Origin of the sequence: Streptomyces sp. NPDC060002, assembly GCF_042737245.1 — a bacterium.
Taxonomy (GTDB): Bacteria; Actinomycetota; Actinomycetes; order Streptomycetales; family Streptomycetaceae; genus Streptomyces.
This window is the reverse complement of record NZ_JBHWUW010000019.1, coordinates 55,309-112,979: the sequence shown is the minus strand read 5'-3', so window position 1 is coordinate 112,979 and position 57,671 is coordinate 55,309. Positions and strand designations below refer to the sequence as shown.

Below are 57,671 nucleotides of genomic sequence, written 5' to 3'. Positions count from 1 at the left end.
AGTAGTTCCCGGCGCCGTACGACCCGCCGACGACGACCGTCAGCTTCGGCACGCGGGTGCACGCGACGGCCGTCACCATCTTGGCACCGTGCTTGGCGATGCCGCCGGCCTCGTAGTCCCGGCCGACCATGAACCCGGAGATGTTCTGGAGGAACACCAGCGGGATCCCGCGCTGGTCGCACAGCTCGATGAAGTGGGCGCCCTTCTGGGCGGACTCGGAGAACAGGATGCCGTTGTTGGCGACGATGCCGACCGGGTGGCCGTGGATCCGGGCGAAGCCGGTGACCAGGGTCTGCCCGAACTCGGCCTTGAACTCCGCGAAGCGGGAGCCGTCGACCACGCGCGCGATGACCTCGCGCGCGTCGTAGGGGGTGCGGGAGTCGACGGGCACCGCGCCGTACAGCCCGTAGGGGTCGACCTTGGGCTCGACGGGCGCCCGCACCTCCCAGGGCAGGGGTCCGCGCGCGGGGAGCGTGCCGACGATGTTCCGGACGATGCGCAGCGCGTGCGCGTCGTCCTCCGCGAGGTGGTCGGTCACGCCGGACACCCGCGCGTGCACCTCGCCGCCGCCCAGCTCCTCCGCGGTGACGACCTCGCCGGTGGCGGCCTTCACCAGTGGGGGCCCGCCCAGGAAGATCGTGCCCTGGCCGCGGACGATGACGGCCTCGTCGCTCATGGCAGGGACGTAGGCCCCGCCGGCCGTGCACGAGCCCAGCACCGCCGCGATCTGCGGGATCCCGGCCCCGGACATCCGGGCCTGGTTGTAGAAGATCCGCCCGAAGTGCTCCCGGTCCGGGAACACCTCGTCCTGCATGGGCAGGAAGGCCCCGCCCGAGTCCACGAGATACAGGCAGGGCAGCCGGTTCTCGAGGGCGACCTCCTGGGCCCGCAGATGCTTCTTCACCGTCATCGGGTAGTACGTGCCGCCCTTGACGGTGGCGTCGTTGGCGACGATCACGCAGGCGCGCCCGCCGACCCGCCCGATCCCGGCGATGACCCCGGCCGCCGGGGCCTGCCCCTCGTACATGCCGTCGGCGGCCAGCGGGGCGAGCTCCAGGAAGGGCGACCCCGGATCCAGGAGGCTGTCGACCCGGTCCCGGGGCAGCAGCTTCCCGCGCGCGGTATGGCGCGCCCTCGCCTTCTCCCCACCCCCCAGCCGGGCCGCGGCCAGCTTGCCGCGCAGCTCGTCGACGAGTGCGCGGTGCGCCGCCTCGTTGGCCCGCCAGGCCTCCGACGCGGGGTCTGCCGCGCTCGTCAGCTCCGGTGCCTGCTCCATCCTTGCGGTCCCCTCACCCAGTGATCGACTGTTAATGAGCGTTAACCATTTCCTTCAGGTTAACGACCGCTAACCTTCCTGTCTAGAATTGCCCTCATGGCCACGAGAACCGACGCCCCCACCCGTCGCGAGCAGATCCTCAGGGAGGCCGCGCGGCTGTTCGCCGAGCGCGGGTTCCACGGCGTCGGGGTGGACGAGATAGGCGCCGCCGTCGGCATCAGCGGGCCGGGGCTCTACCGGCACTTCCCGGGCAAGGACGCGATGCTCGCCGAGCTGCTGGTCGGTATCAGCGGCCGGCTGCTGACCGGCGCGAAGCGGCGCCTGGAGGAGGCCGACGGCGTACCGCCCGAGGCGTTCCTCGACTCGCTCGTCGAGGGCCACATCGACTTCGCCCTCGACGACCGTCCCCTGATCACCCTGCACGACCGTGAGCTGGACCGCCTCCGCGACAGCGACCGCAAGCTGGTCCGCCAGCTCCAGCGGCAGTACGTCGAACTGTGGGTGGAGGCCCTGCGCGCCGTGTATCCGGACCTCGCCGAGCCGACCGCCCGCTCGGCGGTGCACTCCGTCTTCGGTCTGCTGAACTCCACCCCGCACCTCGGCCGACCGGGTTCCCTGCCGGGCCGCGCGGCCACGGCGGCGCTGCTGCACCGGATGGCCAGGGGGGCCTTCGCGGCGGCCGTGGAGTGACGAGCGTTACCCCCGCCCCACCCTGGACGCTGTTCGTACTCGCCGGTACGGTTGTTCTCTGAGCAAGCGCTTAGCCACCGGGACGGCCGCAATCACCCATTGAGCACCCCGACGGCGAGCAACCACATCCGCGAGAGCGGCGCCGGCTTAGGCGCAGAGAGGGGCCGGCGGTGCGCCGTACGGTGTTCAACGAGGACCACGAGGCGTTCCGGGAGACCCTGCGGGCCTTCATCGAGGCCGAGGTCGTTCCCGTCTACGACGAGTGGTTCGCGGCCGGCCAGGCGCCGCGCGACTTCTACTACAAGCTCGCCGAGCTCGGCGTCTTCGGCATCCGCGTCGACGAGGAGTACGGCGGCGCCGGCATCGACTCGTACAAGTTCGAGGCCGTGCTGTACGAGGAGACCGCCCGCGCGGGCGTCTCCTTCGGCGGCTCCGGTGTGCACGTGCTGCTCGGTCTGCCGTACCTCAAGCTGCTCGCCACCGACGAGCAGAAGAAGCGCTTCCTGCCGAAGTTCGTCTCCGGCGAGGAGATGTGGGCGATCGCGATGACGGAGCCGGGCACCGGCTCCGACCTCGCGGGCATGAAGAGCACCGCCAAGCTCTCCGAGGACGGCACGCACTACGTCCTCAACGGCTCCAAGACCTTCATCACCGGTGGCGTGCACGCCGACCGCATGATCGTCTGCGCCCGTACCGACGCGCCCAGCGCCGAGGACCGCCGCCACGGCATCTCCCTCTTCGTCGTGGACACCAAGGCCGAGGGCTACTCGGTCGGCCGCAAGCTGGACAAGCTCGGCCTGAAGACCTCCGACACCGCCGAGCTGGCGTTCGTCGACGTCAAGGTGCCCGTCGAGGACCTGCTCGGCGAGGAGAACAAGGGCTTCTACTACCTCGGCCACAACCTCGCCTCGGAGCGCTGGGGCATCGCCTACGGCGCGTACGCGCAGGCCAAGGCCGCCGTCCGGTTCGCCAAGCAGTACGTGCAGGAGCGCGTGGTCTTCGGCAAGCCGGTCGCGCACTTCCAGAACACCAAGTTCGAGCTGGCCGCCTGCCAGGCCGAGGTGGACGCGGCCGAGGCCGTCGCCGACCGCGCCACGGAGGCCCTGGACGCGGGCGAGCTGACCCCGGCCGAGGCCGCCAGCGCCAAGCTGTTCTGCACCGAGGTCGCCCACCGGGTGATCGACCGCTGCCTCCAGCTGCACGGCGGCTACGGCTTCATGAACGAGTACCCGATCGCCCGCCTGTACGCGGACAACCGCGTCAACCGCATCTACGGCGGCACCAGCGAGATCATGAAGTCGATCATCGCCAAGGACATGGGCCTGTAAGGCCCGGGAAACCTCAGGAAATCACTGGCGGGTACAACTGTCTCCCATGAGCCAGGCACTACAGGATCTCCTCGATCTGCTCGACCTCGAGCAGATCGAGGAGAACATCTTCCGCGGCCGGTCCCGCTCCGCCGTCGTCCCGCGCGTCTTCGGCGGGCAGGTCGCGGCGCAGGCACTGGTCGCCGCCGGACGGACGGTCCCCGAGGACCGCCTCGCCCACTCCCTGCACGCGTACTTCCTGCGCATGGGCGACCCGGGCGCGCCCATCGTCTACACGGTCGACCGGATGAACGACGGCCGGTCCTTCACCGCGCGCCGTGTCGTCGCCGTCCAGCACGGACAGCCGATCTTCGCGCTGTCCGCCTCCTTCCAGCGGTACGAGGAGGGCTTCGAGCACCAGGCCCCGATGCCGCCGGCCCCGGACCCGGCCACGCTGCCCACCTCCGAGGAACGGCTGCGCGGCTACGCCCACCTCGACCCCGAGGTCGTCGAGAGGTTCCTGGAGGCCCGCGAGGCGGTCGACCTGCGCTATGCCGACGAGCCGCCGTACGGCCGGTACGGCGCACCGCGCGAGCCGCACTCCCAGGTCTGGTTCCGCGCCAACGGCAAGCTGGCCGACGACCCTCTCCTGCACGTCGTCCTCGCCACCTACGTCTCCGACATGACGCTCCTCGACTCGGTCCTGCTCGCGCACGGGCGCGGCGGCTGGGCGGTCGGTGACGTGGTGGGGGCGTCCCTGGACCACGCGATGTGGTTCCACCGCCCGTTCCGCGCCGACGAATGGCTTCTGTACGACCAGGAGTCGCCGTCCGCGCACGGCGGCCGGGGCCTCGGCCAGGCCCGTATCTACACCCAGGACGGGCGGCTCGCCGTCTCGGTGATCCAGGAGGGCGTGGTCCGCGCCCCCCGCGGCGGCTGAGCCCCCGGCGCCGCACGCGCGCGTGCGGCGCCCCTGCCGGGGGGGACCTCGCCCAGGACGGGACCTAGTCGGTCAGTCCCGCCTCCGCCAGCAGATACGCCGTCATCACGTCGTAGTGACGCGGGCTGACGACGTGGTCGTCGAGGGGGACCGCCACCTGGACGGTGCCCTCCGACTCGGCGATGAACAGCGCCGGGTCGTTGCAGTCGGCGTAACCCACGGAGTCGACGCCGTGCTGCCCGGCGTAGCCCGCCCAGCCGTGGTCGGCGACGACCAGGTCGGGCAGCGGCCGGCCCTCGCGTTCGAGCGCGGTGAGGATGGCCTTCATCGGCTCACCCGAGTGGGTGTGCCAGAGGGTGGCGCCGTGTTCCAGAACCGCCACGTCGGCCAGCTGCCAGACGTACCCCTCGTCCGTCTGCAGCCCCTCCGGGATCACGACGATCTCGCAGCCGGCCGCGCGCAGGGCGGCGGCGGTGGCGCGGTGCACGTCGAGGAGACCGCCCGGGTGGCCGGTGGCGAAGAGGACCCGCTGCTGCCCCTCGGCCGCCTTGCGCAGCCGGGCCGCGAGCCGGTCCAGACCGTCGACCGTCAGCTCGGGGTCGATGGTGTCCTGGCCGTAGCGGTACTCGGCGTCGTCGTTCACACCGACCCGCTCCGCCATCACCGCGAGCACGTCCTGCTCGTCGGTCCAGCGGTCGCCGAGCTCCAGGCCGAGCCAGAAGTTGCGGACGCCGTTCGCGAGCTGGCGGTAGTGGGAGAGATTGTTCTCGCGGGGCGTGGCGACGTCCCCGGCGATACGGGTTCTGACGAGGTGGTCGACGAGTTCGGCGCGGCTGGGCGTCCCGGGTATCGGCATGGTTTCCATTGTGGGGCAGCGGACTGTGCGCGTCTGCGCTGTTCCGGACGCTGGGACACGCGTCACTCACCCCCGTCCGAGGGAGAACCACAGCTCCATCCGGACGTCCGGATCGTCCAGGTCCGTCCCCAACAGGGCCGCGCAGCGGGCGATCCGCTGCCGCACGGTGTTGCGGTGCACGGCCAGGGCCACCGCCGTACGGTCCCAACTCCCGTGCAGGGAGAGCCAGGTGCGCAGCGTCTCGATGAGCGCGGTGCTCGCGCCGCTCGCCTCGATGGGGGCGAGCAGCGCCCGGGCGTGGGCCCGGGCCTCGTCGTCGGGCACCAGGTCCAGCAGCCCGGATCCGGAGCCGTGGCGGACGAGTGCCGTACGGGTGGCGCGGGCCCGGGCCAGCGCGCGGGCCGCCTGCGCGTCGGCGGCGGGCCAGTCGGCGGGCGCCGCGTCCGCGCTGACGCCGAGGGTCCAGCCCGGCTGCGGCCCCGGCGCGGCGTCGGCCGGGACGAGGACCCGTACGACGTCGTGCGCGAGGTCGACCAGCGGTGATCCGAGACCGGCGCCGAGCGCGGCGGCGGCCACCGGGAGGTAGGGGTCCGCCCGATCGGGAGAAGCCGGGAGCGGGGGAGCCGGGAGCGGGGGAGCCGGGGACGAGGGGGCCCGGGCGTCCGGCCGGGCGTGCACGACGAGCCACCGCTCGCCCCCCAGCAGCGGGGCCACCTCGGCGGGCGCGGCCCCCAGCAGCAGCCGTACGAGCGCCGACGAGCGGGCCGCTCCCGAGCCGCTCTGGTGTTCGCCGGTGAGGAGGGAGAGCAGGACGGCGGCGACGGAGGCGATGGTGTGGTCCCCGGGGTCACGCCGGGGCGCCGCCACCCCGAGCACGAACCCCCGGCCGGCCCCGAGCGCGTAGGCGGCTAGGTGGGCCCCGTCGGAGGTGGTGTCGCTGGCGGTGGCGGAGGCGCGGGAGAGGAGGAGTCGGGCGAGCGCGGCGAGGGGGACGTCCGTCGCGGACGTCTGTCCCGCCCCCGCGATCTGCGTCCCCTCCGGCCCGTACAGCACCGCGCGCCCCCCGACCCGCTGGGCGAGCTGCCGCAGGACGGAGGGGACCGGGTCCGGGCGGGAGGCGGCGGCCGCGAGGCTCTGCTGGGCCTCCGTGACCCGGCGCAGCTCGGCGGTGCGGGCCCGCTCCATCAGCTGCCAGACCGCGCGGGCCACGGCCGAGAACGTCGTCTGCGGGGGCACCTCCAGGAGCGGCAGCCCGTACGTCTCGCAGGCGGCGACCAGCGCTCTCGGCACGGTGTCGTGCACCGGCGCGACCCCGAACCCGAGGGCCGCGCCGCCCGCCTCGACGATCCGCGAGACGTAGTCCTCGAAGTAGGTGCCCGACCCGGCCGCCTCCGGGATGTGCACGCCCGCCGTCAGCAGCAGCTCGCCGCCCAGGAGATACGGATACGGGTCGGCCATCTCCGAGGTGTGGGCCCCGTGCAGCACGACGCCGGGCTCGGCGGGACCGGCGATCTGCCGCAGGGCGAGGTCCTCGCGGGCCAGCAGGGCGGCGAGGGGGACCGGTGGGGTGGGGGGCACGGCGGGCTCCGGCACTATGGACGTTCCCTCCACTGGGCGCGGATCGAGTGGATGAAACGTACACTTCCGGGGCGCTTTTCGGCCACCTAGGGTCAACTCCCGAACCACCTCAGCCATCAAGAAGGGTGGGCCCCGTGGCCGTCGACTACACCGTGATCGCCGTCTATCTGGCCGGCATGCTGGCCATGGGCTGGTGGGGCATGCGCCGCGCCCGCTCGAAGAGCGAGTTCCTGGTCGCGGGGCGTCGCCTCGGGCCCGTCATGTACTCCGGCACCATGGCGGCGATCGTCCTGGGCGGCGCGTCCACCATCGGCGGCGTGGGTCTGGGATACCAGTACGGGCTGTCCGGCGCGTGGATGGTGTTCACCATCGGCCTGGGCCTGCTCGCCCTCTCCGTCTTCTTCTCGGCCCGCATCGCCCGCCTCAAGGTCTACACCGTCTCCGAGATGCTGGACCTGCGCTACGGCGGCCGGGCCGGCGTGATCTCGGGCGTGGTGATGTGGGCGTACACCCTGATGCTCGCCGTGACGTCGACCATCGCGTACGCCACCATCTTCGACGTCCTCTTCGACATGAACAGGACCGTCGCGATCATCCTCGGCGGCTCGATCGTCGTCGCGTACTCGACGCTCGGCGGCATGTGGTCGATCACCCTCACCGACATGGTGCAGTTCGTGGTGAAGACGATCGGCGTGCTCCTGCTGCTGCTGCCGATCGCGGTCGTCAAGGCGGGCGGCTTCAGCGAGATGAGGGCGAAGCTGCCGACCGGGTACTTCGACCCGCTGGGCATCGGCGGCGAGACGATCTTCACCTATGTGCTGATCTACACCTTCGGCATGCTCATCGGCCAGGACATCTGGCAGCGCGTGTTCACCGCCCGCGGCGACCGGACGGCGAAGTGGGGCGGCACGGTGGCGGGCACCTACTGTCTCGTGTACGCCCTCGCCGGCGCCGTCATCGGCACCGCGGCCAAGGTGCTCTACCCGAACCTCGCCTCCGCGGACGCCGCCTTCGCGACGATCGTCAAGGACGAACTCCCGGTCGGCGTGCGGGGGCTGGTGCTGGCCGCCGCGCTCGCCGCCGTGATGTCGACCTCGTCGGGTGCGCTGATCGCCTGCGCGACCGTCGCCAACAACGACATCTGGTCGCGGCTGCGGGGCGCCGTGAGCGCCGACGGCGAGGAACGCGACGAGGTCAGGGGCAACCGCCTGTTCATCCTCCTGATGGGCGTCGCGGTGATCGTCACGGCGATCGCCCTGAACAACGTCGTCGAGGCGCTGACGGTGGCCTACAACCTGCTCGTCGGCGGACTGCTGGTCCCCATCCTCGGCGGACTGCTCTGGAAGCGCGGCACGGTCCAGGGCGCCCTCGCCTCCGTCGTGGTCGGCGGCGTCGCGGTGATCGGCCTGATGGCCGGCTACGGCATCCTCGCCAACGAGCCGGTCTACTACGGCCTCCTCGGCTCCCTGGCCGCCTACCTCGCCGTCTCCCTGGCGACCCCGGCCACCGACCCCGCCGTACTGGCCGCCTGGCGCGAGCGACTGGCCGGCCGGACCCCCGAGACGGCCGGAACCTCCCCCGTTCCGGTGTCCCAGTAGAGTCGTACGAGAAGTAGTACATACGCGATGAAGCGTAAGAAAGAGAGCATTTGACCATGAGTGGCAACGAGACGCCCCGCGGCCCCGTCGACTCCTCCCGCGTCCCGCGGTACGCCGGCCCCGCGACCTTCGCCCGACTGCCCCGCCTCGACGAGGTCGGCCGCGCCGACGTCGCCGTGGTGGGCGTGCCGTTCGACTCGGGTGTCTCGTACCGGCCGGGCGCCCGCTTCGGCGGCAACGCGATCCGCGAGGCGTCCCGGCTGCTGCGGCCCTACAACCCGGCGCAGGACGCCTCCCCCTTCGCCCTCGCCCAGGTGGCGGACGGCGGCGACATCGCGGTGAACCCGTTCAACATCCACGAGGCCGTGGAGACGATCGAGGCGGCGGCCGACGACCTGCTGGGCACGGGCGCCCGCCTGATGACCCTGGGCGGCGACCACACCATCGCGCTGCCGCTGCTGCGCTCGGTCGCGAAGAAGCACGGACCCGTCGCCCTGCTCCACTTCGACGCGCACCTCGACACCTGGGACACGTACTTCGGCGCGGAGTACACCCACGGCACACCGTTCCGCCGGGCCGTGGAGGAGGGCATCCTCGACACCGAGGCCCTCTCCCACGTCGGCACCCGCGGCCCGCTGTACGGCAGGCAGGACCTGACCGACGACGAGAAGCTGGGCTTCGGCATCGTCACCTCGGCGGACGTCTACCGGCGCGGTGCCGACGAGATCGCCGACCAGCTGCGTCAGCGCATCGGCGACCGCCCCCTCTACATCTCCATCGACATCGACTGCCTCGACCCGGCGCACGCCCCCGGCACCGGAACCCCGGAGGCGGGCGGCATGACCTCGCGCGAGCTCCTGGAGATCCTGCGCGGCCTGGCCTCGTGCAACCTGGTCTCGGCGGACGTCGTCGAGGTGGCCCCCGCGTACGATCACGCGGAGATCACGTCGGTGGCCGCGTCCCACACGGCGTACGAACTGACCACCATCATGTCCCGACAGATTGCCGAGGCTCGCGCGAAGTGACTCACGACCACGACCTGGTGCTCCGGCCGACTCAGGCGCAGACCGCCGCTGCGCTGAACCCTCCCGCCGGCCGCAACGGCGGAGACCTGGTCGTGGAGACGCTGGCCGGGCTCGGCGCGACCACCGTCTTCGGGCTGCCCGGCCAGCACGCGCTCGGCATGTTCGACGCGCTGCGCCGCTCCTCGCTGCGGTACATCGGACTGCGGGTCGAGAACAACGCGGGGTTCGCGGCGGACGCGTACGGCCGGATCACCGGCGAGGCGGCCCCGCTGCTGCTGTCGACGGGCCCGGGCGCGCTGACCTCGCTCGCGGCGCTCCAGGAGGCCGCGGCCGCCTCGGCGCCGGTGCTGGCGATCAGCAGCCAGATCCCGACCGCCGGACTGGGCGGCGGCCGCCACGGCTACCTGCACGAACTGCCCGACCAGGCGGCCTCGTTCCGCGGCGTGGTGAAGTCGGTCCACACCGTCCGCACCCAGTCACAGATCCCGTCCGCGATCGAGGCGGCCTGGAAGTCCGCGCTGACCGTGCCGCACGGCCCGGTGTGGGTGGAGATCCCGCAGGACGTGCTGCTGGCGCAGACGCTGGTCCCGGTGGTGACCGGCGGCGACGCCTTCCCCGAAGAGCTGCCGCCGCGCCCCGAACTGACCGCCGTGGCAGCCGACCTGCTGTCGAAGGCGGCCCGTCCGGCGATCATCGCGGGCGGCGGAGTCGTACGGTCGGACGCCTCGGGCAAGCTGAAACAGCTGGCGGAGGTGTTGCAGGCCCCGGTGGTCACCACGCCCGGCGGCAAGGGGGCGTTCCCCTGGACGCACCCCCTCTCGCTCCAGTCCTGGATCGAGGACCGCCACACCACGGACTTCCTCGAGGACGCGGACGTCCTCCTGGTCATCGGCTCGGGGCTCGGCGAACTCTCCTCCAACTACCACACGTTCAAGCCGCGGGGCAGGGTCGTCCAGATCGAGGCGGACCTGGGGAAGCTGGAGTCGAACCATCCGGCGCTCGGCATCCACGCGGACGCGCGACTGGCGTTGCAGGCGCTGCTGGAGACGGTGGAGCCGGTGGTGGAGCGGGCCCGGCCGGAGGCCGCCGAGCGCGTCCGTGAGGTCCTCGCGAAGGTCGCCGACCGCATCGCCGCCCAGGAACTCACCCTGGAGCAGGAGGTGTTGGCGTCGGTCCGCCGGGCGCTGCCGGCCGACTCCCCGTCCTTCTGGGACATGACGATCCTCGCGTACTGGGCCTGGTCGGCCTTCGACGCGAAGGGCCCCAACCACATGCACTCGGCCCAGGGCGCGGGCGGCCTGGGGTACGGCTTCCCGGCGGCGCTGGGCGCGGCGGCGGCCGACCCGACCCGCCCGGTGCTGGCGGTATCGGGCGACGGCGGCGCGCTGTACTCGATCGCGGAGCTGGCGACGGCCAGGCAGTACGACCTGAACGTCACCTGGCTGATCGTCGACGACGGCGGCTACGGCATCCTGCGCGAGTACATGACCGACGCCTTCGGCGAGCCCACGGCCACCGAACTGACCCGCCCGGACTACGTGGCCCTGGCGGAGTCCTTCGGGGTGCCGGGGGTGCGGACCTCTGCGCAGACCCTGGAGGCGGACCTGGCGAAGGCCTTGTCCACGCCCGGTCCCGCAGTGGTCCTCCTCCCGGCGGTGCTGCGGATGTTCGCGCCGACGCATCTCTCCTAACCGAAGCCGATCGCCGGGTTGATACGGTCCCGCCATGTCTGGAGCACACGGATCACCCGGCCCCGTCACCGCCGACGACGTACAGGAAGCGGTCCGGTCGGCGGTGGCCGCCCTGCGGGGGGCCGAGGTCGCCGACTGGGACGCCAAGGCCGGTTCGCTGGACTGGAGTTGCTGGGAGACCGTCGAGCATCTGGCCGACGACCTGTTCGCCTACGCCGCCCAGCTGGGCCCGCGGGACGCGCCGTCGGACACCGAGGTGCCCTTCGTGTGGCGCGCGGAGCGGCCCGGTGCGCCGGCGAACGTGATCTTCGCGGACCGGACGGCCGGGCCGGCCGGACTCGCGCGGGTGCTGGAGGCCTGCGGGGCGCTGCTGACCGCCATGGTGCGTACGGCACCGGCGGGCGTCAGGTCCCATCACGTCTTCGGGGCCTCCGACCCCGAAGGGTTCGCCGCCATGGGCGTCGTCGAGACGCTGGTGCATCTGCACGACGTCGCCGAGGGGCTCGGGGTCCCGTGGGAGCCGGACCCCGCACTGTGCGACCGGGTGCTGGCGAGGCTCTTCCCGGACGCCCCGGACGCCCCGGACGCCCCGGACGCCCCGGACGCCCCCGCCGGCCCCGACCGGTGGGCCACCCTGCTGTGGGCCACCGGCCGGGGCGAGATCCCGGGGCACGCCCGCCTCACGCGGTGGCGCTGGTACGGCGCTCCCCGCGGCGAGCGGTAGGGCTCGGCAGGCGTCCGGGCACGCCGTCCGGGCACTCCGGGCGGGCTGCCCGTGAACGCCGAAAGGGACCGAACGCCCCTGGAATCGAGGGAAGTTCGGCCCCTTCACGGTCGTGCTCCAGCTGCTACCAGATCGCCTCGACCCACTCCGGGTGGTCGATGAACGGGTTGCGGTTGTGCTGGTAGGTGTCGTAGATGACCTGGTTGCGCTTCTCCTCGAAGGCGCTCGGCGGGTCCGCCTCGTTCCACGCCTTGAGGATGGAGAGCTTGCCCATGTACGGGTTGCTGCCGTTGCCGACCTTCTCGTTGGGCTCCAGGTTGGCGAAGCCGTCGTCACCCTCGTAGCGCACGGCCATGTAGAGGATCATGCGGGCCACGTCGCCCCGGTCCGCGGCGCGCGGCGCGAAGGAGTCGGAGTCGACGGTGCTGCCGCCGCCGTTGGTGACCGCGCTGCCGCCGTTGTCGAAGTCCAGGTTGCCGCGGATGCTGTTGACCTGGACGTCCGCGGGACGCAGGTGGTGCAGGTCCGTGCCCGGACCGGTCACCTCGCCGAAGTCGCCGTGGGACTTGGCCCAGGTGTGCTCGCGGTTCCAGTCGCCGACGTCACCGCCGTTGAGGGACTTGGCTCGCGAGACACCGCTGTACAGCAGGATCACGTTGCTGCTGTTGTTCGGGTCCTGGTCGGTGGCCTTCAGGGCGTCCCAGACCGCGGAGTACGAGATCTTCGTCTGGCTGCTGATGATCGTGTGCAGCGAGGACTTCAGGCTCGTGCCCGTCTTGCCGACCGCGTTCTTGTAGTACGTCGCGTCGTAGGCCGTCGTGGTCGCCGCGGCGGGGGTCGCGGTGAGCGCGGGCGCGGTGAGACCGACCAGGACGGCAGTGGTGGCAAGCGCCACCGACTTCCATCGGCGTATGCGTGTCGCCAGCATGTGGGGTGTCCGATCTACGCGGGTTGATTGGAGGCGGCAATCGGGAGAGTGACATGCACATGCGGTCATGGCAATGAATCTGACATGTCCATCAGGTGACAGGAACCGGCAAATTGCCCCTTGTCTACGCGAGTTGAACGCGCTTTCTTACGCCGAAACGGCCCCCGACAGTCAAGTCAGGGGCCGTTCCGCACCGTTGGGCCGTGGCGGTCAGCTCACGTCCGAGGCGTCCAGTCGGTAGACCGTCGACTGGTTGCTCTGCGTCGAGGTGTCCGTGCCCGAGGCGTCCGATCCGGAGGTCTCGGTGCCGGACCCGGACGCGGTGCCCGAGCCGGACGCGGAGGTCGCCGTCGAGCTGTAGGCGCTCTCCTTCACCGCCGTGCCGTTCTTCTGCACCCAGGCGGTGATCTCCTGGTTCAGGCTGCTGTTGCCGCCCATACCGCCGCCGCCGAGCTGGATGTAGTGCAGCTCGCCCTTCTTCACCAGTTCCTTGAGCTTGGCGAGGGTCATCGCCTGGTCGCTGCCGGTGAAGCCCCACATGGAGATGACGGGCTCGCCGCTGCTGAGGATCATCTGGCCCGCGCTCTGCGAGTTGGAGACCGCGATCAGCCAGGTGGCGCCGTCCTGGTGCTTCTCCAGGTACGAGATGAGCTCACTGTCGGCGCCGCCCATGCCGCCACCGCCCATACCGCCGCCGCCACCCGTACCGCCGCCGGGGCCACCGCCGGAGCCGCCCGGAGCCGTGCCGCTCTCGCCGCCGCCCTGGGTGCCACCGGGGAACTGCCCGTTCGCGCCGCCCTGTTGGCCGCCCTGGCCGCCCTGGCCGCCGCTCGGCGCGCCGCTGGGGGCGCCGCCCTGCGGGAGTTCGCCGTTGCCGCCGCCCGGCGTCATCTGGCCGCCCGCGCCGCCCGGGAACTCGCCGTTCGCCTGGCCGCCCTGCTGCGTGCCACCGGGCGCCTGGCCACCGGGACCGCCGTTGCCGCCGCCGGAGCCGCCCCGGCCACCGCCGCCACCGGGACCGCCCATGCCGCCACCGGTGGACGGACCCGCGGTCGGGTTGGTGCCGCCCATCATGCCGCTGGAGGAACCGAAGGCCGGCGAGGCGGCGTACGCCGTCGGACCGGCGAGGGCCGCCACGATCGCCGCGGCGACGGACGCGCCGAGCAGCCGGACCCTGGTGCCGGAGCTCGCGGACCGCAGCACGAACAGGCCCACGATCGCGAGGACCATGACCACGCCGACGACCGGCCACAGCCAGGTGTTCCAGCCGGTGGCGCGCCTCAGCAGCACGATCGCCCAGCCGCCGGTGACCGCGAGCCCCACGGGCAGCACCCACGACCAGCGGGCGTCACCGCCGCGGAAGGCACGCCACAGCATGACGCCGCCGCCCCCGCACAGCGCCGCGATGCCCGGGGCGAGCGCGGTCGTGTAGTACGGGTGCATGGTGCCCTCGGCCATGGCGAAGGTCAGGTAGTGCAGCACCAGCCAGCCGCCCCACAGCACCAGGGCGGCGCGGGTCGGGTCGGTGCGCGGGGCCCGGCCGCGCAGCACCAGGCCGGCGACGAGCGCGATGCCCGCGAAGGGGATCAGCCAGGAGATCTGACCGCCGAGGACGTCGTTGAACATCCGGCCGATGCCCGCGGTCCCGGCGAAGGAGCCGCCGCCTCCGCCGCCCCCGCCGTTGCCCTCGCCGCCGAGGACCCGGCCCAGGCCGTTGTAGCCCATGATCAGGTCCCAGGCGCTGCCGTCGGTCGAACCGCCGATGTACGGCCGGTCGTCGGCGGGCACCAGGGACACGGCCGTCGCCCACCAGAAGCTGGCGACGGCGAGTGCCACGGCGGCCAGCGCCAGGTTCACGGCCTTCTTCTTCCAGCCGAGCCTCGACGCGTACAGGTAGACGGCGAAGACGGCGGGCAGGGCGATGTAGCCCTGGAGCATCTTGGTGTTGAAGGCGAGCCCGAAGCAGGCCGCGGAGCCGAGGAGCGGCAGCAGCCGGTCGTCGCGCGTGGCGCGCAGCGCGAGAGCGGCGCCGGCCACCATCAGCAGCACCAGGATCGTGTCGGGGTTGTTGTCGCGGTTGATGGCGACGGTGATCGGCGTCAGCGCGAGCACGAGTGCCGCGACGGCGGCGGCCGCGTGTCCGAAGACCCGCTTCACGCTGGAGTGCAGGATCCAGATCGTGCCCAGCGCCGCCGCGACCTCCGGCAGCATCATCTGCCAGGTGCCGAACCCGAGGATCCGGCAGGACAGGCCCATGATCATGAGCGCGAACGGCGGCTTGTCGACGGTGATGAAGTTCCCGGCGTCCAGTGAGCCGAAGAACCACGCCTTCCAGCTCTGCGTGCCGCTGTAGATCGCGGAACTGTAGAAGCTGTTGAGGCTCGACCCGGACAGGTTCCAGGAGTAGAGCACCGCCGCCAGGATCATGATCGCGATCAGTGCGGGCAGCGACCAGCGTGGCGCCCTGTCCGGCGGGGGCGCCGCCGGGGCCGTCTCGCAGGCCGTCGGCGGGGACCGGTCCGCGGACACGGCGGGGGGCACGGTCGGGTGGGGGAGGGGATCGGTGGCAGATGTCACCCTGCGCATGCTGTACGGCCGTTGTGGGTGGTCGCTGTGGTCAAGCTGGCCGCCGCCTGTGAGAACGCACAGGCCGCGGTAACGCGTTGCCCAGGCTTTCCCCAACATCCGAGGTGATGCGTACGACCCCGGTGATGCGTACAACCTTTCGTACGAACCTGTGTGTCAACAGGTCATGACTCACCGGACACGAAGAAGCAGAAGGCTGTTCGGCGCCGGGCTCACCGCCGGCGTTCTCATAACCGGCGTGGCCGCCGCCGCACCCGCCGCGGCCGCCACGCCCACCGTGAGCTGTACGTCGGCCAGGGCAGGGCTGGCGGCCAAGCTGAAGAAGGACATCACCGCCGCGCTCGTGAACCGCAAGGGCACGGTCGCCGTCGGCCTCTACGACCGCACCACCGGCACCACCTGCACCCTGCGTGCCTCCACCGCCTACGACTCGGCCAGCGTCGTCAAGGTCACCGTCCTCTCCGCGCTGCTGTGGGACGCGCAGAAGACCGGCCGGGCGCTGACCAGCCGTGAGAAGACCCTCGCCACGGCCATGATCACCAAGTCGGACAACGCCTCCACCTCCACCCTGTGGAAGCAGCTCGGCCCGACGAGGATCAAGAACTTCCTGACGGCCGCGAAGATGACGCAGACCAAGCCGGGCGCGAACAACTACTGGGGCCTGACCCAGATCACCGTCACCGACGAGCAGAAGCTGCTGAAGCTGCTCACCGCCAAGAACACGGTCCTCACCGACGCCTCGCGCGCCTACGTCAACACGCTGATGGGCCAGGTCGTCTCGGCGCAGCGCTGGGGCACCCCCTACGGCAGGCCGGCCGGGGTCAGCTGGCACGTCAAGAACGGGTGGCTGTCGCGCGCCACGCACGGCTGGCGGGTGCACAGCGTCGGCACCTTCAAGGGCGGCGGCCACGACTACGTCATCACCGTCCTCACCCACGGCAACAGCACGATGAACTACGGCATCACGACCATTCAGGGCGTCGCCAAGGTCATCCACAAGGACCTGGCCGCTTCCTGAGCGAGCCTTTACGCGGTGTCCCACCGCACGTCACCGGCCCGACCTACGGTGACGCCCATGCGCCTGCGAACCGTACTCGCCACCCTCACCGCCGGCCTGGCGGCGGCCACCACTCTGACCGCCGCCGGGCCCGCGAACGCCCACCCGGCCACGAACACCGCAACAGACACGGCCACGAGCAACGCCTGTTCACCCGCCGTCTCCCTCGACGGCTTCTCCGACGCCCTCGACAAGACGACCTTCGACGGCACCTTCGTCGGCAACTTCTCCGCGCTCGCCCTGGACAGGGACGGCTCCCTCGCGGCCCTCTCCGACCGCTCCTCGCTCTTCGGCCTGGACGCCAAGACACTCGCCCCGAAGTCGGTCGTCCCGCTCGCCGACGAAAGCGGCGCCGCACTCGACAGCGAGGGTCTCGCCATCGACCGGGACGGCACCCGGCTGATCACCTCCGAGACCGAGCCGTCCATCCGCCGCTACAGCCGCGACGGCAAGATCCTCGACCGCCTCCCGGTCCCGGCCTCGCTCCTCGTCGCCCCGGCCGGCCGCGCCACGTCCAACCAGACCTTCGAGGGCCTGACGCTGCAGCCCGGCGGACGCACCCTCCTCGCGTCGATGGAGTACGCGATCTCCGGCGACAGCACGGGCATCGTCCGCTTCCAGACCTGGCAGCGGCACCACGGCCGGTTCGCGCTCTCGGCCCAGTACGCGTACCGCACCGACTCCGGCCTCGGCGTCCCCGAGGTCCAGGCCCTGCCCGACGGCCGGCTCCTCGCCCTGGAACGCGGCTTCACCACCGGCGTCGGCAACACGGTCCGCCTCTACCTGGCCGACCCCCGCCACGCCACGGACACCGGCGGCGTCGAGAACCTCACCGGCCAGGACGGCGTGCGCCTGGTGCGCAAGACGCTCCTCGCCGACATCGTGAACTGCCCGTCACTGGGAGCGACCGCCAAGCAGCCCCAGCTGAACCCGCTGCTCGACAACATCGAGGGCATGGTGATCACGGGCCGCGCCAAGGGCCGCGTGGAGGTGCTCCTGGCCAGCGACGACAACCAGAACGCGGCACAGACGACGCGCTTCTACCGGCTGCGCGTACGCGTCTGACCGCCTCCGGCCGCCGCTGACCGACTGTGATCGTGCGTCCACGATTGTTGCGGAGGGATGAAATCCGCTTCTGCCGGCGTTGGTGCCTTCCGGCAGACCAGGACGACTGGGACGACAGGAAGGCACCGGCGTGGCAGTGCAGCAGGGGGAGCGGCGACGGGGCTGGGCGCGCAGACTGGCCGGGTACGCCTGGGGCCACCGGGTGGACGTCCTGCTCGCGCTGGGCTCCTCGCTCGCCGGCATGGCCGTCCTGGCACTGGTCCCGCTGGTCACCAAGGTGATCATCGACGATGTGATCGGCGACCACACCCGGGGCATGGGCCCCTGGGCGGGCGCCCTGATCGCCGCCGCCGTCCTCGTCTACGTCCTCACCTACGTCCGCCGCTACTACGGCGGCCGCCTCGCCCTCGCCGTCCAGCACGACCTGCGGACCGCGATGTTCGAGACGATCACCCGCCTCGACGGCCGGCGTCAGGACGAGCTGTCCACCGGCCAGGTCGTGGGCCGCGCCACCAGCGACCTCCAGCTCATCCAGGGTCTGCTCTTCATGCTCCCGATGACGATCGGGAACCTGCTCCTCTTCCTGATCTCCCTGGTCGTCATGGCCTGGCTGTCCCTCCCGCTCACCCTGGTCGCCCTCGCCGTGGCACCCGCCCTCGCGTACATCGCCCGACGCAGCCGCACCAAGCTCCACCCCGCCACCTGGTACGCCCAGGCCCAGGCGGCGGCCGTCGCGGGAGTGGTCGACGGAGCCGTCAGCGGCGTACGGGTCGTGAAGGGGTTCGGCCAGGAGGACCAGGAGACCGGCAAACTGCGCGAGGTCGGCCGCCGGCTCTTCGCCGGCCGGCTGCGCACGATCCGCCTGAACTCGGCCTACACCCCCGCCCTCCAGGCCGTCCCCGCCCTCGGCCAGGTCGCCATGCTGGCGCTCGGCGGCTGGCTGGCCGTGGGCGGCCACATCACCCTCGGCACCTTCGTCGCGTTCTCCACCTACCTCGCCCAGCTCGTCGGCCCGGTGCGGATGCTCGCCGTGGTCCTCACGGTCGGCCAGCAGGCCCGCGCGGGCACCGAACGCGTCCTGGAGCTGATCGACACCGAGCCTTCGATGAAGGACGGCACCAAGGCACTGCCCGCCGACGCCCCCGCCACCGTCGAGTTCGACGACGTGACCTTCGGCTACGACCCCGGCCGGCCCGTCCTCGACGGCCTCACCTTCGAGATCCGCCCCGGCGAGACCCTCGCGGTGGTGGGCTCCTCCGGCTCGGGCAAGTCCACCGTCTCCCTCCTCCTGCCCCGCTTCTACGACGTCGGCCGGGGCGCCGTCCTCATCGGCGGTCACGACGTCCGCGAGCTCACCCTCGACTCGCTGCGGGCCGCGATCGGCCTGGTCCCCGAGGACTCGTTCCTCTTCTCCGACACCGTCCGCGCCAACATCGCGTACGGCCGTCCCGACGCAACCCAGGAGCAGATCGAGGCGGCCGCCCGCGCCGCCCAGGCCGACCGGTTCATCGCCGAGCTGCCCCAGGGCTACGACACGACGGTCGGCGAACACGGCCTCACCCTCTCCGGCGGCCAGCGCCAGCGGGTCGCGCTCGCCCGGGCGATCCTCACCGACCCGCGCCTGCTGGTCCTCGACGACGCGACCTCCGCCGTCGACGCGGCGGTCGAGCACGAGATCCACGAGGCCCTCAAACAGGTCATGCAGGGCCGCACGACGCTGCTCATCGCGCACCGCCGCTCCACCCTCAACCTCGCCGACCGCATCGCCGTCCTGGACGCCGGCCGCCTGGCCGACCTCGGTACCCACGAGGAGCTCCAGGAGCGCTCCGCGCTCTACCGCCGCCTGCTCACCGACCCCGACGAGCTCGGCGGGGTCTCGCCCGGCCACGCCCAGCCGGTGACGCCGGGCGAGGACACCTCCGTCCGCGACGAACTGGACGCCGAGTTCGACGCCGAGCGCGGGGTGACCCCCCGGCTGTGGACCGGCGACCGGGAGCCGAAGGACACCGCCCTCTCCGGGATGCCGGCCACCCCCGAGCTGCTCGCCCAGATCGAGGCGCTGCCGCCGGCCGCCGGCACCCCCGACGTCGACGAGCGGCAGGCGGTCCGGCCCGAGGCGTCGTACGGCCTGCGCAGGCTGCTGGGCGGCTTCGGCGCGCCCCTCCTCGTCAGCCTCGGCCTGGTCGCCGTCGACGCCGGGACGAGCCTGCTGCTGCCGGTGATGATCCGGCACGGCATCGACCAGGGCGTGACCCGGGCCGCGCTGGGCGCCGTCTGGGCGGCCTCGCTGCTCGCGCTGCTCGCCGTGCTGGTGCAGTGGATCGCGCAGACCGGCGAGATCCGGATGACCGGCCGCACCGGCGAACGCGTCCTCTACACCCTCCGGCTGAAGATCTTCGCCCAGCTCCAGCGTCTCGGACTCGACTACTACGAGCGGGAGCTGACCGGCCGGATCATGACGAGGATGACGACGGACGTCGACGCCCTCTCCACCTTCCTCCAGACCGGCCTGGTCACGGCCTTCGTCTCGGTCGTCACCTTCTTCGGCATCATGGGCGCCCTGCTGGTCATCGACGTACAGCTCGCGCTGGTCGTCTTCGCGACGCTCCCGCCGCTGGTCGTCGCCACGTACTTCTTCCGCCGGGCGAGCGTGAAGGCGTACGAACTCGCCCGCGAGCGGGTGTCGACGGTCAACGCCGACCTCCAGGAGTCGGTGTCCGGGCTCAGGATCGTGCAGGCCTTCCGACGCGAGCGGGACGGCGCGGCACGGTTCGCCGAGCGCAGCGAGAGCTACCGCGCGGCACGTATCCGGGGCCAGTGGCTGATCTCGGTCTACTTCCCGTTCGTGCAGCTGCTGTCGTCCGTCGCGGCGGCGGCGGTCCTGATCGAGGGCGCGGGCCGGGTGGACGCGGCGACCCTCACCACCGGCGCGCTGGTCGCGTACCTCCTCTACATCGACCTGTTCTTCGCCCCCGTCCAGCAGCTCTCCCAGGTCTTCGACGGCTACCAGCAGGCGACGGTCTCCCTGGGCCGGATCCAGGAGCTGCTCCGGGAGCCGACGTCCACCCAGCCCGCCGACGACCCGCGCGAGGTCCTCTCGCTGCGCGGCGAGATCGCCTTCGAGGACGTGCACTTCAAGTACGGCGAGGAGGAGGAGGCTCTGACCGGCATCGAGCTGAGCATCCCGGCCGGCCAGACCGTCGCCTTCGTCGGCGAGACCGGCGCGGGCAAGTCGACCCTGGTCAAGCTGGTGGCCCGGTTCTACGACCCCACCGGCGGCCGGATAACCGTCGACGGCACGGACCTCCGCTCCCTCGACCTCACCTCGTACCGCCACCGGCTGGGCGTCGTCCCGCAGGAGCCGTACCTCTTCCCCGGCACGGTCCGCGACGCCATCGCCTACGGCCGGCCCGACGCCACCGACGCCGAGGTGGAGGCGGCGGCCAGGGCGGTCGGCGCGCACGAGATGATCGCCACCCTCGACGGCGGCTACCTCCACGAGGTCGCCGAGCGCGGCCGCAACCTCTCCGCCGGCCAGCGCCAGCTGATCGCGCTGGCCCGCGCCGAGCTCGTCGACCCGGACGTCCTGCTCCTCGACGAGGCGACGGCCGCCCTAGACCTGGCCACGGAAGCCCAGGTCAACCAGGCCACAGACCGCCTGGCCGGCCGCCGCACCACCCTGGTCGTGGCCCACCGCCTGACCACCGCCGCCCGAGCGGACCGCGTCGTCCTCATGGCCCACGGCCGGGTCGTCGAGGACGGTACCCACGACGAGCTCCTGGCCCTGGGCGGACGGTACGCCCGCCTCTGGCGCACTTTCGTCGGCGAGGACGAGCCCGCGGCGGTGTGAGGGCAACCATTCGGCGCGCGTCGTGCGTCCGTACATCAGTACGGCGATCGGGAGTACGACGGGTGTGGAGGGGCGGGGACCGTGGGCACAGGTGCGAGAAGCGTGACAGTCCGGCGGCTGGTACTCGGGCTGGTCCTGCTGACCGTGTCCGGGCTGCTCGCCGTCGTCGCGCCGGGCAGTGCTCAGGCCGCGACCTCCGCCGGGTCCTGCACGGGCCGGAAGGTGCGGACCCTGCCCTTCTCCACCGGCTCCGTGCTGGTCTACAAGGACGGCGGCTACGTCTGTGCCGTCACCGTCCAGAAGAACCCCGGCACCAAGCGGCTGATCTCGGTGAGCGTGCAGGCACGCGGCCATGTCGCCGTGGCGAAGTCACGGAAGCACACGCGCAGTTCCCCGCCGGTCAGGGTCTACGCGGGGCACCGGTGCGTGCGGGTGACGGGCGCGGTGGCCGGCGGCTCGTACCGCTCGGGCTGGATGTTCTGCTGAATCCTCGGCCGAATCCACCACGGTCGATCGACGCGACGCGTCAACCCCCACTGGTGTGACGGGTGTTGCTCCGATAGCTTCCGGCGACGCACATCTGTCTCACAGGGAGGGTGCACGCGCATGCGCAAGGCGCTCAGATGGCTGCTGGCGCTCACGGTGCTCATAGGCACCTTGAGCACGGCGGCCACGGCAGGGGCGGCCACCGCCGCCGAGCCCAAGGCCACCGCCGGCACGGACATCAAGGACCAGCTCCTCGCCGTACCGGGCATGAGCCTGATCGAGGAGAAGCCGTACCCCGGCTACCGCTACTTCGTCCTGAACTACACCCAGCCGGTGGACCACCGGCACCCCGCCAAGGGCACGTTCCAGCAGCGGATCACCGTGCTGCACAAGGACACCGCGCGCCCCACGGTCTTCTACACCGGCGGCTACAACGTCTCCACCACCCCCAGCCGCCGCGAGCCCACCCAGATCGTGGACGGCAACCAGGTTGCCATGGAGTACCGCTTCTTCACGCCCTCCCGCCCCGACCCGGCCGACTGGTCCAAGCTGGACATCTGGCAGGCGGCGAGCGACCAGCACCGCATCTTCGAGGCGCTGAAGAAGATCTACACCAAGAACTGGATCTCCACGGGCGGCTCCAAGGGCGGCATGACCGCGACCTACTACGAGCGCTTCTACCCCAGGGACATGGACGGCGTGGTGGCCTACGTGGCCCCCAACGACGTCGTCAACGACGAGGACTCCGCCTACGACCGCTTCTTCGCGAGCGTCGGCACCGAGGAGTGCCGCGACCGCCTGAACGCCGTCCAGCGTGAGGCGCTCGTGCGCCGGGAGCCGCTGGAGAAGAAGTACGCGGACTACGCGGCGGCGGAGGGGTTCACCTTCACCACCATCGGCAGCCTGGACCGCGCCTACGAGGCGGTCGTCCTCGACTACGTCTGGGGCTTCTGGCAGTACAGCCTGCTGTCCGACTGCGAGTCGATCCCGGCGGACGCGGCCACGGCGACGGACGACGAGATCTGGACGTCCATCGACACGATCTCGGGCTTCTCGTTCTACACGGACCAGGGCCTGTCCCCGTACACCCCGTACTACTACCAGGCCGGCACCCAACTGGGCGCCCCCACCATCCACTTCCCGTCCATCGAGAAGAAGTACATCCGCTACGGCTACCAGCCCCCGCGCAACTTCGTCCCCCGCGACATCACCATGAGGTTCCAGCCGCGGGCGATGCGCGACGTCGACACGTGGGTGAAGCACAACGCCCACCACATGCTCTTCGTCTACGGCCAGAACGACCCGTGGGGCGCGGAACGCTTCGGGCTCGGCAAGGGCGCGAAGGACAGCTATGTCTTCACGGCCCCCGGCCTGAACCACGGCGCGAACGTCGCCGGCCTGGCCGCCGACCAGAAGGCGCTGGCCACGGCCCGGATCCTGGCCTGGGCGGGCGTCGCGCCGGCCGCTGTCTCCCAGGCCGAGCCGCTGGCGAAGTTCGACGCGAAGCTGGACGTCCGGGACGTGGAGAGGGAGCCCGCGCTGCGCCCGTGACACTCGTCAACTCCCCGCGCACAGCGGCCCCGACGGCCGGCCGGCTCACATGCCGGTCGGCCGTCGGGCCGGCGCCCGGGTCGCCGGGGTGGGGCGGCTGGAGGTTGCGCATACGGGCGTAGCCCCGCCGGACGGCGCCGGTACCCCGTGACGCCGGGCGCACGCCAGCCGCGCGCGGCGCTTTGCGCGTGGTGCGGGGGACGCGCCAGGCGGTCGGCGTACACCTGGTACGCCTAGTACGTCAGGCCGTGCCCGATCGGATACAGCACCTGCGTCGGATCGTCCGCCCGCCGCACGGGCACCGGCAGCTTCCCGCGCGGTGCGACCGCCCCGGCGATCACCCGGGCGGCGGCCCGCAGTTCGACGTCGGTCCACGAGTAGGCCGCCAAGCAGGCCCGGACGGAAGGGAGTCGGGCCGCGTCGTACGGGTTGCGGACGGCCACCGCCACCACCGGCCGTCCGGTCGCCGCCAGTTGCTCCACCAGCGTCCGCTGCGCGTCGGCCGCCGCGACGTTGTAGGTCGCGACCACCACGGCGTCCGCCCCGCCCGCGGCCGTCACCGCCGCGGCGATCGTCCCGGCGGACGGAGCCGTGCCCGTGGACAGGGCCGTCGCCGTGAACCCCAGTTCGGTGAGGGCGGCGGCGAGGACGCCGGTGGGCGGGCCCGTGGTGCCGGTGGGGGAGGCCGGGTCGGCGCCGACCACCAGGAGCCGGGGGTGGGTCCGGGGCGAGAGCGGCAGTAGCGGCCCCTCGTTGACCAGCAGCGTCGTGGTCCGCTCGGCGATCCGGTCGGCCGCGGCGAGGTGCTCCGGCGCCCCGACCGTCCGGCCCACGTCGGCCGGGCTGACATACGGTTCGTCGAGCAGCCCCAGCCGTGCCTTCAGCCTGAGGATCCGCAGGACCGACACGTCGAGCCGGTCCTCGGTGAGCTCCCCGTCCTGTACGGCCTTCAGTACGGCGTGCCAGGCCACGTCCAGGTCCGGCGGGTTGAGGAGCTGGTCGACGCCGGCCCTGAGCGCGAGCACCGGCACCCGGGCGTCGCCGTACTTCGTGCGCACGCCCGCCATGTCGAGGGCGTCGGTGACCACGACCCCGTCGTAGCCGAGCTTCTCGCGCAGGATGCCTGTGACGATCGGACGGGAGAGCGTGGCGGGGTCGCCCGAGTCGTCGAGGGAGGGAACCAGGATGTGCGCGGTCATGAGGGAGTCGACGCCGGCCGTGATCGCCGCCCGGAACGGCACCGCGTCCAGCGTCTCCCACTCCTCGCGCGAGTGGGTGATGACGGGAAAGCCGGTGTGGCTGTCGACGGTGGTGTCGCCGTGCCCCGGGAAGTGCTTGGCGGTCGCGGCCACTCCCGCCGCCTGGTAGCCCTCGGTCTCCGCCGCGACCAGGGCGGCCACCGCTTCCGGGTCGGCGCCGAAGGAGCGGACGCCGATGACCGGATTGGCCGGGTTCACGTTGACGTCCGCCACCGGGGAGTAGTCCTGCCGGATGCCCATCGCCCGCAGCTCACGGCCGGCGAGGCGGCCGAGGGTACGGGCGTCGGCGTGGCTGCCCCCGGCGCCGATCGCCATGGCGCCCGGGAAGAGGGTGGCGGGGCGGCCCACCCGGCAGACTGCACCGTGCTCCTGGTCGGTGGAGATCAGCACAGGCAGGCCGCGCGGCTGCTGGAGGGAGGCCCGCTGGATGCCGTCGGAGAGGTCCGCGATCTGCCGCGGGTCGCGGGTGTTGTGCGCCCAGGCGAAGTAGATGATCCCGCCCAGCCGGTAGCGGGCGAGCAGCTCGGCGGCCGTGCGTACGCCGAGTTCGGCGAGGTTGGCGTCGAGGTCGGCCTGGTCGGGCGCGGTCGCGGAGTGGCCGTACACCCGCGAGACGAAGACCTGGCCGACCTTCTCCTCCAGGGTCATACGGGCGAGGAGTTCGCCGGGACGGCTGTCGTCGGCGTGGGCCGGACCGCCGGCGGCGAGGGCGGCGGTGACGCCCGCGCCGGCGGCGAGGACGGTGCGTCTGGAGGGCATGTGCGCTCCTTCCGGTGGGGGGCCGGTGGGGGGACCGGTGGCGGGACCGGTGGCGCACGCTACCGTTCCTGGGGCCGTCGGCCGGTGTTGGCCAACTCGCCGTAATCCGGACGTGTGGTCCGGTGGCCCCCCGAACGGTCCTGAGGGTCGGGGAACAGCGCGAGCTGGTCACCTCGGCACGGTCGGGTCCTGCCGCCCTGGGTGGGCGCGCCCGCTGTCCTGGGCGGGCTCGCGGTCCCGCGCACCCTCGGCGGGGATACGGTCCGGCCGGTAGCTCTCCCCGTGCTCATCCTCCGGTGAGCGGGGGTCACACCTGGCCGACGCCGGATCCCGTATCCGAGGGCGCGCCTGCCGAAGGCCACCGAGGCACCGTGGTGCCGGGTGGCCGTTGCCTTCTTCGTGGACTGCTCCTGTAGGGGACTGGTCCTGTAGGGGGCTGGTCCGGTACCGGCCGCCCCAGCGGCTGGTACCGGCCGGGTCGACGGCGACCACGACCAGGCCTTCCGTGGGGCCGGGGCGGCTAGTGGGCCGACGCTCTCGGCCACTGTTGACGCAGCACGCGCACCGCCTCCGCGATCGCCGGACGCCGGGCCGCGCCCGTGCGCCACAGTGCGTACAGCCGTCGCATGGGCGTCGGGTCGAGCGGGACCTCCACGACCCCGGCCGGCAGCGGGCCGCGCCCGAGGCGGGGGATGAGTGCGACCCCGAGGCCGGCGGCCACCAGGGCGACGAGGGTCGGGTTCTCCTCGGCCGTGTGGACGAGGTCGGGCTCGTGCCCCGCCGTGCGCAGCGTGCGCACCAGCCAGTCGTGGCAGACCCGGCCCGGCGGCTGGCAGATCCACCGCTCGCCGCCCAGCTCCTCCCGCCGTACGCCCGGCCGTCCCGCGAAGGGATGGCCCTCGGGTACCAGCAGATCGCACGCGTCGTCGCCGATCACCGCGTGCTCGACACCCGCCGGGGCGGGCAGCGGCACGATGTCCCAGTCGTGCGCGACGGCGAGGTCGACGGCCCCCTTCGCCACCAGGTCCACGGACAGGTGCGGGTCGACCTCGGTGAGCCGGGCGTCCAGGGCCGGGTGCAGGCGGGCCAGGTCGGCGAGGACGGAGGGCAGCAGTCCGCGCGCCGCCGAAGGGAACGCGGCGATGGTCAGCCGCCCGGCCGGCACCCCGCGCCGCTCCTCGAGCCCGGTCTCGGCCCGCTCGACGATCGCCAGCAACTCCTTCGCCGTGGCGGCGAGTTGGAGCGCCTCGTCGGTGAGCCGGATACCGCGCCCCGCCCGCTCCAGCAACACCGTCCGGGTTTCCCGTTCCAGCTTGGTGATCTGCTGGGAGACCGCCGAGGGGGTGTAGCCGAGAGCGGCGGCCGCGGCGCCGACGGTGCCGTGGACGGAGACGGCGTGCAGGGCGCGCAGTCGCTGGAGATCGAGCACCGGGAGTCCAATCGGTAGCGTTCCTTCATCCAACCATGCAGTGATCCTCGCTGGTGCTTCACGGTCCGGGCGGGTGATCCTCGGCGTATGCGTCCCGCCCACCTCGCCCTCGCCGTCCTCGTCGCCGCCGTCTGGGGCGTGAACTTCACCGTCGTCGAGATCGGTCTCGGCCACTTCCCGCCGCTGCTCTTCTCGGCCCTGCGCTTCCTGGTGGCGGCACTGCCCGCGGTGTTCCTCGTGGGCCGTCCGAAGGTGGCCTGGAAGTGGATCCTGGCGGTGGGCCTGGTGCTGGGGGTGGCGAAGTTCGGGCTGCTGTTCGTCGGCATGGACGCCGGCATGCCGGCCGGCCTGTCGTCGCTGGTCCTCCAGATCCAGTCGGTGTTCACGGCCGTCATCGCCTTCGCGGTGCTCGGCGAACGTCCGACCCGGGTCCGGCTGCTGGGCATGGCCGTGGCTCTCGCCGGGATCGGGGTGGCCGCGTGGGACGAGGGCGCTTCCGGTTCGCTCGGCGCGTTCGCGCTGGTCATCGCGGCGGCGGCCTGCTGGGGCGCGTCGAACGTCCTCACCCGCAGGGCCTCCCCGCCGGACGCGCTGAACTTCATGGTGTGGGTGAGCACGGTCCCGGTGCTGCCCCTGCTCGCCCTCTCCCTGCTGACCGAGGGCCCGTCGCGGGACCTGGCCGCGCTGCGCGCGCTGGACTGGCAGGGCGTCGGCACGGTCGCCTACGTCGCCTGGGTCACCACGGTCTTCGGCTTCGGCGCCTGGGGCCGGCTGCTGCACCGCCACCCGGCGTCCACGGTGGCCCCCTTCTCCCTCCTGGTCCCCGTCTTCGGCATGACGTCGGCCGCCCTGTTCCTCGGCGAGCCGGTGAGCGGCCTGCGCTGGTGCGCGGCGGCACTGCTGGTGGGCGGGGTGGCACTGACCTCGCTCGCACCGGCGAGAAGGGCTGTGCGGCAGGCCGCACAGCCCGCCGATCGAAGCGCTGTCGAGCCTGGTGTCCGGTCCGAGGCGCAGGGTGCTGTGGAGTCTGCCGCTCAGGCCGACGTGGAACCGGCCGCTCGGGGCGCCGTTCAGCGTGGTGCTCAGGCCGATGTGGAGCCGGCCGCTCGGTAGGCCGTTCAACACGGTGCTCGGCCCGCTGTCGGACCAGTCGCCGAACCCGCTGGTCAGCCCACTGTTCAACCGGATTGAAGCGCCTCGACGCCCGTCCATCCCGTGGACGTACCGGCGCCGGAGCGGACCGGCGCGGGATCATGAGGGGCATGGCCCTCGTCGACATCCCCGGTTCCAAGTCCCTCACCGCCCGCGCCCTGTTCCTGGCGGCGGCAGCCGACGGCGTCACCACCCTCCAGCGGCCCCTCCGCTCCGACGACACCGAGGGGTTCGCCGAGGGCCTGACCCGGCTCGGCTACCGGGTGGGACGGACCCCGGGCGCCTGGCAGGTCGACGGCCGCCCGCAGGGCCCGGCGCTCGCCGAGGCCGACGTCTACTGCCGGGACGGCGCGACCACGGCACGCTTCCTGCCGACCCTCGCCGCCGCGGGCCACGGCACCTACCGCTTCGACGCCTCCCCGCAGATGCGCCGCCGCCCCCTCCTCCCGCTCACCCGCGCCCTGCGCGACCTGGGCGTGGACCTGCGGCACGAGGAGGCGGAGGGCCACCACCCGCTGACCGTGCGGGCGGCCGGCGTCGAGGGCGGGGACGTGGTGCTGGACGCCGGCCAGTCCTCCCAGTACCTGACCGCCCTCCTGCTGCTCGGCCCGCTCACCCGCACCGGCCTGCGCATCACGGTCACGGACCTGGTCTCGGCGCCGTACGTCGAGATCACGATCGCGATGATGCGGGCGTTCGGGGTGGAGGTGGGGCGCGAGAGGAACACGTACGTCGTCCCGCCGGGCGGCTACCGGGCCACGACCTACGCGATCGAACCCGACGCCTCCACCGCGAGCTACTTCTTCGCGGCGGCCGCGCTGACCGGCGGCGAGGTGACCGTGCCGGGCCTCGGCGAGCGCGCGCTCCAGGGCGACCTGGGCTTCGTGGACGTACTGCGGCGGATGGGCGCCCGGGTGGACGTCGGCGCGGACCGGACGACCGTGTCCGGGACCGGTGAACTCCACGGCGTCACGGTCAACATGCGGGACATCTCCGACACCATGCCGACCCTCGCCGCGATCGCGCCCTTCGCCTCCGGCCCCGTACGCATCGAGGACGTGGCCAACACACGGGTGAAGGAGTGCGACCGTCTGGAGGCCTGCGCGGAGAACCTCCGGCGGCTGGGCGCCGAGGTGGCGACCGGCCCCGACTGGATCGAGATCCGGCCCGGCGCGGGCGGTTCCCGTGCGGGCGCTTCCCTCACGGGCGCCGACATCAAGACCTACGGCGACCACCGCATCGTCATGTCCTTCGCGGTGACCGGACTGCGCGTCCCCGGAATCTCGTTCGACGACCCCAGCTGCGTCCGTAAGACTTTCCCCGGTTTCCACGAGGCGTTCGCGGAACTGGCGAAGGTACTGCGGAAGGACAGCGACGGGTGAGTTTCAAGCTGGAGGGACCGGTCCTCGAGGGCGCGCTGGTGCGCCTGGAGCCGCTGGAGCAACGGCACACGGCCGAGCTGGCGGTGGCGGCCGAGGAGAACCGGCAGACGTACGACTTCACCTGGGTGCCGAGGGCACACGAGGTCGGTGACTACGTCGACGCCCAGCTCGCCCGCGCGGCGACCGGCAGACTCGCGCCCTACGCGCAGATCTCGCTCGCCTCCGGCCGGGCGGTCGGCGCGACCTCGTACTGGGAGCCGCGTTCCTGGCGGACCGACGAGCAACTGGACGCCGTCGAGGTCGGTTTCACCTGGCTGGCCGGTTCCGCCCAGGGCACGGGCATCAACGCCGAGGCCAAGCTCCTGCTCTTCCGGCACGCCTTCGCGCGGTGGGGCGTCTCCCGGGTGGACCTGAAGACGGACGCCCGCAACACCCGCTCCCGCGCGGCCATCGTGAGCGTCGGCGCCCGCTTCGAGGGCGTCCTGCGCAACTGGTCCCGCTCCTGGGCGCCGGGTGAGGAGGACCGTCTGCGCGACTCCGCGATCTTCTCCATCACGGCGGAGGAATGGCCGCGGTGCGAGCGGCGGTTGGCGGAACGGGTGGAGGGATTCCTGCCGCGCGCGCGGTGAGCGCCGCCAGGAACGCGGCACGGCGCTTCGTCCGGCCCGGGGAGGTGCCGCCCCCGGGCCGGAAACCGTCGTCGCGGCCGGCAGCGCACTCCTCTGATAGGCCCTCGCGACGCTCCTGTACCTGGAGAGAACCAGGCGCGGGAGCCCCGGGACCGGAGCTCCCGGCGAAGGCCCCGTCCTCCTCCCGGCCTGCGGCCGGGGCGTCGCCGCTGCTCACCCGGGCGCTGCTCACCCGGGCGCTGCTCACCCGGGCGCTGCGCGCCCTGCCGGCCGGCGCACCGGTCGGCAGGGCGGCGTCCTCGACCGGGTGGCCCTGGCCCGGGGGCCGCGGTGGCCGGGATCTGGGTGGCGCCGGTGTCATCGCCGTCGTCACCTGATCCGAGCCGCCCCCCCTCGGGGGCCCTCGGGGCGCCTATGCCGGTACGCGGGCGGCAGCCGTACGCAGTTCCTCCCGCACCGCCGCCACCACCGGATCCCGCTCCGCCCCGGCCCGTACGGCGACGAAGACGTTCCGGGACGGCGGCTCGCCCTGCGCCGGGCGCAGCGCCAGTGCCCGGTGGGTGTACAGCGACCGCACCAGCCGGGGCACCAGCGCCACTCCCTGCCCCGCCTCCACCAGTCCCGCCAGCGCGGCCCAGTCGTTCACGTCGTGCCGGATGTCGGGCGTGAACCCGGCCGCCGCGCAGACCGAGCGGGTCACCGCCCCGCAGCAGCTGAGGGCGTTCCCGACGATCCAGACGTCCCTGGCCAGCTCCCGCAACGGCACCTCGGCGCGCTCCGCGAGGGGATGGTCGGGCGGGAGGGCGATGTCCAGGACGTCCGTCAGCAGGTCCTCGCGGGTGTAACGGCGGTCGGTGTGCGGGGGAGCGGCCGCGAAGTCGACGGCGACGGCCACATCGACCTGCCCGCCGTCGAGCGCGGTGAACAGGTCCGGCGGCTCGGCCTCCACGACGTCCACGCGCAGTTGCGGAAGCCGGTCGCGCAACGCCCGCAGCGCGGCCGGCAGCAGTCCCAGGATGCCGCTGGAGAAACAGCCGACGGTCACCGTGCCCCGCCCGCCCTCCTCGTACGCCGCCAAGTCGGCGCGGGCCCGCTCCAGTTGGGCGGCGATGAGCTCGACATGCGCGAGCAGGACCCGCGCCTGACCGGTGAGGCGTACGCCTCTGCCGTCCCGTTCCGTGAGCGGTACGCCCAGGTCGCGGGCGAGGGCGGCGAGCTGCTGGGAGACCGCCGAGGGCGTGAGATGCAGGGCCTCGGCCGTCCGCGCCAGGCTGCCCCGGCGCTCCAGTTCGCGCAGGACGGTCAGCCGGCGCAGGTCGATGGAGTAGGCGGCGCTCACCGACTGACTTAAGGGACGGCTTATGGGTTCCACCGGAAAAGATTAACTGGACCTCGGGTGTCGGGGTCGGAAATCATCGGATCCATGACCACACGCTCCTGTCTCATCCTCCACGGCTGGCAGAACCACCGCCCCGAGGACCACTGGCAGCACTGGCTCGCGGACCGCCTCACCGAACTCGGCCACGAGGTCGCCTACCCGCAGCTGCCCGACCCGGACGACCCCGACCTGGAGGTGTGGCTGACGGAACTGGCCCGCCACCTCGACGGGCTCGCCGCCGGTTCCGAGCGGGTGGTCGTCGCCCACAGCCTCTCGGTCCTGCTCTGGCTGCACGCCGTCGCCCGCGACCTGCCGTCGCTCGCGGGCGTCGACCGGGTGCTGCTGGTGGCTCCGCCGTCCGGGTCGGTCCTCGCGCGCTGTCCGGAGGTCGAGGGGTTCGGGCTCGCCGGGAACCTCTTCGGGCGGCGGCTCGAAGGCCGCACGCTTGCGCACCCGACCCGGCTCGTCGCCGGGGACGACGACCCCTACCTCCCGGAAGGCGTGCAGGCGGCCTACGGCGACCTTCTGGGCCTCACCGCCGAACTCCTCCCGGGCGCCGCCCACCTCGACCTGGACGCCGGTTACGGCTCCTGGCCCTCGGTACTGGAGTGGTGCCTGGACGGGACGGCGAAGCTCACGGTGCGGTAGATCCCGGCGAGGTAGGCCCCGGCGCACTGGGCGCGGTCCGGAAGATCACGGCGCGGTGGCGGCCGGCGCGGTGGCAGCCACCTGCGGACCCGTGTCCTGCGGACCCGTGTCCCGCGCATCCACGTTCTGCGGACCCGTGTCCCGTGGATCCACGTCCCGCGGACCCGTGTCCCTTGGATCCACGTCCCGCGGACCCGTGCCGCTCGCGCGGCCGCCCCGCAGCTCCGGGGTCGTCGTCCCCACCGCCGTGACCGCCGCCAGGCACATCAGACCGCCGGTGATCAGCGCGGTCGTGCCCGAGGTCCAGCCGGCCACCACACCGCCGCGCAGGTTGCCGAGGTTGGGGCCCGCCTGGCCGACGATCGCCTCGGCCGCCCTCACCCGGCCCAGCAGGGCGTCCGGGGTGCGGGTCTGCACGATCGTGGCCCGGGACAGCACGGCCACCGAGTCCGCCGCACCGGCCACCGCCAGCATCCCCAGGCCCGCCCAGGCGCTGGTCGTCAGACCGAAGAGGGCGAGGGCCGCGCCCCAGACGCCCGCGGAGCAGAGCATCACCGGGCCGGGGCGGGCGAGCCGGGTGACCGGCCCGGAGAGGGCGGTCGCCGCCATCCCTCCCACGGCGAGCGCGGACAGGAACAGGCCGAGCGTGCGCGGGTCGCCGCCGAACCGTTCCTCGTTGACGAGCGGGAACAGGCCGGCCGGCATCGCCAGCACGGTGGCGGCCAGGTCGACCAGCAGCGCGCCGCGCACCGCGCGGTGACCGGTCAGGAACCGCAGCCCGTCCAGGACGCCCTGGACGCCGGGGCGGGACTTCTCGCCCTCGGGGGGCAGCGCGGGCAGCCCGTAGGCGCCGTAGAAGGCCATGCCGAAGGTGAGGGCGTCGACCAGGTAGCACACGCCGATGCCCCACCAGCCGAGCACGACACCGGCGACGGCCGGGCCGAGCAGCATCATCGCCTGGCCGGTGACCTGGTTCAGGGCCAGACCGGCGGCCACCTGGTCCTTGGGCAGCAGCCGAGGCAGGAACACGCCCGCCGCGGGCGCGCCGATCGCCCCGAACGACGACTGCACCGCCACCAGCGCGAGCACCACGGCCACCGGCGCCTGCCCGGTGAAGCCCTGCACGGCCAGCAGGACCGAGCAGGCCGCCGAGCCGACGGTGCTCAGGAGATACGCGCGGCGCCGGTCGGCCCGGTCCACCCAGGCGCCCGCGAGCAGCCCGACGCCGATCAGCGGCAGCGCCTGCGCCAGCCCGACCGCGCCGCTCCAGACCGAGCTGTGGGTCGTGTCCCAGACCTGGTACATGACGGTGACCATGGTCATGAAGCCCCCGAGCGTGGACACCGTGCGCCCGATCAGCAGCCGCCGGTAGACGGGGGAGGAACGAAGAGGACGAACGTCGACCAGGGCCCTGGACAGGAGGCTCATGACGAGACGACGGCGACGGACGCCGCTGGCTGCTGATTCACGGCGCGGAGGCTAACCCGGACACCCACCGGGATGCCACTCGATTACCCGCCCTGCCGGATGCCCTGCCGGACGGTCGGCTGCCTGCCCGGCTGCCTGCTCGGCTGCCTGCCCGGTCACCTGCCCGGCTGCCTGCCTGCCTGCCCGGTCACCTGCCCGGCCGCATGCCCTGCCGGATGCCCTGCCGTACGGCCGGCCGGATGCGTGGCGGGTGCTCCGCCGGCGTCGGGCCGACCACTCTGCCGGGTACCGGGCCAGACCTCAGGCCGAGCACTCTGCGGCGGTGGGTGCCCTGCCGCCCTGCCGCCCTGCCGCGGGCCTCAGGCCGTGCGCCCCGCTCTCACGCGGAGTCGTTCAGCAGCCGTCCGAGATGCTCGCGTCCGCCGCTCAGCAGTTCGGGCAGCGGCTCGGCGTTCTCGTACCAGCGCCGCTCGTACTCCCAGCACAGCCAGCCGTCCCAGCCGTGCCGCGTCAGGACCTCCACGCACTCGGCGAGCGGCAGCACCCCCGCGCCGAGCGCCAGCGGGGTGCTGTCCTCGGCCGAGGCGATGTCCTTGACCTGCACGTATCCGAGATACGGCGAGAGCGCCGCGTAGGTCTCCTGCGGCTGCTCGCCGCCCAGCCAGGTGTGCATGACGTCCCACAGCGCACCGACCTGCCGATGTCCGACCAGGCCGAGCACCCGGATGGCGTCCGCGCCGGTGCGGTGCGAGTCGTGGGTCTCCAGCAGGATGCGTACGCCGAGGTCGGCGGCGTACTCGGCCGCGGTGCCGAGCCGCCGGGCGGCGATGGCGTCGGCGTGTTCGTCCTCGCCGCCGGGAAAGACCCGGACGAAGGGCGCCCCGAGGTCACGGGCGAGGTCGACGAGCCCCCGGATCTCCTCGATCACGGGCTCGTCGTCGCCCGGCGCGGCGACCCGCGGGTAGCCCGCGAGCCCCAGGATCTCGACGCCCGCCGCCTTGAACTCGGCGGCGGCGTCGGCCCGTTCGTCCGGGCTCAGCCCCGGATGGACCGGCTCCTCCGGATGGGCGCGCAGTTCCACGCCGTGATACCCGTGCGCGACCGCGAGCCGCAGCACCTCGGACAGGGGAGCACCGGGAACACCGAGGGTGGAGAAGGCGAGCTTCATGGTCACCACTGTCACCCCGGTACGGGGTTCGGGTCCAGTGGGGGCGGCGGACGCCTCACCCGGGGGCACAGGCGCGGAACCGGCGCAGCAGCTCCCGTCCGGCCGGGCTCTCCGCCTCGAAGTCCTGGTGCCGCTGCTCCTCCGCGACGTCACGTCCCCAGATGCGGGCTCCGTTGCACCGGAAGCAGAACGCGATCTCGAAGAGCGGCTCCGGATCGGTGTCGTCGTAGGCGCGGACGCCCCAGCCGGGGAGGAAGCAGCGGTACTTCGGGCTGTCCGGGAGGTCGCCGACCAGGTCCAGGAGCTGCCGTACCTCTTCCCCTGCCCAGACTTCGACGACGTCACCGGCGAGCTCCCGCGCGGTGAGGTGCCTGGCGGGGTCGCCGATCCGGACGACCTCGATCAGCTCGGCTCGGTCGTGAGCGAGCGGCAGCCTCACCCCCGCGGCGCTCCGGAGGACCCCCGCACCATCAACTCGCCCCGCACCGTGGCGATCCCGCCGGGCGGCGGCTCCTCGCGGCCCATGGCGATGCGTCCCGCCCGTGCTCCCGCCTCGGCCAGCGGCAGCCGCACCGTCGTGAGGGAGGGCACCACGTCGATGCTGAAGGGGAGGTCGTCGAAGCCGGCGACCGAGACGTCGTCCGGGATCCGCAGGCCGGAGTCGCGCAGCGCCGCGCAGGCGCCCAGGGCGACGGAGTCGTTGGCGGCGACGACCGCGGTCAGGGAGGGGTCCCGGCGCAGCAGCTCCAGCGTCGCCTCGTAGCCGGCCCGGCGGTCGTACCGTCCGTGCACGGTCCAGCGGGGGTCCTCCTCGATGCCGGCCGCGGCGAGGGCCGCGCGGTGGCCCTCCAGCCGGTGCCGGGTGGTCGTCCGCTCCTCGGGGCCCGCGATGTAGCCGAGCCGCCGGTGTCCGAGCCCGATCAGGTGCTCGGTCAGCTCCCGCCCGCCTCCGCGGTTGTCGAAGGTCAGCGCGATCGCCGTGGTGTCCTGTGCCGGCGGCCGGCCGCACAGCACGACCCGTGTCCCCGCCTCGCCGAGCCTGCGCAGCTTCGCCGCCACCGCCGCCGCGTGCGGCTCGTTCTCCATGGCGCCGCCGGTGAGCACCACGGCCGCGGCCCGCTGCCGCTGAAGAAGCGTCAGGTAGGTCAACTCGCGTTCCGGCGAGCCCCCGGTGTTGCAGACCACCGCCAGCCGTTCGCCGCCGGCCCGCCCGCCCGGGCCGCCGATCTCCGACTGGATCGCGCTCGCCATGATCCCGAAGAAGGGGTCCGCGATGTCGTTCACCAGGATGCCGACCAGGTCGGAGGTGGCCGCGGCCAGTGCGCTCGCCGGCCCGTTCAGTACGTAGTCCAGCTCGTCGACCGCCCGCAGCACCCGCTCCCTGGTGGTTGCGGCGACGGGGTAGTTCCCGTTCAGCACGCGCGACACTGTCGCGGGCGAGACCTGCGCGCGGGCCGCCACGTCCGCCAGGGTCACCGTCATCTCGTCTGTCCTCCGGTCGCGCTTCTCGTCGTACGTCGTCGTACGCCCTGGTAGACAGCTGCCTCACGGGCATGGTTCCGGGCGTGTCGAGCAGACCTTACGGCCCGGCGCCCCCGTTGTTCGCCCCCTCGAACAACTCGAGATGGACACGGTCTTGTCCGGACCGCTGGTCAGAGGCTAGCTTCTCCTTGTATAGAAAGCGCTTGCTGTAACGCTGATCAGGAAGAGGCGTACGCGGCGCGCACAACCGCGTACGAATCGCGCAGGCGACTGCGCACGACGCCTACGAAAGGATCGACGTGACACGCAAGACGGTGCGTATCGCCATGAACGGCGTGACGGGGCGCATGGGCTACCGCCAGCACCTCGTCCGCTCCATCCTGGCCCTGCGCGAACAGGGCGGACTCGACCTCGGCGACGGCACCGTGCTGTGGCCGGAACCGATCCTCGTCGGCCGCCGCGAGCACGCGCTGAGGACGCTGGCCGAGCGGCACGGACTCGACCCGGAGAACGTCTCCACCGACGTCGACGCGGTCCTCGCCGACCCCACCGTCGACATCTACTTCGACGCACAGGTCACCTCCGCCCGCGAGGAGGCCATCAAGAAGGCCATCGCCGCCGGCAAGCACGTCTACACCGAGAAGCCGACGGCCACCGGCCTCGACGGCGCCCTCGAACTCGCCCGCCTCGCCACCGCCGCGGGCATCAAGCACGGCGTCGTCCAGGACAAGCTGTTCCTCCCGGGTCTGCTGAAACTGAAGCGCCTCATCGACGGCGGCTTCTTCGGCCGGATCCTGTCCATCCGCGGCGAGTTCGGCTACTGGGTCTTCGAGGGCGACTGGCAGGCCGCCCAGCGCCCGTCCTGGAACTACCGCGCCGAGGACGGCGGCGGCATCGTCGTCGACATGTTCCCGCACTGGGAGTACGTCCTGCACGAGCTGTTCGGCCGGGTGAAGTCCGTCCAGGCCATCGCCACCACCCACATCCCGCAGCGCTGGGACGAGAACGGCAAGCCCTACGACGCCACCGCCGACGACGCCGCCTACGGCATCTTCGAACTCGACGGCGGCGCCATCGCCCAGATCAACTCCTCCTGGGCGGTCCGGGTCAACCGCGACGAGCTCGTGGAGTTCCAGGTCGACGGCACGGAGGGCTCGGCGGTCGCCGGCCTGCGCAACTGCCGTGTCCAGCACCGCAGCGCGACCCCCAAGCCCGTCTGGAACCCGGACATCCCCGCCACCGAGGTCTTCCGCGACCAGTGGCAGGAAGTCCCGGACAACCAGGACTTCGACAACGGCTTCAAGGCCCAGTGGGAGCTGTTCCTCAAGCACGTCTACGCCGACGCCCCCTACCACTGGGACCTGCTGGCCGGCGCCCGTGGCGTCCAGCTCGCCGAGCTCGGCCTGAAGTCCTCCTCCGAGGGCCTGCGCCTGGACGTCCCGGAGGTCACGCTGTGACCCTCCGGCTCCCCGGCGCCGACGGCACCCTGCGGACCTACGAACCCCGCACCGAGCCCCTCGCCCTCACCACCGGCGCCCCCTTCACCTCCCGTACGGTCTTCTCGGCCGCGCACGTCGTCGCGGACCCGTTCGCGGACACCACGCCCGACTCGCCCGCCGCGATCGACTGGGACGCCACCCTCGCCTTCCGCCGCCATCTGTGGTCCCACGGGCTCGGCGTCGCCGAGGCGATGGACACCGCCCAGCGCGGCATGGGCCTGGACTGGGCGGGCGCGGCCGAACTGATCCGCCGGTCGGCCGCCGAGGCCAAGACGGTGGGCGGCCTCGTCGCCTGCGGCGTCGGCACCGACCAGCTCACCGGTCCGGCGACCCTCGCCGAGGTCCGCGCGGCCTACGAAGAGCAGCTCGCCCTCGTCGAGACCTCCGGAGCACGGGCCATCCTGATGGCCTCCCGCGCCCTGGCGGCGGCCGCGTCGGGCCCCGAGGACTACCTCGACGTCTACGGCCACCTCCTGCGCCAGTCCTCGGAGCCGGTCGTCCTGCACTGGCTGGGCCCGATGTTCGACCCGGCGCTTGAGGGCTACTGGGGCTCGTCGGACCTGGACGCGGCCACGGACACCTTCCTGGAGGTCGTCGCCGCCCACCCCGACAAGGTGGAGGGCATCAAGGTCTCGCTGCTGGACGCCCAACGGGAGATCGACATCCGTCGCAGGCTGCCGCAGGGCGTCCGCTGCTACACGGGCGACGACTTCAACTACCCCGAGCTGATCGCGGGCGACGAGAAGGGCTTCAGCCACGCCCTCCTCGGCATCTTCGACCCGCTGGGCCCGCTGGCGGCGGAGGCGGTCCGCGTCCTCGACACGGGGAACACCGCCGGCTTCCGCGAACTCCTCGACCCCACCGTCGAGTTGTCCCGCCACCTGTTCCAGACCCCCACCCGCTTCTACAAGACGGGCGTGGTGTTCCTGGCCTGGCTGGCCGGCCACCAGTCGCACTTCACGATGGTCGGCGGCCTCCAGTCGGCCCGTTCCCTCCCGCACTTCGCCCGCGCCTACGAACTCGCCGACGGCCTGGGCCTGTTCCCCGACCCCAAGCTGGCCGAGGAACGGATGAGGAACCTGCTCGCCCTGTACGGAGTGACCCAGTGAGCGACCCGGACCTGAGCCGCTTCTCCATCAACCAGATGACGGTGAAGCACCTGTCGCTGCCCGAACTGGTCGCCGCCTGCGGTGACCTGGGCGTGACGAACGTCGGTCTGTGGCGTGAGCCGGTGCAGAGTCACGGCGTGGAGCGGACCGCCAAGCTGGTCCGCGACGCGGGCCTGACGGTGACGACGCTGTGCCGCGGCGGGTTCTTCACGGCGCTCGACGCGGACGAACGGGCCGCCGCCCTGGCCGACAACCGCCGGGCGATCGAGGAGGCGGCCACCCTCGGCACGGACACCCTGGTCCTGGTCTCCGGCGGTCTGCCCGTCGGCTCGAAGGACCTGCACGGCGCGCGGGAGCGCATCGCCGACGCCCTGTCCGTCCTCGGCCCCTACGCCGAGGAGCACGGGGTGAAGCTGGCCATCGAGCCCCTGCACCCCATGTTCGCCTCCGACCGCTGTGTGGTCTCGACCCTCGCCCAGGCCCTGGACCTCGCGGAACGCTTCCCCGCCCACCAGGTCGGCGTCACCGTCGACACGTACCACGTCTGGTGGGACGACCAGGCTCCCGCGCAGATCGCCAGGGCGGGCGCGGGCGGCCGTATCCACACCTTCCAGCTCGCCGACTGGACGACCCCTCTTCCGGAGGGCGTGCTGAACGGCCGCGGCCAGATCGGCGACGGCGCGATCGACATGCGCGAGTGGCTGGGGTACGTGACGGCGGCCGGATACACCGGCGCGATCGAGGTCGAGCTGTTCAACGACGAGCTGTGGGCGAGGGACGGCAGGGAGGTGCTCGCCGAGACCGCGGAACGCTTCGTGACGCACACGGCGGCCCGGTGACGGCTCGGGGCCCGCTCGTCCGCCCCGCCGGCCGTCGGACTGTTGCCGACGCCCGGCGGGCCGGCCCGTCGTCCCCCTGCGTCGTCACTCCCTGTCCGCCGCCATGATGCCGACGCATTCCTCGAGCGCCGCGTGCAACGACGGTACGAAGGCGGCGAGTTCGGTCTCCGACGACCTGCCCCCCTCCAGTACGGCCCCGACGACCGTCACGAGGACGGCAGCGGCCTTCAGCGCGTGAGCGTCGGCCAGTTCTTCCAAGACCCCGCCGGGACGCGCGACCACGAACGCCTCCTTCCCGGTGGCGGGGTCGACGCCGACGCTGCGGAACAGCCTGGCGCTCACGCGGCGACCTCCGCCGGGACACAGTCCTGACCCAGGGTGGCGAGGACCGCCGCTCGGCGCCGCTCCCGCTGGAGGCGCCTGCGATCCAGGGCTTCACGCTCGCGTTCCCAGACGGCGAGATACGGCCTGACCAGGGGCAGACCGTCGGCGAGGATCACGTCGGCGGGCGGCTCCGCGCGGACGGCCGGGAAGGGGGGCGGGGTCCGGTCGGGGGCGCGGTGCGCTCCGCGAGGCGGCAGGAAAAGGCCAAGGATCGCGGCCAGTAGGCTGCGCACAGGTCGACTCCTAGTGTCGGCTGAGCCCCGGCACGGAAGCTTGCACCTTCCCGCCGGGGCGCTTTTCGTTGGACGGCCTCATCGTATCGCCTTGTATCGCTTCGTAGCGAGACGTATCTCAAAGTGTGGGGAACACTCCCGTTGCCTAGCGTCGTCTCCATGAACCCCGACGCTGAGATCGATCACGGAGCGCCGCTGACCCCGTACCGGCAACTGGCCGAGATTCTGCGGGCGCAGATTCAACGCGGCGACTGGCAACCCGGGCGGATGCTGCCGAGCGAGGCTCAGCTTGTGCAGAAGTACGGGATCGCGCGGACGACCGTGCGGCGAGGGCTCGGCCTGCTCGCGGACGAAAGCTGGGTGTACGCCGTTCCGCAGCGCGGGTAGTTCGTCTCCGACCCCCTGCCGCCCGCCCCCGAGGTACCCGCGTCGACTGCTTAGCGCCGTCGGATCGGCGCGCGCGAAGGGGTCGCCCTCCGTCAGGCGCGAGGGGGGTGGGTCCGGTGGCGCCTGGGCGGGGTGTGGTGCGGGTGGTCGGCTCGGCTCCGGCATGGAACCTCTCTCCCTTCCCGGCTGGGCGTCTTTGTCCCTCGGGAGCCTAGCCCAATAGCAGTAGTGGTAGGTAGTGGTTGGTAGTAGTACTAAGTAATGCGCGGTGGAAGGTAGCGGCATACGGTCAACGGGTGGACAAGATCAGCCCCGATTCACCGCAGTACGTCTATGAACAGCTCGCCGCGATCATCGAACGGAAGATTCGTTCCGGTGAGTACCCGCCGGGCACGCGGCTGCCGGGCGAACTGACCATGACGCACGAGCACAAAGTCGGTCCGGGCACGGTCCGCCGCGCTCTGGACATCCTTCGGGACCGGGGGTTGGTGGTGACCGTACGGGCCCGGGGTTCGTTCGTCTCCGACCCCCTGCCACCGGCCCCCGAGACGCCCGCGCCGCCTGCCTAGGACCGCCGGATCGGGAAGCGACGAAGGGGCCGCCCTCCGCCAGGTGTGAGCGGAGGGCGGCCCCGGTGGTGTCCGGGCGTGGCGCGGCGGGTCTAGTCGGGCAGCCGGTCCAGCAGCCAGATGCACAGCTCCTCGGTGATCCCGGTGTGCGGCGTGGTCGTCGACGAAAGAATGAAGTCGTCCAACTCGCTCTCGTCCGGGGACAGGCTGTCGACCTTCGCGTACAGGTCGGCCTGCTTCTCGACGTCCCGGATCGCGACCGCGCTCACCGACGGCACGAAGCAGACCTCCTCGTGCCGCAGATCCACCGTGCCGCCGAGCTTCTGCAGGGTGTCGGCGAGGATCTTGTAGGTGTGCAGGGTGCCGCCGGGCGCGCCGTCCAGCTCGGGGAAGCCGCTGGTGGTGATGGTCTTTTCGGCCTTGGGGAACTTCCGGTTGAGATAGGCGACCGTCACGTCGTCGCCCTGGGCCTGGGTGTAGAAGGTGGTGCCGGGGTAGATCTCGTCCACCCGCAGGGCGACCTCACCGGGCTTCACCTCGGGCAGGCCGATCCCGTCGCCGCGGCCGTTGGCGATGCCGAGCAGACGCGGGATCCGCGGCCAGCCGCCCATCCGTTCGAGCGCGGCCAGGAACTCGGCGCGCTCCCTGGCGACCCCGATCTTCCCGGTGTCCTTGTCGTAGTGCCGCCACAGCATCTGACGGGCCGCCGGGCTGTCCATCTGCTTCGCGAAGTCGTTCGCGAACGGGATGAAGTACGAGAACGCCTGCACGCCGACGGGGATGGAGGCGCCGCGGTGCGGGCTGTCGTAGGAGAAGTACAGCGCGGTCTGGTGGTGCATCCGCTGCGTCTCCAGCTTGGCCAGCGCGAAACGGGTGACGATGCCGCCCATGCTGAAGCCGCCGACGACCAGGGGGGCGTCGCCCTGCTTCTCGGCGTTGGCCCGCATGACGGCGGCCACGGCGGCTTCCGCGTTGTCCAGGATCGACGCGCTGCGCTCCTCGAACCCGAGCAGGATGACGTCCCTGCCGCGCCGGCGCAGCTCGCTGATGAACGGGTAGCCGGTCTCCAGCCCCTGGTACAGCTTGTCGAGCTCGCTGCGGCCGAGGTTGAAACCGTCGGCCATGATCACGGGGCGGACGAGGTTGCCGGGGGTGGTGTTGCCCTCGCCCCGGAAGACCCAGGCGAAGCCGTTCGGCAGGCTCCAGTCCTCGTGGTCCGGCACGTGGACCGGGGTGGGGGGTTCGGCGGTGATGGTGGCGCCGAGGGTGAACGTGCCGACGTTGGGCTCGGCCGTTTCCGACATGGTCGTGCTCCTTGTGGGAGGGGGCGGGAACGACCACATCATGAGGGGCGATTTGCCCGCGTCACCCGTTTGACCTGCGCGGTTCATTACAAGGGATGCAATGCGCCCGGGAAGCGTTTGATGCGTTTGGCATGTGCCAGCAGCTTGTTTCATTCGCTCCGGTGTTCGTGCCGGACGGGTCGTCAGAAAATTCTCGGAAGCCGTACAACCCTTCCGCGTCTCCGCCTGTCGTACGTGGCATCAGGGCTTCTGGAGGGGGATCCGGGGGGATCGCGGGGGTTCTGATACGGAGGGGAAAAAGCCGAGGGGGCCCGGTCGACGGACCGGACCCCCTCGAAGCTTTCACGCCGCTCCGCGGCCGTATCGGCGGGCGTCGTCGGCAGGCCTCGTCGGCGGTCTCAGAAGAAGACCCCGCACCGCAGGAGCACGTTCGCGTACGGCCGTGCCTCGCCCGTCCGCACCATCAGCCGTGCCCCCGCCGACAGCCTCTTCAGCTCCTCGTGCGGGACCAGGGTCAGCCGCTGCCCCGGGAAGTACCCGTCCAGCAGCCCGGCCGCCGCCGGATTCGCCTCGCGGACCTCGCTCGCCGCCGTGGCGCCCTCCACGACCAGCTCGGCGAGCAGCCCGTCTACCACCTCGGCGAACGACGGCACCCCCGCCAGGAACGCGAGGTCGACCACCCGCGGCCCGTCCGGTATCGGCATACCGGCGTCGCACACCAGCACCCCGTCCCCGTGCCCCAACTCGGCCAGTGCCCCGGCCAGATGACGGTTGAGGATCCCGGCCTTCTTCACAGGGACCCACCTCGCCGCTCGTGCCCGGGTGCGCTGTCGGCCGTTCGGCCGGGGCCCCGGGTGGCGTCCCCCGGATCGGCACAGCACAGGGCCTCGACCTCCTGAGCCGTCGGGAACGACTCCTGCGCCCCCCGCCGGGTCACGGCCGCCGCCCCGACCCGCGCCGCGTACGCCGCCGCCTCGGCCAGGGACGAACCAGTGCCCAGCCGCCAGGCCAGCGCCGCCGTGAAGGAGTCGCCCGCGCCCGTGGTGTCCACCGCCGCCACCTTCACCGACGGCACCCGGGAGACGCCGTCCGCCGACGCCACCAGCGCACCCTCCCCGCCCAGCGTCACGACCACCGACTTCGGCCCCTTCGCGAGCAGCAGCCGGGCCCAGTCCTCGGGCTCCCCGCTCCCGCCCGCCTCGCCGAGGATCACCTTCGCCTCGTGCTCGTTGACGATCAGCGGGTCGCAGGCCGCCAGCACCTCGGCGGGCAGCGGGCGCGGCGGTGACGGGTTCAGCACGAAGCGGCTGCCCGGCGCCAGGTTCCGCACCACCTCCACGACCGTCTCCAGCGGGATCTCCAGCTGCGCCGACACCACCCGGGAGGCGTGGAAGAGGCCGGCGGCCGCGCGGACGTCCGCCGGGGTCAGCCGCCCGTTCGCCCCCGGTGACACCACGATGCTGTTGTCGCCCGACGGGTCCACGGTGATCAGCGCGACGCCCGTGGGCGCCCCGCCGACCAGGACGCCGACCGTGTCGACCCCGGCCGTCCGCTGCGAGTCGAGCAGCAGCCGGCCGTACGCGTCGTCGCCGACCCGGGCCAGCAGGGCCGTACGGGCCCCGAGCCGGGCGGCCGCGACGGCCTGGTTCGCGCCCTTGCCGCCGGGGTGGACCGCCAGGTCGGAACCGAGCACCGTCTCACCGGCGGCGGGCCTGCGCTCGACGTCGATCACCAGGTCGGCGTTGGCCGACCCTACGACCAGAAGGTCGTAGTCGTACATGAAGTGACTCCCCTGATACGTGACTCGGGGCGGACGGCCCCCCGGAGGTGTTCCCCCGGGCGGCCGTCCGCCCGCTCGCCGAATGTCAGCCGGTGAACCCGGCCACGTTCTCCTTCGTGACCACCTTCACCGGCACCTTCACCGTCTTCTCGACCTTCTTGCCCTGCAGCGCCTTCAGCGCGTTGTCCACAGCGATCTTGCCCAGCTGGGACGGCTGCTGCGCCACGGACGCGTACAGCGTGCCGTTCTTGACTGCCGCCAGCCCGTCCGGGGTGCCGTCGAAGCCGACCACCTGGACCGACTTGCCGGCCTTGGAACCCAGCGCCTTGATCGCGCCGAGCGCCATCTCGTCGTTGGCGGCGATGACCCCCTGGACGTCCGGGTGGGCCTGCAGCAGGTTCGACATCACGTCGAGGCCCTTGGTGCGGTCGAAGTCGGCCGGCTGCTGGGCCAGCACCTGGATGCCGGGGTAGGCCTTCAGCCCCTTGGCGAAACCTTCCGCCCGCTCCCGCGCCGCGGACGTGCCCGCCTGGCCCTGGAGGATCACGATCTTGCCGGTGCCGCCCAGCTTCTCGGCGACCGTCCTGGCGGCGAGCTCACCGCCGGCCACGTTGTCGGAGGCGACCAGCGTGTCGACCGTGGCCTTGTTGACGCCCCGGTCGACCGCGATCACCGGGATCTTCGCCTTGTCGGCGGCCTTCACCGAGTTGCTCGCCGCGTCCGAGTCCACCGGGTTGACGATGATCGAGTCGAGGCCGGAACTGGTGAAGTTCTGGAGCTGGTTGGCCTGCTGCGAGGCGTCGTTCTGCGCGTCGGTGACCGTCAGGTCCACGCCCAGCTTCTTCGCCTCGGCCTTCGCGCCCGACTGGATCTGCACGAAGAACGGGTTGTTGAGCGTGGACAGCGCCAGCCCGACCTTCGGGTTCGCGCCCGACGGGTTGCCGCCGTGCAGGAAGGAGGTCGCGCCGACGATCGCCACGGTGACCACGGCCGCGAGACCGTACGTCGCCGCCTGCCGGCCCTTGCCGCCACCGCTGCCCGTCCCGGCCGCCATCGGGGTCGCCCCCGCCTTGCGGCGCACCGTGTCGAGGAGCACCGCCAGCGCGATGACGACACCGATGACGACCTGCTGCCAGAACGCGGAGACGGACAGCAGGTTCAGACCGTTGCGCAGCACCGCCAGGATCAGCGCGCCGATCAGGGTGCCCGAGGCCTTGCCCGTACCACCGGCCAGGGAGGCGCCGCCGATGACGACCGCGGCGATCGCGTCCAGCTCGTAGCCGTCGGCCGCCTGCGGCTGCGCGGAGGACAGCCGGGAGGCGAGCACGACGCCCGCCGCGGCCGCGAACACACCGGACAGCGCGTAGATCGCGAGCTTCTGCTTCTTCACCCGCAGGCCGGAGAGGCGCGCCGCCTCCTCGTTGCCGCCGATGGCGTACATCGAACGGCCGATGTACGTCCGGCCGAGCACGAACGCGGCGATCAGCCCCATCACGATCATCACGAGCACCGGCACCGGCAGCCAGCCGCCGAGCGTGTCACCGAGGTGCGAGACCGAGTCGGGGAAGGCGATCGGCGAGCCCTCGGAGATCACCAGCGACAGACCGCGCGCCACCGACAGCATCGCGAGCGTCGCGATGAACGGCGGCAGCTTGCCGTAGGCGATGAGGAAACCGTTCACCAGACCGGCCGCGATACCGGTGGCGACGGCCAGGACGACCGCCAGCACCACCGGTACGCCGTGCTGCGTGGCGCTCCAGGCCAGCACGGTGGCCGACAGGGCCGCCACCGAGCCGACCGACAGGTCGATGCCCGCCGAGACGATCACGAAGGTCACGCCGAAGGCGAGAATGGCGGTCACGGCCGCCTGGACACCCACGTTGAGCAGGTTGTCCGTGGTCAGGAAGTCACCCGACAGCGCCGACATGGCGATGACGAGGACGATCAGCGCGGTCAGCGCGCCGTTGTCGAGGAGCAGACGGCGGACCGCCGCGGCGCCACCGGCGCCCGTCCCGCTCTTGAGCGTCTCAGCGGCCACGGCCGGCCTCCAGTTCTTCGGTTTCGTCGTTTGCGTCGTGAGTGGTGGGAGTAGCGGGAGTAGCGGGAGTGGTGGGAGTGCTGACGGCGAGGGCCATGACGGAGTCCTGGGTCGCCTCGTCCGCCGACAGCTCGCCGGCGATCCGGCCCTGGGCCATCACCAGCACCCGGTCGCTCATGCCGAGCACCTCGGGCAGATCGCTGGAGATCATCAGGACGGCCGCGCCGGCGGCCGTCAGCTCGTTGATGAGCTGGTAGATCTCGACCTTCGCGCCGACGTCGATCCCGCGCGTCGGCTCGTCGAGGATGAGCACCTTGGTGTCGGCCAGCAGCCATTTGCCGATGACGACCTTCTGCTGGTTGCCGCCGGAGAGCGTGCGCACCTGCTGGCCGAGGCCCGCCATCCGCACGCCCAGCTGTCCCGCGATCCGCGCCGCCGCCTCGTGCTGGCTCTTCAGGTCCACCAGCCCGCCACGGGTCGCGGCCCGCATGGTGACGAGCCCGAGGTTCTCCTCGACCGACTGGTCGAGCACCAGCCCCTGGCCCTTGCGGTCCTCGGGCACGAGCCCGATCCCGGCCGTCATGGCGGCGTTCACGTCATACCGGGGGAGGTGCGCGCCGCCGACCCGGACGGCTCCGCGGTCGTACGGGTCCGCCCCGAAGACGGCGCGTACGACCTCGGTACGACCGGCGCCGACGAGCCCGGCGACACCGACGACCTCACCGGCGTGCACCTCGAAGCTGACGTCGTGGAAGACGCCGTCCCGGGTGAGCCCTTCGACGGACAGCAGCGCGGCGCCCGTGTCGGGGCGCTCCCTGGGGTACTGCTGCTCGATGGAGCGGCCCACCATGAGCCGCACCAGCTCGTCCTCGGGCGTGGTGGCCGGGACCTGCCCGACGCTCCTGCCGTCCCGGATGACCGTGACCCGGTCGCCGAGGGCGGCGATCTCCTCCAGGTGGTGCGTGATGAACACGATGCCGACGCCGTCCGCGCGCAGGCCGCGCACGATGGCGAAGAGCTTCTCGACCTCCTCGGAGGTCAGCACGGCGGTCGGCTCGTCCATGATCAGCACGCGCGCGTCCAGGCTGAGGGCCTTGGCGATCTCGACCATCTGCAGGCGGGCGATGCCGAGTTCACGTACGCGCGTGCGGGGCGAGACGTTCACCCCGACCCGCTCCAGCAGGGCGGCCGCGTCGGTCTCCATCCGCTTCCGGTCGATCATCCCGAAGCGGCGCGGTTGCCGCCCAAGGAAGATGTTCTCGGCGACCGTGAGATCGGGAACGAGGTTGAACTCCTGGTAGATGGTGGCGATCCCGAGGCGCTCGGAGTCCTGCGCGCCATGGATGCGCACCTCCTCGCCGCCGGCCAGGATCCGCCCGGCGTCGGGCCGGTAGGCGCCGGAGAGCATCTTGATGAGGGTGCTCTTGCCCGCGCCGTTCTCACCGAGCAGCACATGCACCTCGCCCCGGCGCAGGTCGAAGTCGACGCTGTCGAGCGCGACCACACCGGGGAAGGTCTTGCGTATGCCTTCGATGCGCAGCAACTCGTCCGCGTTGCTCACGTCTGGCTCCTGTTCATTACGGGGGACGGCTCCGACGAGGCGGGGAACTCCTCGGGAGCGGGCGGCTCTTGGGGGGCGGGCTCGCCGCACGAACGGCGGACGACGAGCCGGGCCGGGAGGGTGACGGACTGCGGGGGCCGTCCCTCGATGCGGTCGACGAGCGCCCGCACCGCGGCCCGTCCCAGCTCGCCCGTCGGCTGGGCGATCGCGGTGATCGGCGGATCGGTGTGCACGAACCAGCGGATGTCGTCGAACGCGGCCAGCGCGAGGTCCCGCGGAACCCGCAGCCCACGCGCGCGTACGGCGTCCAGCGCGCCCAGTGCCATGAGGTTGTCGGCGGCGAACACGACCTCGGGCGGTTCGGGCAGGTCGAGGAAGCCCTCGGTGACCCGCCGGCCGCTCTCGGCCTGGAAGTCGCCCTGGCCTGTGTAGGCGTCCGGGAGGGGAAGCCCGTACTCGGCCATGGCGGCCCGGAAGGCCTCGACGCGCTCGCTGCCGGTGGTGGTGGCGGCGGGGCCCGCGATGATGGCGAGCCTGCGGTGGCCGAGCCCGTGCAGATGCGCGACGAGGTCCCGCACGGCCGCGCGTCCGTCCGACCGCACCACCGGCACGTCGACGCCCGGGATCCACCGGTCGACGAACACCATCGGCGTCCCCGCGCGCGCGGCGTCGAGGATCAGCGGCGAGCCGCCGTCGGTCGGGGAGACGAGGAGGCCGTCGATCCGGCGGTCCAGCAGGGTCCGTACGTGGTGGTCCTGGAGGTCGGGCCGTTCGTCGGCGTTGCCGATGATGACGCTGTAGCCGAGCGCGCGGGCCTCCTCCTCGACGGAGCGGGCCAGTTCGGTGAAGTACGGGTTGAGCACGTCGCTGATGACCAGGCCGAGGGTGCGGGTCTGGTCGGTGCGCAGCGACCGGGCGACGGCGTTCGGGCGGTAGCCCAGCGCTTCGACGGCGGCCAGCACACGCGTGCGTGCGTCCTCGCTGACCGAGGGATGGTCGTTCAGGACGCGCGACACCGTGGCGACGGAGACCCCCGCCTCGGCCGCGACGTCCTTGATGCTCGCCATCGCCGCCCCACCTCCTTGTGGACTCGGTTCATGGACGTCGAGGTCATGGAATCGATTACATCGACGTGTACGAAGGATTGGAATCGATTACACGGGGGTAATCAAGCCCTCGACGGCATCCCGAAACCTGATCGTGATGAACGGAGCCCGGCGGACGACCGACGGTCGCCCCCGGAGGACTGTCGGTGGCGGGCGGTAACGTCGGATCATGACCGATCAGGCGGGGGCCGCCCAGGCGGGGGAGCGGCGTACGGCCACGCTGGAAGGCGTGCTCGAGCGCATCACGTACGCGAACGAGGAGAACGGCTACACGGTCGCCCGCGTCGACACCGGCAGAGGCGGCGGCGACCTCCTCACGGTCGTCGGCGCGCTGCTCGGCGCCCAGGTCGGCGAGTCGCTGCGCATGGAGGGCCGCTGGGGCTCCCACCCGCAGTACGGCAAGCAGTTCACCGTCGAGAACTACACGACCGTCCTGCCCGCGACCGTCCAGGGCATCCGCCGCTACCTCGGATCCGGCCTCGTCAAGGGCATCGGCCCGGTCTTCGCCGACCGCATCACCCAGCACTTCGGCATGGACACCCTGAAGATCATCGAGGAGGAGCCGAAGCGGCTCGTCGAGGTCCCCGGCCTCGGCCCGAAACGCACGAAGAAGATCGCCGACGCCTGGGAGGAGCAGAAAGCGATCAAGGAGGTCATGCTCTTCCTCCAGACCGTCGAGGTGTCCACCTCCATCGCGGTCCGCATCTACAAGAAGTACGGCGACGCCTCCATCTCCGTCGTGAAGAACCAGCCCTACCGGCTCGCCACGGACGTCTGGGGCATCGGCTTCCTCACCGCCGACAAGATCGCCCAGTCCGTCGGCATCCCGCACGACAGCCCGGAGCGGGTCAAGGCGGGCCTCCAGTACGCGCTGTCCCAGGCCACCGACCAGGGCCACTGCTACCTCCCCGAGGAGCGGCTGATCGCCGACGCGGTGAAGCTCCTCCAGGTCGACACCGGCCTGGTCATCGAGTGCCTCGCCGAACTCGCGGCGCCGCCACAGGAGGGCGAGGACCCCGGAGTCGTACGGGAGAAGGTCCCGGCGGCCGACGGGGGAGAGCCGGTCACCGCCGTCTATCTGGTCCCCTTCCACCGCGCCGAACTCTCCCTCTCCGCCCAGCTGTTGCGCCTGCTGCGCACCGACGAGGACCGGATGCCGGCCTTCCGCGACGTGGCCTGGGACAAGGCGCTGGCCTGGCTGAGGTCCCGCACCGAGGCCGAACTCGCGCCCGAGCAGGAGGCGGCCGTCAGGCTCGCGCTGACCGAGAAGGTCGCCGTGCTCACCGGCGGCCCCGGCTGCGGAAAGTCCTTCACCGTCCGCTCGATCGTGGAGCTGGCCCGCGCCAGGAAGGCCAAGGTCGTGCTGGCCGCCCCCACCGGCCGCGCGGCCAAGCGGCTGGCCGAGCTGACCGGCGCCGAGGCCTCCACCGTCCACCGTCTGCTGGAGCTCAGGCCTGGCGGCGACGCGGCCTACGACCGGGACCGCCCGCTGGACGCGGACCTGGTGGTGGTCGACGAGGCGTCGATGCTGGACCTCCTCCTCGCCAACAAGCTGGTCAAGGCCGTACCACCCGGCGCGCACCTGCTCTTCGTGGGGGACGTCGACCAGTTGCCCAGCGTCGGCGCCGGCGAGGTGCTGCGCGATCTGCTGGCCGAGGGCAGCCCGGTGCCCGCCGTGCGCCTCACGCGCGTGTTCCGCCAGGCCCAGCAGTCCGGCGTGGTGACCAACGCGCACCGGATCAACGCCGGACAGCACCCGGTCACCGACGGCATGAAGGACTTCTTCCTCTTCGTCGAGGACGACACGGAGGAGGCCGGCCGCCTCACGGTGGACGTGGCCGCCCGGCGCATTCCGGCGAAGTTCGGCCTGGACCCGCGCCGGGACGTGCAGGTCCTGGCGCCCATGCACCGCGGCCCGGCCGGCGCCGGCGCCCTCAACGGCCTGCTCCAGCAGGCCGTCACCCCCGGCCGCCCCGACGTGCCCGAGAAGCGGTTCGGCGGCCGGGTCTTCCGCGTCGGCGACAAGGTCACCCAGATCCGCAACAATTACGACAAGGGGAAGAACGGTGTTTTCAACGGCACCGTGGGCGTCGTGACCTCACTCGATCCGGTCGACCAGCGCCTCACGGTGCTGACCGACGAGGACGAGGAGGTTCCGTACGAGTTCGACGAACTGGACGAACTGGCCCACGCGTACGCGGTCACCATCCACCGTTCACAGGGAAGTGAATATCCCGCCGTGGTGATCCCCGTCACCACGGGAGCATGGATGATGCTTCAACGAAACCTCTTGTACACGGCCGTGACGCGCGCCAAGAAGCTGGTCGTCCTCGTCGGCTCCCGCAAGGCGATCGGTCAGGCGGTGCGCACGGTGTCGGCGGGCCGCCGCTGCACGGCGCTGGACTTCCGGCTGGCGGGCCGCTGACCACCCCGGGCCCAAGGGATTTCAGGACCGTCGGAAAAAATGATCGATCAAATGAGTCGTGAAGGTCACAGAGCACTTCCCCAACTGTGACGCAGGCGGCAGGATGAGCTAGTTGGCGGCACTGAGTGCCGCCGATGAGCCCAATGGTCGACCCCGAGTGCACTCTCGTGCGCCAAATGGGGGATGGTAGAGACAGTCAGGGCAACCTCGAAGAAGAGGCACAACGTCGGTGAGGGATGACGTGAGCGAGCACACCAACAACGCTGTAGTACTGCGGTTCGGCGATGGCGAGTACACCTACCCGGTGATCGACAGCACCGTCGGCGACAAGGGCTTCGACATCGGGAAGCTCCGCGCCCAGACCGGTCTGGTGACCCTGGACAGCGGCTACGGCAACACGGCCGCCTATAAATCCGCCATCACCTACCTTGACGGCGAACAGGGCATCCTCCGGTACCGCGGCTACCCGATCGAGCAGCTGGCCGAGCGGTCGACCTTCCTCGAGGTCGCCTACCTGTTGATCAACGGTGAACTGCCGACCGTCGACGAGCTGACCGTCTTCAAAAGCGACATCACCCAGCACACGCTGCTGCACGAGGACGTCAAGAACTTCTACCGCGGCTTCCCGCGCGACGCCCACCCGATGGCCATGCTGTCGTCGGTGGTCTCCGCGCTGTCCACGTTCTACCAGGACAGCCACAACCCGTTCGACGAGAAGCAGCGCAACCTCTCCACGATCCGGCTGCTCGCCAAGCTTCCGACGATCGCGGCGTACGCCTACAAGAAGTCGATCGGCCACCCGTTCGTCTACCCGCGCAACGACCTCGGCTACGTCGAGAACTTCCTGCGCATGACGTTCTCGGTGCCGGCGCAGGAGTACGAGCTCGACCCGGTCGTCGTCTCCGCCCTCGACAAGCTGCTGATCCTGCACGCGGACCACGAGCAGAACTGCTCGACGTCCACGGTCCGCCTGGTCGGCTCCTCGCAGGCGAACATGTTCGCCTCGATCTCGGCCGGCATCTCCGCCCTGTGGGGCCCGCTGCACGGCGGCGCCAACCAGTCCGTGCTGGAGATGCTCGAAGGCATCCAGGCCAACGGCGGCGACGTCGACTCCTTCATCCGCAAGGTGAAGAACAAGGAGGACGGCGTCCGCCTGATGGGCTTCGGCCACCGGGTGTACAAGTCCTTCGACCCGCGCGCGAAGATCATCAAGGCCGCGGCGCACGACGTCCTCTCGGCCCTCGGCAAGTCCGACGAGCTGCTGGACATCGCGCTGAAGCTGGAGGAGCACGCGCTCTCCGACGACTACTTCGTCTCGCGCAACCTCTACCCGAACGTCGACTTCTACACCGGCCTGATCTACCGGGCCATGGGCTTCCCGACCGAGATGTTCACGGTCCTGTTCGCCCTGGGCCGCCTCCCGGGCTGGATCGCCCAGTGGCACGAGATGATCAAGGAGCCCGGCTCCCGCATCGGCCGCCCGCGCCAGATCTACACCGGCGTGGTCGAGCGCGACTTCGTCCCGGTCGAGGAGCGCTGACACCTGCCGGTGGGGGCGCCGCCGTTTGAGGGTGCCCTGTCACCGGGTCGGGTTCTCCACCTGCCGGTGGGGGCGCCGCTCGATCGGGCGCCCTGCCATCGGTGCGTTTCCTGACTGCCCGGGACCGATGTCCCGGGCAGTGCTGTGTGCGGTCCCGGTAGCGATGTGTCCGGAGATCGTGTGTCCGGCTGGCCGCGTGTCCCGGCGGCCGGGTGCGCAGGGCATACGGAAGGCGCCCCGGCGCCGGTCCCCCCACGGGCCGACGACCAGGGCGCCTTCCCATGTCCCGGTGCGGATTCCCCCCACGGGATCCGGCCGGGCGTTGTGAGGACAGCGCCTGAATTCGCTGTTCGTAACCATCTTCGGTTGTTGTGCCCGCGGTTGAGCAGAACGAGCAGAACTCGTCCCACCACCGCTGTGTGCGATCTGCCGGGACAGCGCACGCTGGGAGGGCCGCTCAAAGCTTCCCGGTGTGCGTGCCCCGGCAACGCATCTCTGAGGAAGTCCCCCAAGACATCCTCAGACGTCAGGTCACGCCCCCCAAGACGCTTCCTGACATCGTCAACTTAGACCTTCGAACCCCTTCGATGGTTACGTTCACATCACTGTGATCTGTGTCTCTTGCATATGTCCGTTAGATGCGCAAGAGACCGGATACAGCGATCGAGGCCCAAGCGTAAGGATGATGCGCGAGCCTTGTGAAGAGCTTATGTGAGGCTCGCGCAGGACTCCAGGGGTCTCCCTGATCGGCAACGTGCTACTCGGCGGTATTACTTGAAGGCGCGCAGCCTCAGGCTGTTCGTCACGACGAACACCGACGAGAACGCCATCGCGGCCCCCGCGATCATCGGGTTCAGCAGCCCGGCGGCGGCCAGCGGCAGCGCGGCCACGTTGTAGCCGAAGGCCCACACCAGGTTGCCCTTGATCGTCGCCAGGGTCCGCCGGGACAGCCGGATGGCGTCCGCGGCCACCCGCAGATCCCCCCGCACCAGCGTCAGGTCGCTCGCCTCGATCGCCGCGTCCGTACCCGTCCCCATCGCCAGCCCCAGGTCGGCGGTGGCGAGCGCGGCCGCGTCGTTGACGCCGTCCCCGACCATGGCGACGACCCGCCCCTCGTCCTGCAGGCGCCGTACGACGTCGACCTTGTCCTCGGGCAGCACCTCGGCGATCACCCGGTCGATCCCGACCGCTTGCGCGACCGCCTCCGCGACCGCCCGGTTGTCCCCGGTCAGCAGCACCGGGGTGAGTCCGAGCGCCCGCAGCTCCCGCACCGCCTCGGCGCTCGTCTCCTTGACCGCGTCCGCGACCGCGAGCACCCCGCGCGCCACGCCGTCCCACCCCACGACGACGGCCGTACGACCGCCCCGCTCGGCCTCCTCCTTCGCGCGGGCCACCTCGTCCGGAACGGTCTCGAAGAGGCGCCCCACGGCCACCTCGCGGCCCTCCACCCGCCCGCGCACCCCGCGCCCGGGCACGCTCTCGAACCGCTCGGCCGCCGGCAGTTCCCCGACCCTCTCCTCGGCGCCCGCCGCCACCGCCCGGGCGACCGGGTGCTCGGAGGCGTGCTCCAGGGCGCCCGCGAGCCTCAGCAGCCGCCGCTCGTCGGTCCCGTCGACGGCGTACACGCCTTGAAGGGTCATCCGGCCGGTGGTGACGGTCCCGGTCTTGTCGAGGACGACGGTGTCGACCCGGCGCGTGGACTCCAGGACCTCGGGGCCCTTGATGAGGATGCCGAGCTGGGCTCCGCGCCCGGTGCCGACCATGAGCGCGGTCGGCGTGGCGAGCCCGAGCGCGCACGGGCAGGCGATGATCAGGACCGCGACGGCCGCCGTGAACGCGGCGACCGTGTCACCCGTCGCGGCGAGCCAGCCGCCGAAGGTGGCGAGCGCGATCAGCAGCACCGCCGGCACGAAGATCCCCGAGATCCGGTCGGCCAGCCGCTGCACCTCGGCCTTGCCGGTCTGCGCGGCCTCGACCAGCTGCGCCATGCGCGCGAGCCGGGTGTCCGCGCCGATCCGGCCGGCCTCGACGACCAGCCGGCCACCGGCGTTCACGGTCGCGCCCGTGACGGCGTCGCCGGGCCCGACGTCCACCGGGACCGACTCGCCGGTCAGCATCGAGGCGTCCACGGCGGACGTGCCCTCCACGACCGTCCCGTCGGTGGCGACCTTCTCCCCGGGCCGCACGACGAACCGGTCCCCGACGGCCAGCAGGTCGACCGGGATCCGCACCTCCCCGCCGGCCCGCAGCACGGCCACGTCCTTCGCGCCCAGCTCCATGAGCGCCCGCAGCGCCGCCCCCGCGCGCCGCTTGGAGCGGGCCTCCAGGTAGCGGCCGAGCAGGATGAAAGCGGTGACGCCGGCGGCGACCTCCAGATAGATCGTGGAGGCGCCGTCCGTACGGGAGACGGTGAACTCGAAGGGGTGCCGCATGCCGGGCATGCCCGCGTCGCCGAAGAACAGCGCCCACAGCGACCAGCCGAGCGCGGCCAGCGTGCCGACCGAGACCAGCGTGTCCATGGTGGCCGCGCCGTGCCGCAGGTTCGTCCAGGCGGCCCGGTGCAGCGGGCCGCCGCCCCAGACGACCACCGGCGCGGCGAGCGTCAGTGAGAGCCACTGCCAGTTGTCGAACTGGAGCGAGGGGACCATCGCGAGCAGGACGACGGGCGCGGCGAGCAGAACGGAGACGAGGAGCCGGTGCCGCAGACCCGCGAGCTCGGGGTCCCCGGAGGTGTCCTCCTGGACCGGCTCCGGCGCGGGCGCGGGTTCCTCGGCCGTGTACCCGGTCTTCACCACGGTCGCGATCAGGTCGGCGACCTCGGTCCCGGCCGGATAGCTGACCTTCGCCTTCTCCGTCGCGTAGTTGACCGTCGCGACGACGCCGTCCATGCGGTTGAGCTTCTTCTCGACGCGGGCCGCGCAAGAGGCGCAGGTCATCCCGCCGATGAGCAGTTCGACCTCGGCGGTCGGCGCGGGCGGTTCGGTTATCGGCGTTTCCGTGGTGGTGCTGGTCATGTCCGTGCTCCAGGAAGCGGACCGGGCCGTACGGAACCAGTATCAGCTGGTCGGCACGGCCCGGTGGGTGGAGGAGGGGTGTCGAGGGGAGGTGCCGAGGTGCGGGTGCCTCAGGCCTGGCCGGCCAGCTCGAAGCCCGCCTCGTCGACGGCGGCGCGCACGGCCTCCTCGTCGAGCGCGGCGGTGGAGACGACCGTGACCTCACCGGTCGAGGCGACGGCCTTCACCGAGGTGACGCCGGCGAGCTCGGAGAGCTCGCCGGAGACGGCGCCCTCGCAGTGGCCGCAGCTCATGCCGCTCACCTTGTAGACAGTGGTGACGGAGCCCGTGGTGTCGGTTTGAGCGGTCATGTCGTTCTCCTCGTGGAGGCAGGTGGGGCGGGCGGGGCCGCGAGAGGTCTCCCGTTAACCGACACTATACCCCTAGGGGGTATCAATCAAAGGTAATGACCCGCCGCGCGGACGGGGGTGCGGGGTGCGGATGCCTCGGGCAGGCTTCCGCCAGGGGGGGCGGGCGCGGGGGGCGGGCGGGGGGTCGGGTAGGCGGGTACCCGGGCTACAGGGCCGTAGCGGATCCGGCGCCGCCGGCTTGGACGCGGCCCAGCCGGTCGCCCACCAGCGGCTCCAGATAGCGGATCAGTACGTTCTTCAGCTCCTGCACATACGCGTCGCGCTCGGCGCCCTCGTGGCCGAGGACCAGCTCCAGGCCCGCCTTGTACAGGCCCAGGCACATGTGCGCGGTGCGCGCGAGATCGGCGGGCCGCGCGTCCGGCAGCAGGGAGGAGAGCAGGCCCTCGATACGGGAGAGCAGCGTGGCGTGCAGCGCGTCGTGCTCCTCTGCGATGTGGCCGGGGATGTCGGGGCCGTGCATCAGGGCGAAGAACACCGGATGGTCGCAGTTGAAGGCGATGAACCGGTCCACGGCCGCGCCGACGGCCTCCTCCAGCGGGGTCGCGGGGTCGACCGGCGCGAGCGCCTCGCCGAAGGTGTCGCGCATCTGGTGCATGAGGCGGTCGCCCAGTTCGATCGCGATCGCTTCCTTGTTCGGGAAGAACTGGTAGAGCGTGCCCGGTGAGACGCCCGCCTCGCGGGCGATGGCGTTGGTGCTGGCGGCGGTGTAGCCGGTCGTGCAGAAGACGCTGGCCGCGGCCTCGAGCAGCTGTGCGATACGCCGCTCACCACGCGCCTGGCGGCGGCGCGGCTGTTCCTTCTCCTGGCTCTCGGCCACGCGTTGTCCCCAGCTTTCCCGAACATCATTGACAAACACGAGTGGTCGCTCGCATTCTGGGAGCCAGAAATGCGAGCGCTCTCTCGTGTTTGCCATTCTACGGTTTTCACGACTGCTTGCAGGGTGAAGGGGACACCGCACGATGACCGAAGTCAACAGCCCACCCCGTGCCGGAGGCTGGACCCGCCTCGTGACCGCCCGGCCCAGGCTGTCGCTGCTCGCGGCCCTGGTGCTCACCGTGCTCGCGGTGCTGGCCGGCAGCGGGGTCGCCGAACGGCTGGGCAGCGGCGGCTGGGAGGATCCGGCCGCGCAGTCCACGTACGCGACCAAGGCCCTGGAGCGTGAGTTCCCCGGCTCCCAGCCCAATCTCCTGCTGCTGGTCGACGCGGGCGAGGCCTCCGTGGACGACCCGGCGGTGGCCGCCGAGGCGAACCGGCTCACCGCGAGCCTGGCCGCCGAGAAGGGCCTCGTCGGCGTCGGCTCCTACTGGCAGGCCGACGCGGCGGGAGCGGCCTCCGCCCTGCGCGCGAAGGACGGCCACGAGGCGCTGATAGCCGCCCGCATCACGGGCGACGAGAAGACGATGGGTGAGACCCTCGACCGCATCACCCCCGCCCTGCGCGGCACGCACGGGCCGGTGGAGGTGAGGATCGGCGGCGGCGTCGCCGTGCGCCACGAGATGCAGACCATCATCCAGGAGGACCTGACGCGCGCCGAGATCATCGCCCTGCCGA

General features: G+C 71.9%; 47 protein-coding genes (2 of these 47 only partly in view). 24 read left to right on the top strand and 23 right to left on the bottom strand.

The window, feature by feature from the left end; translation table 11 throughout:
- Positions 1-1,276, bottom strand: partial view of a carboxyl transferase domain-containing protein gene (locus ACFWBD_RS19125; protein ID WP_385667887.1) — the 5' portion only. It extends 341 nt beyond the left edge of the window; the window shows 1,276 of its 1,617 coding nt (coding positions 1-1,276); its start codon is at positions 1,274-1,276; its stop codon lies beyond the left edge, outside the window.
- 96 nt (positions 1,277-1,372) lie between these two features.
- Here ACFWBD_RS19125 and ACFWBD_RS19120 point away from each other — a divergent pair, with 96 nt between their 5' ends.
- The 3 genes from ACFWBD_RS19120 to ACFWBD_RS19110 all read left to right on the top strand — a co-directional run bounded on the left by ACFWBD_RS19120 (position 1,373) and on the right by ACFWBD_RS19110 (position 4,213).
- Positions 1,373-1,966 (top strand): TetR/AcrR family transcriptional regulator, encoded by a 594-nt coding sequence (locus ACFWBD_RS19120; protein WP_385667885.1) that lies wholly within the window; start codon positions 1,373-1,375, stop codon positions 1,964-1,966.
- 170 nt (positions 1,967-2,136) lie between these two features.
- Positions 2,137-3,294, top strand: a complete 1,158-nt coding sequence (locus ACFWBD_RS19115) for an acyl-CoA dehydrogenase family protein (RefSeq protein WP_385667883.1) — start codon at positions 2,137-2,139, stop codon at positions 3,292-3,294.
- 46 nt (positions 3,295-3,340) lie between these two features.
- On the top strand, positions 3,341-4,213 hold the full coding sequence (locus tag ACFWBD_RS19110; protein WP_385667881.1) for an acyl-CoA thioesterase: 873 nt from the start codon (positions 3,341-3,343) through the stop codon (positions 4,211-4,213).
- Between the two features lie 64 nt (positions 4,214-4,277).
- Here ACFWBD_RS19110 and ACFWBD_RS19105 read toward each other — a convergent pair whose 3' ends face one another.
- A complete protein-coding gene (locus ACFWBD_RS19105) occupies positions 4,278-5,069 on the bottom strand; it encodes a phosphatase (protein WP_385667879.1) in 792 nt (263 codons plus the stop codon).
- Positions 5,070-5,135: 66 nt separating this feature from the next.
- Positions 5,136-6,662, bottom strand: coding sequence for a PucR family transcriptional regulator (locus ACFWBD_RS19100; protein ID WP_385667877.1), 1,527 nt, complete (start codon positions 6,660-6,662; stop codon positions 5,136-5,138).
- Positions 6,663-6,781: 119 nt separating this feature from the next.
- Between ACFWBD_RS19100 and ACFWBD_RS19095 the strand changes: the two genes are divergently transcribed.
- Genes ACFWBD_RS19095 through ACFWBD_RS19080 form a run of 4 tightly spaced genes read left to right on the top strand, consistent with a single transcriptional unit; the run spans position 6,782 to position 11,685 of the window.
- A complete protein-coding gene (locus ACFWBD_RS19095) occupies positions 6,782-8,245 on the top strand; it encodes a sodium:solute symporter (RefSeq protein ID WP_385667875.1) in 1,464 nt (487 codons plus the stop codon).
- Between the two features lie 56 nt (positions 8,246-8,301).
- A complete protein-coding gene (gene speB, locus ACFWBD_RS19090; RefSeq protein ID WP_385667873.1) occupies positions 8,302-9,270 on the top strand; it encodes an agmatinase in 969 nt (322 codons plus the stop codon).
- The gene (locus ACFWBD_RS19085) at positions 9,267-10,961 is read left to right on the top strand and encodes a thiamine pyrophosphate-binding protein (protein WP_385667871.1); all 1,695 of its coding nucleotides are present in this window, start codon (positions 9,267-9,269) and stop codon (positions 10,959-10,961) included. The genes speB and ACFWBD_RS19085 overlap by 4 nt, the downstream gene beginning before the upstream one ends.
- 34 nt (positions 10,962-10,995) lie before the next feature.
- A complete protein-coding gene (locus ACFWBD_RS19080; RefSeq protein ID WP_385667869.1) occupies positions 10,996-11,685 on the top strand; it encodes a hypothetical protein in 690 nt (229 codons plus the stop codon).
- 124 nt (positions 11,686-11,809) lie between these two features.
- On the opposite strand, the gene ACFWBD_RS19075 is transcribed toward ACFWBD_RS19080, so the two are convergent.
- Positions 11,810-12,613, bottom strand: a complete 804-nt coding sequence (locus tag ACFWBD_RS19075; protein WP_385667867.1) for an endonuclease I family protein — start codon at positions 12,611-12,613, stop codon at positions 11,810-11,812.
- A gap of 210 nt (positions 12,614-12,823) precedes the next feature.
- On the bottom strand, positions 12,824-15,190 hold the full coding sequence (locus ACFWBD_RS19070) for a glycosyltransferase family 39 protein (RefSeq protein ID WP_385667865.1): 2,367 nt from the start codon (positions 15,188-15,190) through the stop codon (positions 12,824-12,826).
- A gap of 175 nt (positions 15,191-15,365) precedes the next feature.
- On the opposite strand from ACFWBD_RS19070, the gene ACFWBD_RS19065 reads away from it, so the two are divergent.
- The 5 genes from ACFWBD_RS19065 (at position 15,366) to ACFWBD_RS19045 (ending at position 23,208) form a co-directional block, all read left to right on the top strand.
- On the top strand, positions 15,366-16,217 hold the full coding sequence (locus ACFWBD_RS19065; RefSeq protein ID WP_385667863.1) for a serine hydrolase: 852 nt from the start codon (positions 15,366-15,368) through the stop codon (positions 16,215-16,217).
- A gap of 57 nt (positions 16,218-16,274) precedes the next feature.
- Complete coding sequence (locus ACFWBD_RS19060) at positions 16,275-17,321, top strand: esterase-like activity of phytase family protein (RefSeq protein ID WP_385667861.1); 1,047 nt, start codon at positions 16,275-16,277, stop codon at positions 17,319-17,321.
- Positions 17,322-17,451: 130 nt separating this feature from the next.
- The gene (locus ACFWBD_RS19055) at positions 17,452-21,171 is read left to right on the top strand and encodes an ABC transporter ATP-binding protein (protein WP_385667859.1); all 3,720 of its coding nucleotides are present in this window, start codon (positions 17,452-17,454) and stop codon (positions 21,169-21,171) included.
- Positions 21,172-21,273: 102 nt separating this feature from the next.
- Positions 21,274-21,657 (top strand): hypothetical protein, encoded by a 384-nt coding sequence (locus ACFWBD_RS19050; protein ID WP_385667857.1) that lies wholly within the window; start codon positions 21,274-21,276, stop codon positions 21,655-21,657.
- A 120-nt stretch (positions 21,658-21,777) separates the two neighbouring features.
- Positions 21,778-23,208: a S28 family serine protease gene (locus ACFWBD_RS19045; protein ID WP_385667855.1), complete on the top strand. Its 1,431-nt coding sequence runs from the start codon at positions 21,778-21,780 to the stop codon at positions 23,206-23,208.
- A gap of 233 nt (positions 23,209-23,441) precedes the next feature.
- Here ACFWBD_RS19045 and ACFWBD_RS19040 read toward each other — a convergent pair whose 3' ends face one another.
- Both ACFWBD_RS19040 and ACFWBD_RS19035 read right to left on the bottom strand, forming a co-directional pair.
- Complete coding sequence (locus ACFWBD_RS19040; RefSeq protein ID WP_385667853.1) at positions 23,442-25,226, bottom strand: glycoside hydrolase family 3 protein; 1,785 nt, start codon at positions 25,224-25,226, stop codon at positions 23,442-23,444.
- Between the two features lie 520 nt (positions 25,227-25,746).
- Positions 25,747-26,655 carry a LysR family transcriptional regulator gene (locus tag ACFWBD_RS19035; protein ID WP_385667851.1) on the bottom strand — a complete coding sequence of 303 codons (909 nt, stop codon included), beginning with the start codon at positions 26,653-26,655 and terminating at the stop codon, positions 25,747-25,749.
- Between the two features lie 87 nt (positions 26,656-26,742).
- Between ACFWBD_RS19035 and ACFWBD_RS19030 the strand changes: the two genes are divergently transcribed.
- From ACFWBD_RS19030 to ACFWBD_RS19020, 3 genes are all read left to right on the top strand, one after another.
- Positions 26,743-27,768 (top strand): EamA family transporter, encoded by a 1,026-nt coding sequence (locus tag ACFWBD_RS19030; protein ID WP_385667849.1) that lies wholly within the window; start codon positions 26,743-26,745, stop codon positions 27,766-27,768.
- Between the two features lie 149 nt (positions 27,769-27,917).
- Positions 27,918-29,189, top strand: a complete 1,272-nt coding sequence (gene aroA, locus ACFWBD_RS19025) for a 3-phosphoshikimate 1-carboxyvinyltransferase (protein ID WP_385667847.1) — start codon at positions 27,918-27,920, stop codon at positions 29,187-29,189.
- Entirely contained in the window at positions 29,186-29,818 is a 633-nt protein-coding gene (locus ACFWBD_RS19020; protein ID WP_385667845.1) for a GNAT family N-acetyltransferase, read from the top strand. Before aroA ends, ACFWBD_RS19020 begins: the two co-directional genes overlap by 4 nt.
- Before the next feature lie 412 nt (positions 29,819-30,230).
- Here the strand turns inward: ACFWBD_RS19020 and ACFWBD_RS19015 are convergent, their stop codons facing one another.
- Positions 30,231-31,157: a LysR family transcriptional regulator gene (locus tag ACFWBD_RS19015; RefSeq protein ID WP_385667844.1), complete on the bottom strand. Its 927-nt coding sequence runs from the start codon at positions 31,155-31,157 to the stop codon at positions 30,231-30,233.
- An 84-nt stretch (positions 31,158-31,241) separates the two neighbouring features.
- Here ACFWBD_RS19015 and ACFWBD_RS19010 point away from each other — a divergent pair, with 84 nt between their 5' ends.
- Positions 31,242-31,844 (top strand): RBBP9/YdeN family alpha/beta hydrolase, encoded by a 603-nt coding sequence (locus ACFWBD_RS19010; protein WP_385667842.1) that lies wholly within the window; start codon positions 31,242-31,244, stop codon positions 31,842-31,844.
- A gap of 45 nt (positions 31,845-31,889) precedes the next feature.
- Here the strand turns inward: ACFWBD_RS19010 and ACFWBD_RS19005 are convergent, their stop codons facing one another.
- From ACFWBD_RS19005 to ACFWBD_RS18990, 4 genes are all read right to left on the bottom strand, one after another.
- A complete protein-coding gene (locus ACFWBD_RS19005) occupies positions 31,890-33,272 on the bottom strand; it encodes an MFS transporter (RefSeq protein ID WP_385667840.1) in 1,383 nt (460 codons plus the stop codon).
- Positions 33,273-33,651: 379 nt separating this feature from the next.
- Entirely contained in the window at positions 33,652-34,440 is a 789-nt protein-coding gene (locus tag ACFWBD_RS19000; RefSeq protein ID WP_385667838.1) for a sugar phosphate isomerase/epimerase family protein, read from the bottom strand.
- Between the two features lie 55 nt (positions 34,441-34,495).
- The gene (locus ACFWBD_RS18995; protein ID WP_385667836.1) at positions 34,496-34,879 is read right to left on the bottom strand and encodes a hypothetical protein; all 384 of its coding nucleotides are present in this window, start codon (positions 34,877-34,879) and stop codon (positions 34,496-34,498) included.
- On the bottom strand, positions 34,876-35,922 hold the full coding sequence (locus tag ACFWBD_RS18990; protein WP_385667834.1) for a LacI family DNA-binding transcriptional regulator: 1,047 nt from the start codon (positions 35,920-35,922) through the stop codon (positions 34,876-34,878). The genes ACFWBD_RS18995 and ACFWBD_RS18990 overlap by 4 nt, the downstream gene beginning before the upstream one ends.
- A 299-nt stretch (positions 35,923-36,221) precedes the next feature.
- Here ACFWBD_RS18990 and ACFWBD_RS18985 point away from each other — a divergent pair, with 299 nt between their 5' ends.
- From ACFWBD_RS18985 to ACFWBD_RS18975, 3 genes are read left to right on the top strand one after another with little or no spacing between them, the layout of a single operon-like run.
- A complete protein-coding gene (locus tag ACFWBD_RS18985; RefSeq protein ID WP_385667832.1) occupies positions 36,222-37,379 on the top strand; it encodes a Gfo/Idh/MocA family protein in 1,158 nt (385 codons plus the stop codon).
- Positions 37,376-38,530 carry a dihydrodipicolinate synthase family protein gene (locus ACFWBD_RS18980; RefSeq protein ID WP_385667830.1) on the top strand — a complete coding sequence of 385 codons (1,155 nt, stop codon included), beginning with the start codon at positions 37,376-37,378 and terminating at the stop codon, positions 38,528-38,530. The genes ACFWBD_RS18985 and ACFWBD_RS18980 overlap by 4 nt, the downstream gene beginning before the upstream one ends.
- A 35-nt stretch (positions 38,531-38,565) precedes the next feature.
- On the top strand, positions 38,566-39,369 hold the full coding sequence (locus ACFWBD_RS18975; protein ID WP_385667939.1) for a sugar phosphate isomerase/epimerase family protein: 804 nt from the start codon (positions 38,566-38,568) through the stop codon (positions 39,367-39,369).
- Between the two features lie 84 nt (positions 39,370-39,453).
- On the opposite strand, the gene ACFWBD_RS18970 is transcribed toward ACFWBD_RS18975, so the two are convergent.
- Positions 39,454-39,711 (bottom strand): hypothetical protein, encoded by a 258-nt coding sequence (locus ACFWBD_RS18970; RefSeq protein WP_385667828.1) that lies wholly within the window; start codon positions 39,709-39,711, stop codon positions 39,454-39,456.
- Positions 39,708-39,986 carry a hypothetical protein gene (locus ACFWBD_RS18965; RefSeq protein WP_385667826.1) on the bottom strand — a complete coding sequence of 93 codons (279 nt, stop codon included), beginning with the start codon at positions 39,984-39,986 and terminating at the stop codon, positions 39,708-39,710. Before ACFWBD_RS18965 ends, ACFWBD_RS18970 begins: the two co-directional genes overlap by 4 nt.
- A gap of 159 nt (positions 39,987-40,145) precedes the next feature.
- Between ACFWBD_RS18965 and ACFWBD_RS18960 the strand changes: the two genes are divergently transcribed.
- Positions 40,146-40,373, top strand: a complete 228-nt coding sequence (locus tag ACFWBD_RS18960; protein WP_385667824.1) for a GntR family transcriptional regulator — start codon at positions 40,146-40,148, stop codon at positions 40,371-40,373.
- A 296-nt stretch (positions 40,374-40,669) separates the two neighbouring features.
- Entirely contained in the window at positions 40,670-40,942 is a 273-nt protein-coding gene (locus ACFWBD_RS18955; protein WP_385667822.1) for a GntR family transcriptional regulator, read from the top strand.
- Positions 40,943-41,034: 92 nt separating this feature from the next.
- On the opposite strand, the gene ACFWBD_RS18950 is transcribed toward ACFWBD_RS18955, so the two are convergent.
- The 6 genes from ACFWBD_RS18950 to ACFWBD_RS18925 form a co-directional block, all read right to left on the bottom strand.
- On the bottom strand, positions 41,035-42,246 hold the full coding sequence (locus ACFWBD_RS18950) for an esterase/lipase family protein (RefSeq protein WP_385667820.1): 1,212 nt from the start codon (positions 42,244-42,246) through the stop codon (positions 41,035-41,037).
- A 398-nt stretch (positions 42,247-42,644) separates the two neighbouring features.
- Complete coding sequence (gene rbsD, locus ACFWBD_RS18945; protein WP_385667818.1) at positions 42,645-43,040, bottom strand: D-ribose pyranase; 396 nt, start codon at positions 43,038-43,040, stop codon at positions 42,645-42,647.
- Complete coding sequence (locus ACFWBD_RS18940; RefSeq protein WP_385667816.1) at positions 43,037-44,026, bottom strand: ribokinase; 990 nt, start codon at positions 44,024-44,026, stop codon at positions 43,037-43,039. Before ACFWBD_RS18940 ends, rbsD begins: the two co-directional genes overlap by 4 nt.
- 85 nt (positions 44,027-44,111) lie before the next feature.
- Complete coding sequence (locus ACFWBD_RS18935) at positions 44,112-46,064, bottom strand: substrate-binding domain-containing protein (protein ID WP_385667814.1); 1,953 nt, start codon at positions 46,062-46,064, stop codon at positions 44,112-44,114.
- Positions 46,054-47,625 carry a sugar ABC transporter ATP-binding protein gene (locus tag ACFWBD_RS18930; RefSeq protein WP_385667812.1) on the bottom strand — a complete coding sequence of 524 codons (1,572 nt, stop codon included), beginning with the start codon at positions 47,623-47,625 and terminating at the stop codon, positions 46,054-46,056. Before ACFWBD_RS18930 ends, ACFWBD_RS18935 begins: the two co-directional genes overlap by 11 nt.
- Positions 47,622-48,692 (bottom strand): LacI family DNA-binding transcriptional regulator, encoded by a 1,071-nt coding sequence (locus ACFWBD_RS18925; RefSeq protein WP_385667810.1) that lies wholly within the window; start codon positions 48,690-48,692, stop codon positions 47,622-47,624. The genes ACFWBD_RS18930 and ACFWBD_RS18925 overlap by 4 nt, the downstream gene beginning before the upstream one ends.
- Before the next feature lie 208 nt (positions 48,693-48,900).
- Between ACFWBD_RS18925 and ACFWBD_RS18920 the strand changes: the two genes are divergently transcribed.
- Complete coding sequence (locus tag ACFWBD_RS18920; RefSeq protein WP_385667808.1) at positions 48,901-51,156, top strand: ATP-dependent RecD-like DNA helicase; 2,256 nt, start codon at positions 48,901-48,903, stop codon at positions 51,154-51,156.
- 241 nt (positions 51,157-51,397) lie between these two features.
- Positions 51,398-52,696 (top strand): citrate synthase, encoded by a 1,299-nt coding sequence (locus ACFWBD_RS18915; RefSeq protein ID WP_385667806.1) that lies wholly within the window; start codon positions 51,398-51,400, stop codon positions 52,694-52,696.
- A gap of 770 nt (positions 52,697-53,466) precedes the next feature.
- On the opposite strand, the gene ACFWBD_RS18910 is transcribed toward ACFWBD_RS18915, so the two are convergent.
- The 3 genes from ACFWBD_RS18910 to ACFWBD_RS18900 form a co-directional block, all read right to left on the bottom strand.
- Positions 53,467-55,710 carry a heavy metal translocating P-type ATPase gene (locus ACFWBD_RS18910; RefSeq protein WP_385667804.1) on the bottom strand — a complete coding sequence of 748 codons (2,244 nt, stop codon included), beginning with the start codon at positions 55,708-55,710 and terminating at the stop codon, positions 53,467-53,469.
- A 110-nt stretch (positions 55,711-55,820) separates the two neighbouring features.
- Positions 55,821-56,060: a heavy-metal-associated domain-containing protein gene (locus ACFWBD_RS18905; RefSeq protein WP_385667802.1), complete on the bottom strand. Its 240-nt coding sequence runs from the start codon at positions 56,058-56,060 to the stop codon at positions 55,821-55,823.
- Positions 56,061-56,265: 205 nt separating this feature from the next.
- The gene (locus tag ACFWBD_RS18900) at positions 56,266-56,937 is read right to left on the bottom strand and encodes a TetR/AcrR family transcriptional regulator (protein WP_385667800.1); all 672 of its coding nucleotides are present in this window, start codon (positions 56,935-56,937) and stop codon (positions 56,266-56,268) included.
- A 142-nt stretch (positions 56,938-57,079) separates the two neighbouring features.
- On the opposite strand from ACFWBD_RS18900, the gene ACFWBD_RS18895 reads away from it, so the two are divergent.
- A protein-coding gene (locus tag ACFWBD_RS18895; protein ID WP_385667798.1) for an MMPL family transporter crosses the window boundary here: on the top strand, positions 57,080-57,671 show its beginning. It continues 1,700 nt past the right edge of the window; only the first 592 of its 2,292 coding nucleotides appear in the window; its start codon is at positions 57,080-57,082; the stop codon falls past the right edge of the window.

What these genes read in the sequence shown, in the direction of transcription:
- ACFWBD_RS19045 (WP_385667855.1), top strand. Translation starts at nt 21,778, where the DNA reads ATGCGCAAGGCGCTCAGATGGCTGCTGGCGCTCACGGTGCTCATAGGC.
- ACFWBD_RS19120 (WP_385667885.1), top strand. Translation starts at nt 1,373, where the DNA reads ATGGCCACGAGAACCGACGCCCCCACCCGTCGCGAGCAGATCCTCAGG.
- ACFWBD_RS19030 (WP_385667849.1), top strand. Translation starts at nt 26,743, where the DNA reads ATGCGTCCCGCCCACCTCGCCCTCGCCGTCCTCGTCGCCGCCGTCTGG.
- ACFWBD_RS19010 (WP_385667842.1), top strand. Translation starts at nt 31,242, where the DNA reads ATGACCACACGCTCCTGTCTCATCCTCCACGGCTGGCAGAACCACCGC.
- ACFWBD_RS18940 (WP_385667816.1), bottom strand. Translation starts at nt 44,026, where the DNA reads ATGTACGACTACGACCTTCTGGTCGTAGGGTCGGCCAACGCCGACCTG.
- ACFWBD_RS19110 (WP_385667881.1), top strand. Translation starts at nt 3,341, where the DNA reads ATGAGCCAGGCACTACAGGATCTCCTCGATCTGCTCGACCTCGAGCAG.
- ACFWBD_RS18990 (WP_385667834.1), bottom strand. Translation starts at nt 35,922, where the DNA reads ATGACGGTGACCCTGGCGGACGTGGCGGCCCGCGCGCAGGTCTCGCCC.
- aroA (WP_385667847.1), top strand. Translation starts at nt 27,918, where the DNA reads ATGGCCCTCGTCGACATCCCCGGTTCCAAGTCCCTCACCGCCCGCGCC.
- ACFWBD_RS18920 (WP_385667808.1), top strand. Translation starts at nt 48,901, where the DNA reads ATGACCGATCAGGCGGGGGCCGCCCAGGCGGGGGAGCGGCGTACGGCC.
- ACFWBD_RS19060 (WP_385667861.1), top strand. Translation starts at nt 16,275, where the DNA reads ATGCGCCTGCGAACCGTACTCGCCACCCTCACCGCCGGCCTGGCGGCG.
- ACFWBD_RS19005 (WP_385667840.1), bottom strand. Translation starts at nt 33,272, where the DNA reads ATGAGCCTCCTGTCCAGGGCCCTGGTCGACGTTCGTCCTCTTCGTTCC.
- speB (WP_385667873.1), top strand. Translation starts at nt 8,302, where the DNA reads ATGAGTGGCAACGAGACGCCCCGCGGCCCCGTCGACTCCTCCCGCGTC.
- ACFWBD_RS19040 (WP_385667853.1), bottom strand. Translation starts at nt 25,226, where the DNA reads ATGCCCTCCAGACGCACCGTCCTCGCCGCCGGCGCGGGCGTCACCGCC.
- ACFWBD_RS19080 (WP_385667869.1), top strand. Translation starts at nt 10,996, where the DNA reads ATGTCTGGAGCACACGGATCACCCGGCCCCGTCACCGCCGACGACGTA.
- ACFWBD_RS19075 (WP_385667867.1), bottom strand. Translation starts at nt 12,613, where the DNA reads ATGCTGGCGACACGCATACGCCGATGGAAGTCGGTGGCGCTTGCCACC.
- ACFWBD_RS18925 (WP_385667810.1), bottom strand. Translation starts at nt 48,692, where the DNA reads ATGGCGAGCATCAAGGACGTCGCGGCCGAGGCGGGGGTCTCCGTCGCC.
- ACFWBD_RS18905 (WP_385667802.1), bottom strand. Translation starts at nt 56,060, where the DNA reads ATGACCGCTCAAACCGACACCACGGGCTCCGTCACCACTGTCTACAAG.
- ACFWBD_RS18910 (WP_385667804.1), bottom strand. Translation starts at nt 55,710, where the DNA reads ATGACCAGCACCACCACGGAAACGCCGATAACCGAACCGCCCGCGCCG.
- ACFWBD_RS18960 (WP_385667824.1), top strand. Translation starts at nt 40,146, where the DNA reads ATGAACCCCGACGCTGAGATCGATCACGGAGCGCCGCTGACCCCGTAC.
- ACFWBD_RS19105 (WP_385667879.1), bottom strand. Translation starts at nt 5,069, where the DNA reads ATGCCGATACCCGGGACGCCCAGCCGCGCCGAACTCGTCGACCACCTC.
- ACFWBD_RS18975 (WP_385667939.1), top strand. Translation starts at nt 38,566, where the DNA reads ATGACGGTGAAGCACCTGTCGCTGCCCGAACTGGTCGCCGCCTGCGGT.
- ACFWBD_RS18950 (WP_385667820.1), bottom strand. Translation starts at nt 42,246, where the DNA reads ATGTCGGAAACGGCCGAGCCCAACGTCGGCACGTTCACCCTCGGCGCC.
- ACFWBD_RS19000 (WP_385667838.1), bottom strand. Translation starts at nt 34,440, where the DNA reads ATGAAGCTCGCCTTCTCCACCCTCGGTGTTCCCGGTGCTCCCCTGTCC.
- ACFWBD_RS19065 (WP_385667863.1), top strand. Translation starts at nt 15,366, where the DNA reads ATGACTCACCGGACACGAAGAAGCAGAAGGCTGTTCGGCGCCGGGCTC.